Origin of the sequence: Paenibacillus radicis (ex Xue et al. 2023) (assembly GCF_024722015.1) — a bacterium.
GTDB lineage: Bacteria > Bacillota > Bacilli > Paenibacillales > NBRC-103111 > Paenibacillus_S.
In genome coordinates this window covers 1-57,671 of the sequence record NZ_JANQBD010000013.1, presented here as the reverse complement: position 1 = coordinate 57,671, position 57,671 = coordinate 1, and the positions used below count along the sequence as shown (strand labels likewise).

Below are 57,671 nucleotides of genomic sequence, written 5' to 3'. Positions count from 1 at the left end.
TTACCGGTTTCTGCTGGGAAAAAACAGGATTATATCCATCAATGATCTGGAGTATGGAAAAGGAGTCGATAAAGCAGGCTATGATGCTTGGGAGCGAAAGCTGTTAGCCACCATGAAGACGGGTAACAGTCAGCAGGTATCGATTGTGCTGAGTGATGGTATAGAGGAGATGAAGCATTCTTACTCCTCGGTTGAGAACTGCTATGGATCGATCCATAAGCTAATCGCTTCGTTAATGAATCTGGTGGTGGAAACCGGCTTCGACAATGCGGAGGTATTTGGAAGCAATCCGTTCCAGCACATAGCTGCCATGAGAACATTGGATGATGCGAAGCTGTGGCTGGAAGGCATTTGCCATCATATCATCAGTTATTTATCCGAAAGAAGAACGGATGTAACCGAATCTCAGATGAAACAGGCTGAGGCTTACATACGTGAGAATTACAGTGATGAAGACTTTTCGTTAAATCAGGTGTGCAGCCATATTTTCATGAGTATCAGTTATTTTAGCGCATTGTTCAAGCAGCATACAGGAGTAACCTTCGTTGAATATTTGACCCGGATCCGGCTGGAGAAGGCTAAGGAGTTAATGGCGGTTACCCACCTGAAAACCTATGATATTGCATCGAGAGTAGGCTATGGGGATCCGCAGTATTTCAGTGTCATTTTTAAAAGGCATACCGGGGTGACTCCCAAAGAATATCGATTGGCGCAGAAGGGAAATCTCTCTCTATGAAGTTTTGGAGCTTCTCATTCAAAAGCATTCATACGAATATTGCCATCGCATTTTCCTGTCTGATTCTTTGTACGACAGCTATCTTAAGCTACAATTCTTATCGGCTGTCGGCGGATGCAGTAACTAAAAATTCCTTGGAGTATACAACGGAACTCATCGAGCAAGTCAATACGAACATTCAAACCTATATTGGAAATATGGAGAGCATCTCTGCGCTTGCGCTTAGCAACGGCGATCTTCTGCGGTATTTATCGCTATATGATCCAAACACGAATGAGGGAATTGCGCTGGAGAGGCAGCTTGGAAATTATTTTCGATCTATAGTCGCTTCCAGAAATGATATCGCTTCCATCCTATTTGTAGGCTCCAATGGTAGGGCGGTATCGGATCGAGCCTCTGGAAAGCTCAAGTCTTATGGGGAGCTGACGGAGCAGGAATGGTTCAAGGAGGCTGAGCTTGCGCAGGGGCGGGTCGCTATCTCCTCCTCTCATGTGCAGCATGTGTTCCGCAATGAATATACCTGGGTCGTATCGATCAGTCGGCAGTTGATGGGGAACGCAGGAGATGGGCGAACGGGAGTGCTTCTGGTCGATCTGAATTATAACCTGATCAATGACTTATGCAAACAAATTCGACTCGGGCAAAGAGGCTACATCTTTATCCTGGATCCGGCCGGCGATTTGATTTATCATCCACAGCAGCAGATCATTTACACGCAGTTGAAAAGCGAGAACATACCGATGATTCTCAGCTCACAGGATAGCTCGATCATTATAGGCGAAGGCAGCGAGCGGAAAATGTATACCATTCGCACAACGAGCTTCGGCTGGAAAATCGTGGGTGTCACTTATCTCGATGAATTAGTAAGCAACAAGCGTGAAATCCAATTTTCCTCAGCGTTGTGGGGCTTTGTATGCCTGATCATTGCCCTTGCTATATCCATCCTTCTGTCCTTCACTTTAACCAAACCGATCAAGAAGCTGGATGCTCATATGAAGCAGGTGGAAAAAGGGGATTTTAATATCCGGGCGGCAATCGAAAGCACTAATGAAATCGGGAAGCTAGCGCGTACCTTTAACCTGATGATTGGCAAAATCAAAGATTTAATGAATCAGATTGTATATGAGCAGGAAACAAAACGAATCAGTGAGCTGAAGGCGCTGCAGGCGCAAATCCAACCGCATTTTCTATACAATACGCTGGATTCAATTATTTGGATGGCGGAGATGTCCAAGATGGAGGATGTGGTCAAGATGACCTCGGCTTTGTCCAAGCTGCTGCGTTCCAGTATCAGTAAAGGGGAGGAGCTTGTGCCAATCTCCGTTGAGCTGGAGCATATCCGTAATTATTTGACCATCCAAAATATTCGTTACCGCAATAAGTTTTCGTATACGATTGATGTAGATCCTTCTATTCTTAGCTGCAAAATATTGAAAATCGTTCTCCAGCCCTTGGTAGAAAATGCGATTTATCACGGAATCAAACATAAAGTCGATACGGGGCATATACGTATTACCGGGCAACAATCAAACGGTGTCGTTATTCTTAAAGTCATTGACGATGGAATTGGGATGGAATCCGAGAAGGTCAAGACGTTGTTGTCAAATGTTAACTTAACGGAGGGCGGCAAAGGAGTGGGTCTGCATAATGTAAATCAACGGGTTCAGCTGTATTTTGGCGATCCTTATGGCTTGGAGTTTGAAAGCGAGCAGGAAGAGGGCACGACAGCGATTTTGCGAATTCCGGCAATTTGGGAAGGAGAGGATGGGCAATGAGAAGGCTTGCGGGTCTTGCGTTTGCTGTTGTCATCATCGCTGCTTCTATCCTGGCCTATCAGACATCATCCGGGGGCTACTCCGAGAAAAACAAGCCTATCCTGTTCGTTCCAAAAGCTGTTGGTCAAAAAACAGAGTTTTGGCAGGTCATGAACCAGGGCGTGTTTGCCGCCGCCAAAGAATACGGTGCAGAAGTAAAGGTTGTAGGCACCTCGACTGAAGACGATATTGACGGTCAAATTCGTTTATTGGAGCAAGCGATAGTGGATAAGCCTAAGGCTATTATACTGGCAGCAACTGATTATAATAGAATTGTTCCTGTCGCACAAAAGATTGTCAATGCCGGAATAAAGCTAATTACCGTTGATTCCGATCTGATGGGCGATTTGTCAGCCAGCTTCATTGCCACTGATAACTATGCAGCAGGTCAGAAGGTGGGGCAAGCACTCAAGAGACGGATTGAACCGGGTGCTACTATCGCTGTTATTAATTTTGTAAAAGGCTCCGCTCCTGCAATGGAGAGAGAAAGAGGGGTAAGAGATAGCCTGAAGGATTCGGCGGATATCCAGGTTCTGGATACGTATTACAGTGATGCTTCCGTGGAAAAGGCGTATGCCGTTACAAAAAGGCTGCTGCTAACCCATCCGAGAATTGGAGGGATTGTCGGTCTTAATGAGCCATCCACTGTTGGTGCTGCCAAAGCAATAAAGGAAGCAGGCATGGAGCTTCCATTAATCGGCTTCGACAACTCGATGGACGAAATTTCCTTTTTGGAGGAAGGGATCTTACATGCCACTGTAATTCAAAAACCGTTTAATATGGGTTATCTCGCCATTAAAACGGCGGTTCAGGTTATTAATGGAGAGAGGGTCAGCAAGAGGATAGACACGGGATCTGAAGTGATTACCAAGAAAGACATGTATACGCATGAAAACCAAAAGCTGCTGTTTCCTTTTGTTGATAAGTAGGGAGGATACATTCGTATGGGAGGTCTTTCCAAACGCTTTCCCGCCGCCCGATGGCCCGATCGACTGTTCGACCAACCGATCGCCCAATCGCTAGACCAACCAATTGACCGACCGATCAACAGATCGACCAAGCGACCAATAAACTGACCAACCAACCAAGTGATCGTCCAACCAACCAACTGACCGACCATCCGACAAACAATCAACGAACGGACCAACCGACAAACAATAAACGAACCGGCCAACCAACAAACAATCAACGAACGGACCAACCGATAAACAATCAACGAACGAACGGACCAACCGAGAAACAATCAACGAACCGACCAACCGACAATCAACCAAATCAACCGAAAGCCCAACTGCAAAAGAAATGAGGCCATTTATCCTTACATAAGGCCAAGAAGGGATGAAGGGATGAAGGGGTAAGTAATAAGTAATAAGTAATAAGTAATAAGTAATAAGGAATGAGGGAATTGAAAGGAACGAAAGTTCCTTTATTCCTTCTATGGCCTCTGATTTAAGGCAATAGCGGAATTTATAATTCCTTTATTTAACTAAAATCGGAATCCTATACGCAAAAATCGAGAGATAAAGGAACAAGGAGATGGAATAGGCAGCATGGTGTAAAACAAAAGAGGGTATGCGTGTAGGAAGCCGGAGTGATAGCGGCCGCCCTAGTAGTCACCTCCGATGACGGCTCACGTATACAGCTTACCATTGAAGATCGTGTACCCACCGCTCGACTTTTAAAAAAGAGAAAGTTTAATTTTACTAAAACGTATGTTGAACTTTCGCTCGCAAGAAAAATATAGCTGAAGCACGAATGCGTCTTCATTGAGCGGTAGCGAATGGTTAACTGGAATTTCTGGAGCTAATTTACCCATTACATGCTAGATGAGGAACTTAGCTGGAAAATCTCCTTCTAATATAGGCGTAATGTAATAAAGCAGTGAAATTAACGGGATGTTTTCCAGTTATATGAGAAAATCAGGTAAAAACTCTTAAATTTGCAGGAGAATTTCCCGCTAATTATGAGAGCGTACTTCCCGAGAGTGCGTTGCGGCTTTGCATGGCTGTCTGGCAGTTTACTTTCATTAAGGTTTGGCACTGGTGCAAGATGTGTTCCCTTTTGTGGCAAGCCTCATTATCAAAGAAACACGATTTCAACATTTGCCGTAATCCCCCAATCCCCAATCCACGAATCCAAAATCCACCACTCCCACAATCCACCAATCCACCAACCCACCCACGAATCCACCAGTCCTACACTCCAATCCCTCTCCATGCACGAACGTCTGGTTCGCACTTAAAAGTCCGTCAGGATAATTTTACCTAACGTTTTTATAATTTTTCAGCATGTATTGAAATCCAATTATACATGGGTTAGGATATAAACAAGCTGTTCTGGTAACGTTACCGGGAAACTGAATTCAGAACTGCAGGAGGTCATTTTAATGTCTTTTCCATTGCAATTTGGCGATAATGGAAGTTTTACGATTGTGCAATTCACCGATTTGCACTGGTATAACGGGGATAGCAAGGACTTGCGTACACAGCAATTTATGAGCTATGTCATTGATACAGAACGTCCTGACTTAATTATCATTACCGGGGATATTATTCACAAGAAAGAGACGCCGGAGCCGTTATCTGCATTTGCCGATGCAGTTTCAACCGTGGTCGAAAGTGGAATTCCATGGGCTTTCGTTTATGGGAATCATGAGTATGAAGCCGGGATTGATCCGGATCAGCTTGCAGAGCTGCTGACGCAGCTGCCGAACTGCTTTTTTGAGCAAGGGCCCGAGACTATTCAAGGGATTTCTAATTATGTGCTGCGCATACAGTCAAGCCGATCTTCGGCTGTTAGTGCTGCTCTCTATATGATGGATTCGGGAGCCAAAACGGAGCACTCCTTTGGCGGCTCGACATGGTTTCACCATAATCAGGTTGATTGGTATATTCGTCAATCGGCCGCAATGACAGAGGAATGCGGTGGCGAGCCGCTGCCAGCGCTTGCTTTCTTCCATATCCCACTGCCTGAATATAGAGAAATATGGGATTACAACATTTGCTATGGTAGTAACAACAAGGGAATCAGCTGTCCCAAGATTAACACAGGCATGTTTGCAGCTATGGTCGAGATGGGGGATGTGATGGGAACCTTTGTCGGTCATGACCACCTGAACGATTATTACGGTGACCTGCATGGCATCCGACTTTGTTTTTCACGGTTAAGCGGCTTTAATGCAAAAGGACCGGATGATTTTCTGCGCGGGGCCCGCATGATTCGATTAGTTGAAGGGGACCGGCGCTTCGATACATGGCAGCGGCTTGAAGACGGCAGCGTGATTAGTGATCCAGTCGAGCATATACCGCAGGTGGTTGATCCATTTGGGAAGAGATAGTCTCCTTCGGCTAGAGACAAGCTAATGAAAAATGTGAATTGACAAAAGGGGGATATTATTTTACAATTTTGGTAACGTTTCCGGTAACGTTACCAAAAGAAAACGGAGGATGTGATACTTTAACCAAATCTGCTTCTGAACTTGTGAATGCAGCAGCAAGTTGGGATCGCAATTGCTTTTATAACTGCTAGGCTGTATGAAATTGCAGTCTTCATAAATGCAAGGAAGCATACACAAACAAGCGTTATCTCACACTCACACTCACACTCATACTCTTAAAACTTACGTTTTTTATACTGAATTTCTCAACACATTTCCTGAGCTCTAGAGGAAACTTATTTTTAGCCAATGAGAAAGCGCTTACCCTAAAGCTTTGATTTGCCAAAGAAAGAGGTGATGGCATCTTATGATGAACATCCTCGTCATAACTATAGACCAGCTGCGTTGGGATGCACTTTCCTGCGCTGGCAATAAGGAGATAGAAACACCGAATATCGATAGGCTGAGCATGGAAGGTGTGAGATTTACACATGCATTTACGAATGCACCCGCTTGTATGCCAGCGCGCTCCTCTCTTCTGACCGGCCGCTTCCCCCATGCTCATGGGGTTCGTGGCGGCGGTGTTCGATTATCGGAGCAGGAGGTGACGTTTCCGCAAATATTGAGCCAAAGAGGCTATCATACAGCCCATATCGGCAAGCTGCATGTGCAGAATCATACGTACCGTGATCATACCGCTCCGCATCCGAGCTATGGTTACCGGACGCTGCAGGTGACCGATGAGCGGGGAACCTATCGTGATCCTTACACACAATGGGTCGAACGAAACCATCCCCAATATGCTGAAGCAGTGCGGATTGAGCCGGGGGCGACCCGAGTACGGAATCAAACAGATCACCTTTCGGTTAACGGCAGCTTTCCTTCTGAAGCTTCACATAGCCGCTGGGTAAGCGAAGCCTCAATCGAATTTTTGCGAGAGTTTGGTTCGGCTCCGTTCATGCTTTGGACCAGTTTTTTTGATCCGCATTCTCCTTTTATTGTTCCTTCAGATTTGTTGGGCCGTTATGATCCGGATGAACTCACTCTTCCAAGAAACTGCGAAATTACCGCAGAGAACGAAGTTGTGATTCGGCAAAAGAAGGCAGCCTATTACACCTTGGTTTCTCATGTTGATGATTGTATAGGCAGGCTTATGGCTTATTTGGATGAATCGGGGCTCTCCGAACGGACGGCGGTATTGCTCTCCAGCGATCACGGGGAATTTCTTGGAGATTGGGGACGTTGGGGGAAGGGCAGATCGGAGGATGAGAGCATCCGCATTCCCTTGATTGTCAGAACGCCGGACATTATGGACAAAGGCAGAGTTGTAGACGACATCGTCCAGCTGTTTGATCTGGCACCAACGATTTGCGACTTGACTGGCAGTATGAAGCCACATTCCATGCAAGCGAGAAGTTTGCTGCCTTTGCTAAAAGGGGAGGAGGATGCGGGCAGGGTTCCCTTTGCTCTGGTTGAACTGAATACGGAGGTATCAAGAACCGATACGGCGGAGGTATTCGAAAAAACACTTCGCAGCCAGGACTACCGCCTGACCATCTGGAGCAACCAGGAGAAGGGTGTCATGTACGATTTAAGGCTGGATCCGCTTCAATTGAATAATGTGTGGAGTGACCCAGGCTATCAAAAGATTCGCGATAAGTTGATATGGGAGCTGCTGCAGCGGTTGATTCAAACGGAAAATACGCTGCCGGTACGCACGAATCCATTTTAATGAGGAATGGGAAGGGGCATATTGCAAATGACGAATGGACATGATCAAGATTCCGGCCAAGCCGGTACAGGAAAGAAAGATAACCTGAAGGTGAATCAATTAATCGACGTGGACAACATCCATGTGCTGCCAAAACGGTTTCGAATGACCACTACACCCATCCAATCCATTGACGGGGACCAGCTGAACCTGACAGGACTTGCGGAATTAAAAGCGTCAGGGAGCGGGATGTTTTCCAAAAAAGGACTGCAATGCATAGCTCAGACGATCGGACATACACCAATTACGATAGTGGATTTGCGACAAGAGAGCCACGGCTTTGTTAACGGAATGGCTGTTAGTTGGTATGGTCCGAATAATGGCACGAACAAGGGACTGAATGATAACGAGGCTAGAGACGCGGAAAAACTTGTTTTGGACGGTCTGATTGCATCGCCTTCCATCATTTTTGATCAATTGGAGGGGAAGTCGGTTAATCTGGCTGAACCTGTAACCAACCCGAAGACGGTTCTAACGGAGAAGGAGCTGGTAATCGGAGAAGGCTTGGGCTATCAACGTTTTTTCGTTACGGATCATCATCGCCCATTGAATGTGGTCGTCGATCAATTCATTGATTTTGTGAAAGCGCTGCCGGCAAATACGTGGCTTCATTTTCACTGCCGGGGAGGTGTCGGGCGTACAACCTCATTTATGCTGATGTATGATATGCTGCGGAATTCGGGAGAGGTGAGCAAGGAGGATATTATACGGCGTCAAATTCAAATCGGTGGTAAAGATATGAAAAGCGTCGATCCGAACGATACGTTTAAATATGAACCGGCTATGGAGCGCCTTGCTTTTATTCATACTTTTTACGAATACTGCATTCATGTTCATGGAGGGTTTGAGGGGAACTGGTCGAGGTGGCTTGAAGGTAAGAAGTCCGCATCTTAACTTGAAAGAGATGAAGTGATCAGTTATGAAGCTGGGTTTTTCATTACAAAGCCTTGCGTTTTTCGGGGGGGCCGGTAAGGATAGCAGCAGCGAATGGATCGCACATTATGAAAGTATAGAGCTATTCCTGGACGTGCTCAAAGCAAGTGGAATCACATCTATTGAGCTAAGGTATTTACCGCGCTCAGCGAATCCCCGTGTATACCGTGAAATTATCGAGCTCATCTGGGGCATGGGGCTTGTGCTGACGGTTCAAGGGGAAGTTGCAGACACTGCCCGGGGATCTTGTTTTGCGGAGATCTATCCGTCGATGTCATTCATCGTCAACCATTTTCACAAATACCAATCTACTCTTCTGATGACGCTTCCGCTTGTGGATGCCTGGGCTGCCAAAGTTTCCAATGCTGAATGGCATGAGCAAACGGTCAGGCTGCTTCGCCATTGGACGGAGATTGTTACCGCTGAGGGGCTGCCTATTACTTTTGCCTTAGAAAACAGCAAGCTTAGCTCGGACGGTTCTATTCCCGGTTGCCCATTAGAGAGAATGCTTCGTATCGTGGAGGATATCGAAAGCCCGTCTGTCGGTATTTGTTGGGACCTTGGAGCTTATTATGCCGAGCAGCTGCGAATATCCGGGCACGCTCATCCAATTGAGCGATATGGTGGTGGATTACCTTCTCCATCCTTTATGAAACGGGTTTCTCATACCCATCTACACGGTGTTGCCTCGAATGGCATTCATAATCCTTTGATTGAAAAAGAAAGTCTGCCGCTTGAAACGTACACGGATGTTCTACGGACATCAGGCTATGAGGGAATTTACAATTTGGAGTTTACGATGGACAAATGCTCAGGAATGTTTGAACCCTGCGACTTAATATTCGGATCAATAAGAAGAGTAAAGCAGGCCCATATCCGACCGGCCAAAAGCTATCGCGGAATGTAGGAGGCAGGAGCTGACCTGGAAAACAAGACGGAGGGGTGCCATATGGGAACAGAAGCATCCGCGAACACAAATACAGAGGATGTCCGGATCTCAAAGGTCTTTATTCCCGCAGTACAATTTTTAAATGGATTGAGTTTTTTACAGAAGTTTATGGTCGTGGGCTTGATCTTCATCATTCCTATTGTCGTATCGGCTTACTTATTTATTTCGGATGTGTCGGATAATATCCAATTCACCGTTAAAGAAGCGGAAGGTATCCTTCCAATCAAGCTGCTAATGGAGCTCCAAATGGAGCTCGAGGAGCATCGGAGTCAGTCTATCCGTTATTTGAACGGTGCAACCTCAATGAAGGCCAAGATGGATGAGCAGAAAACGGCGGTTGAGGAGAAAATGAGCGCGTTGAAGGCTTGGAACGATACCTATGGCGCTACCTATGACACCAAGGATAAATGGAAGATGCTTCAGGAGGACTGGTACTACACCAAGCTGCAAATTTATACGGCTGGATATGAGCAAGGGATAGACACGCATAAGAAGCTGATAAGGGACATAGAGGATTACTGGAACACGATAGCGGAAACATCGCAATTGAATCTGGATGCCCACCCGGAGGTTCATTTATTGCTGGATACCGCTACACAGCTCTTTAATCAAACGGAGCGTACGAATCTGCTATCCACAATCGGGCAAAGTGTAGTGGCTTCCAGGCAAATGTCCGAGGCCAACCGGGAGCTTCTGACCAAAGAAGCAAGCTTTAAAAGACTTCAAGCGATTAAAACAAATCTGCGCAAAATGGAAAATAAAGATACGGTAAAAGCTTTGGAAGCTCTGCATGGAGACTTTCAGCAAAGCAATAACACGCTTGTCGATAACATACAGCTTCAGCTGCTGTCCAAAGACAAAGAACATGTATTTGATATGGGAAAAGACTTAGCGGCGTTGGGAGAGCGCGCCTATCAGACCGATAAGGAGCTGTATAAAGCTGTGCTGATTCAATTGGAGCGAAGCGTCCAGGCCAAGCTTGTAACCTATCAATGGCAAAAAAATTCACTGCTGGTCGTTGCTATTAGCTTTATTGCCATTAATGTTTATTTATTTGTGTCGCTGTATTTGTCGATTCGCAGAACGGTTCGATTCATGGCCATTGGTTCTATGAAGCTGGCTTCCGGCGATTTCACCGTTCGGGTACCATTGGAGACAAAGGATGAGCTTAGAACGATCTGTGCCGCATTCAATGGAACCGCAGAATCGCTTACAACCATTATTGAATCCAATCTCAAGGCAGCGGAAGAAATGTCAGTATTGGCGCATCAGCTTGCAGCAGGTTCATCCGATTCGTCAGAAAGCAGTAAGGATGTGTCGGCAGCTTTTAACCTTATCGCAGAAGGGGCACGAATGCAGTTGGATTTTGCCAAGCAATCGGCTGTTCAGATGGCGGATATGGCAACGGGCATCCAGCATATGGCGGATAGTACGGCTGTTGCTTCGGATGAAGCGGTTAAAACAACGAATGAAGCAGAGACGGGGCATCAGTCAATTAGTGATGCCGTCCAGCAAATGAATCAGATTAAACAATCTATAAGCCAGCTGGGGTCTATGATTAAGGGGCTGGAAGAGGGCTCGGCGGATATCGGCAAATCGGTCGATGATATCCGGGATATTGCTGCGCAAACCAATCTGCTCGCTCTTAATGCGGCAATAGAAGCAGCTCGGGCGGGCGAGCATGGCCGTGGCTTTGCTGTCGTGGCCGCACAGGTGCGCAAGCTGTCAGAGCAATCCGCAGCTGCAGCCCTGACCATTACCAAAGTCGTTCAAGTTATACGACAAGCTGCGGCATCATCAGCGATGCAGATGAAGGAGGGCGCTGCTGAAGTCGAGAAGGGCATCCTTCTGGTTCATCAGACGGGCAATCAATTCCAGAGCGTTCTGCAATCTATTGGGCATCTTTCCGGACTCATTCAGAGCATCTCTGCGACCTGCGAGCAATTTTCTGCGGGAACTGACGAGGTGGCCCATGATTTACAGGAAATGCTGTCTATTGCCCAATCGACAGCTGTCAGTGCCGAGCAAGTCTCCGAGGCATCATTACGCCAAGTGGCTTCAGCGAAGGAGAACATGGGCTCGGCACAATATTTGGATGAGCAGTCGAAGCAGCTAAAGCAAAGCATGGCAACATTTATCGTTTGAACGTTTGCTGCTTGAACGTCGCTCTGGTTGCTGGGCAAGCCTTTTTATAAGCTGCGAGCAAGTTTCAATTGACAAAAAAGGTGATTTGTCATAAGATTTTGGTAACGTTACCGGAAACGTTACCAAAGGAGATTCAGCACTATGCCAACCATAAAAGATTTAGCTAAGGAATTAGGAGTATCCGTATCAACTGTCTCGAGAGCATTGAATAATCATCCAGATATACGGCAAGAAACGAAGCAGGAAGTTTTGGAGGCAATGAAGCGTATTAACTACACGCCGAACGCTTTGGCAAGAAGCCTGATTCAGCGCAAGTCGAATACGATCGGATTGATGATTCCGGATATTACGGATCCTTTCTTCTCCGCTATGGCTCATGATGTTGAAGAGGTGCTATCGGATAACGGGTATCTAGTCATCTACGTGAATACTTCCCGTCGCCCTGATAAAGAAAAGAGATTTTTGACCAGCGTGCTGGAGCGGAAGATGGATGGTATCATCGTCACACCGGATTTTCTTGATGAGGATGGAATTGAACTGCTGCAGAGGCTGAAAATTCCTGTTGTCTTCCTCCGCAGACGTCCGCCGCAACAATTGGAAATGCCTTTCGTCGATGTCGATCACTACGAGGGCACTTGCAACGCAATGGATTACTTATTCTCTTTAGGACATAAAGAAATCGGATTTATTGGAATGCCTCCCTATTCCTTCACCGGTAAAGAACGGTATCGCGGTTATATAGATAGCCTCAAGAAGCAGGGAATTGAGCCCGCTGAGAAGGGTATTATATGGGACGGAAGGACGATGCAGTGCGGATCGCGTTCCATGGGTAAGCTGATGGAGGACTATCCGGCTATGACGGCGGTGTTCGCTGCTAACGATCTTCTGGCCATCGGAGCTCTGGAGTGGCTGGCTGAGCACAAGATTTCCGTACCTGGACAAATGAGCGTTCTTGGCTTCGATAACCTGGAGGTAAGCAATCTTCATTGGATTAAATTAACGACAGTTGCACAGCCTCGCCAGGAGATGGGCCGCAAAGCAGCTGAGCTGCTTATGCAAATGTTGCTGGAGAACCGGTTGACAGCGGATTCCATCTTGTTGAATACACAGCTAATCGTCCGACAAACCTGTTCGGAGGCAAGAATATAGTTGAATAATATGCGCGGGGGGAGGAGAGATTTTTTTGCCAGACAATGCGAATAAACAAGTCGAAGCTTCACGAATTAATCTGGTGGTAGAAAGAAATAACGACAAGAACGCGCTGCCCAAAAGATTTCGAATGTCAAGAGATGCCGTAACTGCTGATCAGGCTGGCGGCAGTCTCCCGGATCTTACAGGATTCACAGAGCTAAGGGCATCGGCTAGCGGGCAGTATTCACTGCGAGAGCTGCAAACGATGAAAGAGACTATCGGTGATTTCCCTATCATCCTCGTAGATTTGCGGCAGGAGAACCACGCCTTTGTCAATGGGATGGCGGTCAACTGGTTTGGTTTGCATAACGGAGCTAACAAAGGGTTAACCAACGTTGAGGTGCTTGTCAAAGAGAAGCTGCTGTTGAACGGTTTAATAAGTCAGAGCTCCATTACCTTTGACGAAGTGGCAGGCAAGTCGGTGGATATAGGGGGACCTGTTCAAGATCCCAAGCAGGTTCTGAGTGAGGAGGAGCTTGCGCTAACGGAAGGTCTTGGGTATAAACGTTTTTTTGTAACAGACCACCATCGTCCATTAGACGCGGAAGTAGATCGTTTTATCGAATGGGTGAAAGCGCTTCCTAATGGTGTTTGGCTTCATTTCCATTGTCGCGGTGGCGTTGGGCGGGCCAGTACCTTCTTCTGTATGTACGATATGATGAGAAATGCGGATAAGGTTGGCTTCGAGGATTTGACAGAGCGTCAAATGCGTATCGGAGGCAGAGATTTTCAGAGAATGGATCCGCTTGATACCTACAAATATGAAGCAGCAGTGGAGCGATTAAATTATGTCAGACAGTTTTATGATTATTGTGTAAGCCATATTCACGAAGGATATGCAGAATCATGGTCTCAGTGGATCGATAAAGAATGGGGGAATAACGATGCAACAGATGAAGCGGGCAGCAGCTAGAACGGCTTTAATTATGGGATTATGCTCCAGTGTATTGGCTATGAGCGCCTGTGGCTCCACCTCAACAGGCAGCGGGGGCGGGAATGCAGCAGCTCCAAGCGCAGCTTCATCGTCTTGGGCGGTAAGCGCGGGCCTTAACAAGACGGAAACGGCTGATGAGCTGTATGCCAAAGCGAAGGGTGAGGGCTCCGTTGTTCTTTACTCTATGTCGAGCCGGGTCAGCGACGTCAAGGACTCCTTTGAGGCCAAGTACCCGGGGGTTAAGCTCGAAGCTTACAACATCAGCTCTGTCGATATGCTTGAAAAGCTGATCAGAGAGCATGGGGCTGGCATCTACAATGCCGATGTTATTTTCACGAAAGATACGGGCGGCACATTTACGATGGAGCTGTTGAAAAAAGGCATTGTACATAAATATATGCCGAGCGATATCGTAGGCAAAATGCCGGAGCCGTACAAGAGCCAAGTAGAGGGCTTGGTGCCTTACGTTGAAGCCAGAGGCATTTTCTACAATGCCGATGTGTACAAAACACCTCCGATCACCAACTGGTGGGATCTTACGACACCGGATTGGAAAGGCCGTGTAATGCTAAGCGACCCGATGAAATCGGCCGACACGATGGACTTGTTTCTGGGCATGGTTCAAAATTCGGATGATATGAAGCAGGCCTACAAGGATAAATTCGGTAAAGACATTGAATTGAATGGATCGCCTAATGCAGGCTATGAATTCATCAAACGACTTTCCAAAAACGACCTTATTTTAACTAATTCAGGCGGCGATATTGTCAAAGCTGTTGGTAAACCGGGTCAGGCGAAGCCGCCAATCGGGCTTGCCGTGTCCACGAAGCTAAGAGAAGCACAGGGTCAAGGACTGAAGCTGGGCGTTTCGTATGATGTGAAGCCGAAGGTTTCCCAGGTTGAGCAGGCTCTGCTGTATGTAGGCGATCAGTCGAAGCATCCCAATGCGGCTAAATTGTTAATCCGTTGGATGGCAGGCGAAGCGGATGGCAAGGCTGCAGGTCTCAAGCCGTTCAATATTGCCGGAGCATGGGCTACGCGTTCGGATGTTACGCAGGTAGAAGAATTACCGCTATCCAAGCTGAATGTATGGAAGTATGATCCGGTATTCTTTTATGAAAATTCACCTAAAATACGTGATTTCTGGTTGAAGCAGCAGTAGCGATTAACAGAAAGCCATAGCTAAAGCTCAGTTTATAGAAGCAATGTTGTAAACGCCTTCAAAATGATGGATTTGAAATCAAAATCGAGTCGGAGGTTATAGGCTAATGAAGAAAAAAGGGAAGGTTGCCGGGTCGTTTCTAACCGGGCTGGCTTTAATGGTTATGCTTGCGGCTTGCAGCACCAAAACAGAGAATGGCAGCGCTCCAGACGCTGGCAATAAGCCTGCAGCCAAAGGAGATGTAACAGCGGCCTCCGAATGGGCCGAGAAGAACGGCTTGAATAAAACGGAAACGACCGATGAACTGTATACGAAGGCCAAGGGGGAAGGCAAAGTTGTCGTCTACTCCCAGTCGAGTCGGATCAAGGACGTGAAGGCTACCTTTGAAGCGAAATATCCCGGCGTGAAGGTTGAAGCCTTCAATATGTCCACCAACGACATCGTGGAGAAAGTTATTCGGGAGCAAGGGGCAGGCATCTACAATGCCGACGTTATTTTCGTCAAGGATGCGAGCGGAGCGGTTACAACGGAGCTGACTACCAAGAAGCTGGTACACAAGTACATCCCGAAGGATCTTTCCGAGAAGATGGTTGAGCCGTATAAGAGCAAGAGCAGCGGACTGGTACCCTACTTCAGCCTGCGGGCAATCTTTTACAATACCGATGTGTACAAAACGCCTCCAGTCACGAATTGGTGGGACCTGACGCAACCGGAATGGAAAGGTAAAGTGCTGCTGAACGACCCGATCGATTCTGCGGACATGATGGATTTATTTTTGGCTATGGTGCAGCATTCCGATGAAATGAAGCAGGCATACAAGGATAAATTCGGCAAAGACATCGTTCTTAACGGTACGGAAAATGCGGCTTACGAATTTTTTAAACAATTTTTGAAAAACGATCCGGTTCTGATGAAGTCGAGCGATGAAGTTGTCGAGGCGGTTGGAGTAACAGCGCAAGGCAAGCCTCCTATCGGCATAGGCGCATCCAGTAAATTAAGGGATGTCATTGAGAAAAAGCTGAGCATTGCGGCTACGTATGATGTGAAACCAAGAATTTCTGTAGTGGGTCCATCTTACTTGTACGTTGCCGACAAAGCGCCGAATGTTAATGCAGCCAAGCTGATGATCCGTTACATGGCGGGAGAAGCTGACGGGAAATCCGATGGCTTCAAGCCTTTCAACGTCATGGGCTCCTGGTCAACGAGAACCGATAACGGACGCACCGATCAACTGCCAATCGACAAGCTGAATGTATGGGACTATGATTCGGATTATTTTTATAAAAACTTCGTCAAGTTCAGAGAGTTCTGGTTGAAGATGCAGTAAAGGTGTTGCTGGAATGAATGATGTATGCAGTACCAAATTAAGGAGAATAGGGGTAGTCAGATGAAAAAAGTGAGGAATATTTCCGCATTGCTACTGACCTTCACCATTGTACTCGCAGCCTGCAGTAGTTCAACTCCAACACCAACAGCAGCATCAGATAAAAAGACAACAGGCGGAGCAGCCAGTGCCGGAGGAGCCGTGAAATCCGAATGGGCCGAAAGCGCGGGACTCTACAAAACAGAAACCGTCGAAGAGCTGTATGAAAAAGCGAAAAAAGAAGGGAAAGTCACAGTATACTCCACATCAGGCCGAATCAATGATGTAGAGAAAACGTTCGAGAAGAAGTATCCCGGCATCGATATTGAGGCATTCGATCTCAAGTCCAATGTCATCATGGATAAGGTCATTCGGGAGCAAGCCGCCGGCATATTCAATGCCGATCTTGTCCTGACCAAAGAAGTGGGAGGCGGCATTGAAGAAGAGCTTGTCAAAAAAGGCATGCTGTTCAAGTATTTGCCAAGCGACATAGCCGCCAAGATTCATGAGCCTTACAAAAGCGAAGGTATTGCCTTCGTGCCTTACATGGAATTCCGTACTTTGTTCTACAACACGGAGCAGAATAAAACGCCGCCGGTTAACAACTGGTGGGATTTGACCACACCTGAATGGAAGAACAGAGTACTTATGGTCGATCCGCTGCAATCACCGGCCCAGATGGATATGTTCGTAGCGTTCGTTGTTAATTCCGATGATATGGCTAAGGCTTATAAGGAGAAATTCGGCAAGGATATCGTCCTTAACGGTACGAAAAATGCGGGCTATGAATTTCTGCAGCAGTTTTATAAAAACGCGATTCTCGTCAAAAGCAGTGTAGACGGTCAGGATGCAGTGGGCAAAGCTGCTCCGAACAAACCGGCTCCTGTGTTCATCGGAGTTTCTGGGGATATCCGTAAAATGTCGGAAAAAGGCTTGAAAGCAGACATCATTTGGGATATGAAGCCTAAACTATCCGTTGCTGACGAAGGGCTGTTGTTCGTAGGCAATAAAGCTCCTCATCCAAACGCTGCCAAGCTGTTGGTTCGTTGGATGGCCGGTGAAGCGGACGGCAAGGGCGAAGGAACGATGCCGTTTAATGAAATCGGTTCATGGATGACCCGAACGGATGTGCAGCATAAAAATGCGAAAAACATCAATGAGCTTAATATTTGGCAGTACGACAGCGAAAAGTTTTATAAGGTTTATCAGGATGTAGTGAACTTTTGGATAAAGAATCAGTAACCATTCGGAATGGAGTGTTGAAACCATGCTAGGTTTTTCCTTGCAAAGTCCTGTATTTTTAGGCAAACCGAGTTTAGACAGCCCCAATGATTTAATTGCACATTATGAAAAGGTGGAGCTATTGCTAGATGCTTTAAAGACAGCTGGAATCGGGTCTATCGAGGTCAGGATTCTTCCCCGCGGTGCGAATGAAGAAGCTTACCGGGGGCTTATACAGCAAATCTGGGATGCGGGTCTGAAGCTTACGGTTCATGGACATGTGGCTGGGGAGCATCCAGGTACGCGATTTGCGGAGATTTATCCATCCATGAGCTATATTTTGAAAAATTATCATAAGTATCAAGCCGGCCTTACGATGGCGCTGCACGCTTTTGACGCCAAGTCAGGTTCGGAGGAAGAACTGCATCATCATACGGTTAAGCTTTTGCATGAATGGGTTGCAGTGATTGATTCGGAGCAGCTTCCGCTAAAAATTGGAATTGAAAATAACCGTAAAAAATCAAGCAAGGTAGATCCGGGAGATTCGATAGACGGTGTGCAGCGGATCGTGAACGAGGTTGACAGTCCTTATGTGGGCATTACATGGGATATGGGCCATTATTACTCGAACCTGATGGATGAACGCGGTCTGAAATCTCCACCCGAGGTACACATGGAGGATCTCCCGCCTGCTGCTTTTTTGGAGAGAGTCTATCATACGCATATTCACGGGCTCGGTCTAACCGGAACGCACAACCCGTTGACGCAAGCAAGAAGCTTGCCCCTGGAGCACTATGTCGGCAGCCTGCAGCGTGCCGGATATCAAGGTGTATATAATTTGGAGCTGACTATGAACAAATTCGATGCGGACAGATCTCTCAGCGAACATGTGCTGGCATCGGTTCAACGATTGAAGGAGGCAACACCATGAAACAGCATTCCAGCCGCACCGGATCTAAGAGGGGGGAATAACCGGTGAACAACATCGAATATACTAGCCGATCCGCATCGAAATTCACCATGGTTCGTGTACTTAATTTCCTCAAGAGCAGCCTCACGAATCCTTTGCACCTAATCAGTCTTTTCGCCATTATTTTCTTGGGCTATACGATTGTCATCCCGATGTGGGAAATTATCTCGCATACGCTGACTTGGCATCCCGAGGATATTCGGGCTAACCCCCAGGCGGTACCGGGGAATCTGACCCTGAACCACTGGCTGCATGTATTATACAGCGACATCAGCTCGTCGATCTTCTATAAACCGCTGCTGAATTCATTCAACATTGCGGTGTTTGTATCCTTTTTCTCCATGGTTGTGGGAGGCGGATTAGCGTGGCTGGTTACTCGCACCGATCTGCCTTTCAAGAAGACATTTGCTTTTCTGGCTATCATTCCTTATATGCTGCCTTCATGGATCAAGTCGTTTGCCTGGCTGATCGTGTTCAAGAACGACCGGGTCGGCGGAACGCAGGGTATGCTGCAATATTTGTTCGGCATTAATCCGCCCGATTGGATTTCTTATGGATTTTTACCGATCTCCATCGTGCTTGTGGGTCATTATTACACCTTCTTTTACCTGCTTATCGCCGTTTCTCTGAGCTCGATTAACAGCAGTCTGGAAGAAACCGCCGATATTTTGGGAGCAAGCCGCTATACTATTTTAAGAAAAATTACGTTTCCACTAGTTATGCCTGCTATTCTGTCCGCACTGATTCTGACCTTTTCGAAAAGTATGGGAACGTTCGGTGCCGCAGCCTTTCTTGGTCTGCCGGTCAAGTATTACACAATCGCAACTATGCTGTACGGCAGTATGAAAAACCGGATGATTTCCGATGCCTATGTACTAAGCTTGATTCTGATTGTTATTTCAGCCCTGACGATTTATTTCAACCAGCGGGCGATTGGCAAAAGAAAGAGCTACGCTACGATAGGCGGCAAGGATTCGAGGAAAAATCTCAATCCGCTTGGTGTATGGAAAATTCCAGCAATTGTTATGGTGTTTCTGTTCATGTTTCTGGCTGGCATATTCCCGCTTCTGCTGCTTCTATGGCAAACTTTTATGCTCCAGGACGGCAATTACAGCTTAAGCAATCTGACAACACATTACTGGTTCGGGGATTCGGATTTCAGTATCGCTTCCGGTGAAGTGGGAATTCTGAAGAGCGACTCGATCCTTCTGGGCTTGAAAAATTCATTGACTATCGCATTTATAGCTGCGGCTGTTGCTGCTGTTATGGGACTTGTATTCGGCTACGTAATTTCGAAGGGAAGAAAAACTCTTTCCGGTAAGCTTGTCGAGCAGCTGTCCTTCATGCCTTATTTGATTCCCGGCATTTCGTTTGCAGCGATTTACTTGTCCATGTTTGCGCAGCCTAAATTTTTACTGCCGGCGCTCTATGGAACCTTGGCGCTCGTCATTCTTATTACGATAGTTAAAGAGCTGCCTTTCGCAACACGCTCCGGCACGAGCACCATGCTCCAGATTAGCGGAGAGCTGGAGGAAGCGGCCAAGCTGCATGGAGCATCCTGGCCACGAAGATTTTTCAGCATTATGATGCCTTTAAGCCGCAAGGGCTTGATCAGCGCATTCCTGCTCTTGTTCATAAGTGCGATGAAGGAGCTGGATTTGATCATCCTGCTGGTGACTCCCAAGACAAGTACATTAACTACACTTACGTTCCGCTATGCGGAAAAGGGCTATCAGCAGTACGCTAACGCTATCGTTATTGTTATTATTGCGCTAATTATGATCACGCATTATATAGCAACGAAGTACGGCAAAGCAGATCTTTCGAAGGGCATAGGAGGCTAACCATATGAGTGGAATTAAGCTGGAGAAAATCAACAAATATTTTGATAAAAATCATATTCTAAAAAACCTCGATTTGTATATTGAGGATGGCGACTTCATGACGCTGCTCGGTCCGTCCGGCTGCGGTAAAACGACCACTCTGCGGGTTATCACCGGATTGGAAAATCCCGAGGAAGGGATTCTGACCATTAATGGCAAGGAAATGATCAACGGAGCCAAAGGCTACTATGCCCCCCCATCCAAGCGCGGGTTGAATCTGGTGTTCCAAAGCTATGCACTGTGGCCGCATATGACGGTATTCGATAATGTAGCCTTTGGGCTGTCCATTAACAAAATGCCCAAGGCGGAGATCCGCACGAAGGTAGAAAGCGCTCTGGAGAAGATGCGGATCGCTAAATACAAGGACCGATACCCTTCTGAGCTGTCAGGCGGCCAGCAGCAGCGTGTCGCCATTGCCCGGGCAATTGTAACGGAGCCGAGAATATTGCTGCTTGATGAGCCGCTGTCCAATCTTGACGCCAAGCTGCGTCTGGAGATGAGAGCGGAGCTGAAAAGGCTGCATCGCGAGCTGAAGACAACCATCGTTTACGTTACGCATGATCAGGTCGAAGCCTTGACCTTATCTACCAAGATCGCGATTTTCTTCGAGGGCAACATGGTTCAGGTCGATACACCGCGCAATATTTACCGTCATCCGGTAGATATCCGCGTTGCGGACTTTATCGGTAACCCGAAAATTAATTTCGTCGATGCCGATTGCAAGTATTCGAATGGATCGATAACTACAACTTCAGAATTGGGTACACTTACGGTTCCTTGCACACAGCCGCCTTCCGGAAAGGTCGTCTTGGCTATTTATCCTGAGGACATTCAGATTTCATCGGAAAAGGTCGAGGGAGGCATACCTCTATCCGTATACTCAGTGATGCCGGCCGGATCGGAAACTTTATTTCAGCTGACCACGAGCGGTGAGAATCTGATCCTGGCCAAAGTAATCGGTGAGCTGGATTTGCCTATTGGCAAGATGGTATGGGTAACGTTCCCGCTTGAGAAAGTAAATGTGTATGATAAGGAAACAGGCGTGCTTGTAGAGCGGGGCAACGGAACAGGTTCTTCCGCATCGGCGCCAGCAGCAGATCATGGAACAAAGCTGGGTGCATCATCATTTTAACGTGTCGGGGCTGGAGGGTAGAAATGTATGGCAACAGCTAGCTTAAGTGTATGGGAAATAACGCATTGGGAACTGGTGCTGCGGATGATTCTGGCCGTAGTATTGGGGGGCTTGATCGGCATTGAAAGGGAATGGAGCAACCATGCTGCGGGCTTCCGTACTCATATTCTCGTATGCTTGGGCTCTGCAACCATTATGCTGCTGTCCGTATATGGTTTCTCACAATTCGTCAATGAAGGTAATGTCCGTATGGACCCGGCGCGTTTGGCAGCCCAAGTAATAAGCGGTGTCGGTTTCCTGGGTGCAGGAGCGATTCTGCGCAATGGGAATATGATTAAAGGGCTGACGACAGCAGCATCCGTCTGGGTTGTTGCCGGTATCGGACTAAGCGTTGGCGCGGGCTTCTATATGGGGGCTCTGCTGTCTACATTTCTTGTTCTGATCAGCCTGTTCTTATTAAATAAATGGGAAAAGCATCTGCTGCGAAATCGGAGATACCATGAGGTTGATATACAAATTGTCGATAACCCGGGCTCGCTCGGGAGGATTGCATCGATATTCGGAAACTATGATCTGCAGATTGTCAGCTTGAAAATGAACTCGGATGAAGTCGATTCTGCAGCTCATGCCTCAGCTCCTTCTATGCATATGCAGTTCAGTCTGAAAATACAAAAGCAGGAAAAGCTGGTTGCAGCTCTGGAGCAGATCGCCGCGATGGATGTTGTTCTTTCGATGGAGTCGAATCACCTGTCTGCAATGAAAAGCTTCGTACAAAAAGAAAATACGTTATCCACATAACTTAGTAGCTGGGTGGTTGGAGCATGTGAACAATATACTACTGATTTCTGATCTTGACGGAACCTTACTGAATGCTTCACAGCAAATCAGCTTGGAGAATGAATTGGCCATTAAACGTTTTATTGAAAAAGGGGGCATGTTTACCTTAGCAACGGGGCGTATGGAGGAGGCGGTCATGCCTTTTATCCATAAGCTTGGTCTGGATTTGCCGGTAATTTTGTATAATGGAGCCAAAATTTATTGCCCCGTTACAGACAAGGTGCTTTATGAGAGGAAGATATCTCTTCCGCAAGCTTTGTGGGATAATATTAGGGGACGCTTATCGGATGACCTGGTACTGCTGGTTTATCAAGATGGTCAAGTTTATGCACCGATTCGCAATGCCTTATTAGAAAAGCATGAGCTCAAAGATGCGGTGAGATGTTTGCCTTTTGAGGAACGCATTATGCAGGAGCCTGTTACGAAGCTGTTGATTATTAGCTCCCGGCTGGAGGAAGCGAAGGATATTGAACAGACTGTGAGAGACAGCTGTGTGCCTTGCGAAATGGTTTACTCCGAGTCGAATTACCTGGAGATTTTACCGCAGCATGCTACCAAGGGGATTGCGCTTAGGGAGCTGGTAAGGCTGCTGAAAGTAGATAGCCTGTACACCGTAGCCGTTGGCGATAACTTAAACGATCTAACCATGATCATAGAGGCCGATCTGGGTTATGCTGTAGGCAATGCCCATCCGTTGTTAGCGGATGCAGCGGATGCTGTGACTGTCCATCATGAAAGCCATGCTATAGCGGCTATTATCGGGGAATTTAAGGAAAAGAGGAGAGAGCTGGCATGAGTTATTTGGAGGCGGCTGAACGGATTGCAAGAGAAGCTGGTATAATGATCAAGTCCAAGCTGGGCACAGACTTTGTGACGGAAGAAAAGAGCTCGGCATTCGATGTCGTTACCGAAATCGATAGAGCCTCTGAGCAGTTAATCCGTGAACGGTTGGCGGAGGTATTCCCTGACCATGCATTTCTCGGGGAGGAAGAATCGTTTGCTAACGAGGAGCTGCTTGAAAACAGGCTCGAAAGAGCAAAGTCCGAGCCATTCATATGGATCGTTGATCCCATTGATGGGACTAGCAATTACGTGCAAGGCATTCCGGGTTTTACGGTTTCTATAGCTCTTGCGTGCAACGGAGAGATTATGGTTGGTGTCATCTATGATCCGTCCCGGGATGACATGTATTCCGCGGAGAAAGGCAAGGGGGCTACGCTCAATGGAAAGCCGATCCGGGTTTCGCAAGTAGAGACACTCGGACAAAGCGTAGTAGCAACCGGCTTCCCTTCGAAGAAGAAAACGCGCGACGCTGTTATGACAAGCTTGCAGGAGATCGGCCCTCAATGCCGTACCATTCGTGCGCTGGGCTCGGCTGCGCAGCATTTGGCTTTCGTTGCTTCAGGGAAGCTGGCGGCATTCTGGGAATATGGCCTCAATGCATGGGATATCGCCGCAGGGGTGCTGATCATCGAGGAAGCCGGGGGAACGGTGACCGATACGCTCGGCAATCCGTACAGCCTGACCGTGAAGCATATTGTCGGTACGAACGGCCATATTCATGATGCGATGATGCAGACGTTGAAGCCATTGGGCATTTAAAGCTGAAACTTATGAATAGACTTAATCAGCAGCCTGCTGCCACATTTTGTGGTGGCAGTTTTTTTTCGCCTTTTTAATCGGGGCTGTCGTTATTTTAAAATATCAGAATTAATAAGTTTTCAGCAGAGCTGAACAATTCTGATATTGCAAGAAAAGCTACCGCTGCCCTTAAGATTGAAATGTATCTTCAATGAAAGAATTTCGATCAGAAAGCTGTTTGAAGGAATGAAAAATGAGCGAGTAACCTGCCTACCTTGCTTAGATTAGAGCTACATTAGAGCTTAAGATCTTGAATGCACCCCATGATCAAGGGGATTTTATGTAAATAGCGGCGATTAGTCCTGGAGGATTTTGTACGGAACGGAGAGTTCCGTTATTCCATCTGCCGCCGCCAATCTGGGGCAATAGCGGAAGTGGGAATTCCGTTATGTTGGCCGAATGGGGCATTTATGCACAAAAAACAGAGTGATAACGGAACTGGCTGTTCCTTTATTACTCTGTTTTTTGGACTTTTCAGGCTATAAAGGAACAATTACTTCCGCATTGCCCTCAACTTCCATGGATGCAGTACTGGCGCATTGTTTAGATGCAGGGGATCTCTTCGTTAAAAGTATAACGAAGCTAACTGTACATGGAACACCTGCAGGGGAGTTCAGGAAATTCCGTTATTGGAGCGAAATAGGTGTACTATGCACCAAAACAGAGCGATAACGGAATTAGCTATTCCGTTGTTTTTTGAGCTTTTCAGGTGATAAAGGAAGTAGTGCTTCCGCTATCACCTCATTTTCGTGAATATACCGCTGCGATTAACGGGGCAGCTGGTGTCCTCTCGACAGCAAGTTTCCTAAACTATTTTGATGTCCCTTAAACGTGGCTAGTTATGCTATGCTGATGATGAATACGGTTACAGCTTGCGATATTTGAAAGGAGAGCCATCCTCATGAACTTTTTACAGGGGAACATTTCTGCAAGGTTTAAAGTCATCTATGGGATATTTTTCTTGTTAATTATTTCTTCAACCGTCTGGCTTTCCTACTTAAGCTCTAAGGGCAGCCTTGAGGATCAAGTGCGGAGCACGAATGTCGCGCTGCTAAATCTGATTCAGCAAAAAATCGAAATGATGCTCCGGGAAATCGATACCAACACGATTAACTTTATTCAAGAGCCGGATGTGTCCTTCTTTCTGCATGGGAGATACGCTAATGACGATTTGCGGTTTAACCATTTTCGAGTGTTGAATGACCGGTTTAAGGCATTGATGTTCGCAAACAGCAATATTTCATCCTTCTATTTGTATTCTCTGGAGAACAAAAGTTTGCTGACCGATACTACTTTTTCCGATGAAGCTGACTTTTACGATATGAACTGGCGTGATGCTTTTACATCTATGACAAGCTATCAGAAGTGGCTAGACACGAGGAAAATTACAGAGATTAGTTCTGGTCTGCATCTTGATAAAAATGTGATTACTCTGGTTCGCTCTTACCCGCTCATTAGCATCCCGCAGTTTCGCAAAGGGGCTATTATCGTAAATGTCGCTGAAAATACAGTCTCCAATTTGATTCAGAATGTGGATAAACAGAGGGCAGGGCAAACCTTGGTGATCAATGAGCGGGGAATGATTATATCGTCCCAAGACAAGAAGCAGCTGTTTCAGCCTGTAAGCAGTATTGAAGGGGCTCCAAGATTGGAGCAGCTGACAGATAGCGGTTATTTAACGCAAAATACGGATAACGGCAGTTATACTACGTTTTATTTGACATCCGCTTATAACGGTTGGAAGTATGTGAGCATCATCCCGAACCCGGAGATGAACCGGCCGCTGCAAATTATTCGTAATCTGCTGTTGACCATTGCCGTAGGGATGTTTCTGCTCGCAATCGTACTAGTGTTTGCAGTAAGCAACTACACGTTTCGCCCGTTGGAGCTGTTCTTCCGCTCGATTACTGAGAAGAAAATTGGCCGTCCCGGCGATCTTACGTACATGGAAAAGTTTTTCAAACAAATTATTTCTGATAACGAAACCTTGCAAAAGCAGATGAATGAAAGTTTGCCTGCCTTGAAATGGCGGTCCATTATGAGCTTAATGATGGGCGATAAGACGAATTATAGTCGGATGAAGCCGTATTTTGACATGCTTGGCATTAGCCTGTACGATGTTCGTTTTGTTGTTCTGGTCATAGAATTGGATCGCATTCAGGATATAGCGACCCCGCGGGATGTCTATTTGTTCACCTATGCCATTAGCAATGTTGCGGAGGAACTGGTTGCCGGCGTTTGCAAAGGAGTGTCGGTGGAGTTAACGGATGGAAGAGTCGCTGTAATAATGAGCTTTGAAGAGGATGACAGCCAAGGCAATCAGATTCAAGCTTTACAGGTAGCCGACCTCGTTAAGGATTACGTGGAGGGCCATTTCAAGCAAACGGTTACGATTGGAGTAGGTCGTCCTCAATTGCATTTGGAGGGGATTCACAGCTCCTATCAAGAAGCGCTGAATGCTCTGAAATACAAGCTGATCATGGGCGATAACTCAGTTGTATCTATTGATGATATTGCAGGGAACAACCATAACGATAAATTTTATCGCATTTCGGGGATGAGCGATTCGGTGGTTAACTACATCCGTGACACGGATAAGGTGAAGCTGGAAGCTCAGCTGGACAAAATTTTTGGAGAAATAATTGCAAGCAACGTCCCGCCGGAAATGATCAAACAGATGTGCATTCAATTAATTATGAAATCGATTAAGGTTATATCCGATAAAGGGCTGGAAATTAAGGAGTTTCTTGATCCTAAGGAAAATATATATAACCGAATCGAGTCCTGCGCCAATGTGGACGATATTAAGAGCTATATTTCCACCTTCCTGCATCAATTAATTGTTCGAACGGAAGAAAAGCGCTTGAGCAGAGGGAATAACGATACGATCAAGCAGGTGATGGAGTACATGGAGCAGCATTACATGGACAGCGACCTGTCTCTTAATCTGTTAGCCTCGCAGTTCCAGTTAAGCGTTCCGTATTTAAGCAAGCTGTTCAAGGAAACGACTGAAACGAATTTCATGGATTGCTTGATTCAGTTCCGTATGGAGAAATCCAAGGAGCTGCTGCTTGATCCCAAGCGGAAGGTTAATGCGATAGCGGAGAGTGTCGGCTATAACAGCACGCAAAGCTTTATTCGTATTTTCAAGAAATATACAGGACAAACGCCAGGGGAATTCAGGGAAAACCATAACAAAGCCCCCCGAGGGTGATGAGTTCCTATGCAGCAGAGTATCCTTATTCCTTTAGTGGAAGCCCCCATTACCTTAAAAGAAGTGAAGAGGATAAAAAATGAACATACCCATATCATTAAAAAAAGCGCAGAGCATAAAAAGGGAATATTTTCAAAACAGTCCTGCTGCGGCTACCATAAGGTTGTAACCAGCAGAGCAGAAGGGAGGTGTAGCTATGAAATCACAAATGGGCGGGGCAGCCGCACAAGCAGGGGTCAGGCAATCGGTGCGAACAAACAGGCTGAAGCTGGCATGGAAATACTTAAAGCGGGATAAATATTTGTACCTGCTGCTTCTTCCTATATTAGCGTACTATTTCACCTTCAAGTATGCCCCGATGTTCGGCGAGATCATTGCTTTTAAAAATTATCGGTTTGCCGATGGAATCTGGGGGAGTCAATGGGTAGGACTTAAGCATTTCGAGAGACTGTTTACAAGTCCCGATTTTTTCAAAGTATTAAAAAATACGCTGCTGCTGAACATCTACGGCATTGTATTCGCCTTTCCGGTACCCATTGTACTGGCCATTCTATTGAACGAAGTCCGAATTGAGTGGTACAAACGGACGATTCAAAACCTGCTCTACATCCCTCATTTTATATCATGGGTTGTGCTTGGAGGTATCGTCATCGCTCTTTTGTCCCCTTCTACGGGTGTCGTTAATATTGTGCTCGTCAAGCTGCTCGGAATTGAGCCGATTTATTTCATGGCCAATAACTTTTGGTGGCCGATTATGTTCATTTTATCAGGAATTTGGCAAAATGCCGGTTGGGGCACGATTCTATACCTCGCGGCAATTGCCGGGATTGATCCTCAGCTGTATGAGGCGGCCAAAATCGACGGGGCCAGCAAGCTGCGCCGCATATGGCATGTAACACTCCCAGGTATCCGCAGTACGATTGCTATTTTGCTTATTTTACGTGTCGGGCAGATGATGGATGTCGGCTTCGAGCATATTTTTGTCATGCAAAATAAAGCTGTATATGAAGTTTCCAACGTTATTAGCACTTATGTGTATCATGTTGGTTTGGAAGGCTCGCAATACAGCTACACTACCGCGCTTGGTTTGTTTCAATCGATTATTGGACTTGTTTTGGTCGTAAGTGTTAATAAAATTATTAAAGCCATGGGTGAGAACGGGCTATGGTAAGTCTATGCTTACGAAGTAAGTTTTCTTACGAAAACTGTTAGGAGGGGGATGCGATGTCCGGCAGTCAGTCGTTTACAATAAAGCTGCTCTTCGGCCTTATCTATGTATTATTGGCTGTGCTTGCCATGATGACGTTATTTCCGTTCATTCATGTGCTGGCAACATCCATGAGCAGTTCGCGGGCTATCATGTCCGGGGAAGTGTTTCTGTGGCCGAAGGAAATTACTTTTATATCCTTTTCAAATTTGATTGATGATGGCCAGCTGTTTAATGCGATGAAAAACACCCTATTGATCACGGTATTGGGGACGGCATTAAATATTGTAGCTACGATTATAGCGGCATATCCTTTAAGCAGGAAACGGTTGAAGGGAAGAAATCTCATTCTGATGATCATTACCTTCACAATGCTGTTTGGCGGCGGATTAATCCCTAATTACATTCTGATCAAAACATTGGGAATTATGAATACCTATTGGGCACTTTGGCTGCCCGGTCTGCTCAGCACGTACAACTTTTTCGTTATGAAAACGTTTTTTGAGAACCTGCCCGCGGAATTGGAAGAATCGGCTGCAATAGATGGCGCTAATGATTTGGTAATTATTTGGAAAATCATTCTGCCTTTATCGATGCCTATCATAGCGGCTCTGACATTATTTTATGCGGTAAGCTGGTGGAATTCGTATATGAATGTGCTGATGTACATTACGAGCTCAGGGAAGCTGTCTCTTATGGTCAAGCTGCTGCAGATGATTGATACAACCAGTCTGAATCTACTCAATTCGAATGCTACAAGCGGCGGTGAAGGTGCTATGATGCAAAATTTGGTTACACCGGAAGGCATCAGGGCTGCAGCTATCATCATTTCCGTTATGCCGATTTTATGTATCTATCCTTTTCTTCAAAAGTACTTTGTTAAAGGTGTTTTGATCGGTTCTATTAAAGGTTAGGGCAGATTCCAAGAAGGCCTGTCTGTTGCGATTTTAAAAATCAAATATGGAGGCGGACGATGATGGTAAAAAGAAAGCATATGGCGCTCGTGATGGCGGCGGCCCTATTGACGATTGCGGCATGCTCCTCGGATGGCAGTACGGATAGCAGCGGAGATGCAGGGAAGAAGGATGGCGGAACAGACAAAAAGAAAAAGCTGGAAGTCAGCGTTTCGATTCTGGATCGAGGTCAAGTAGCAAGTGATGAAGGAACTTACGAGAGCAACCGGACTACCATGTATATAAATGAGAAATCGGGCATTAACGTGAAATGGGTGCCCGTCGTACGTACGGAGTCAACGAAGAAGCTGAACACATTGATTGCAGCGGGCGAGGCGCCTGATCTGATGTGGGAATTTGGCCGCGACTATATGTCAACTTTGAAGGATCAGGGGGCCATACAACCAATAGACGATTATATTGAGAAATACAGCACCTCTTATAAAAACTACTTGAAAGCGCATCCAGAGCTTAAGCCTTATACGCAGTTTGACGGCAAAACTTACATTGCGACGAGTGCACGCGGTATTGATGCGATTGCCAACCATGGAATGTGGATTCGCCAGGATTGGCTTGATAAGCTTGGGTTGAAAACTCCTACGACTATGGATGAGCTGTTGACTGTCATGAGAGCTTTTAAGGAAAAGGACCCGGATGGCAACGGGAAGAATGATACGCTTGGCGCTGCCTTCAACTTTAACTATACGGGGATTATACAGGCGATGTACGCGGCCCACAGCGGATTATGGTATCTGGAGAACGATAAGATGGTAAAAGGAAACTTTACCGACCGTTATGCGGACGTGTTGTCCTTAATGAAAACAGCATTTGACGAAGGACTGATTGACAAAGAATATATCACTGACAAAAACTATCAAAAGGAAAGACAGCTGTTTGTTACGGGAAAAGCAGGCGTCTATATGGCGAGCTGGAATATTTCGCCTGAATACCGAGAGCTTAAGCAGAATGTGCCGGATTCCAAGCTCGTTCCTTTGGAGCCTGTATCCACGAAGTATGGTAAGTTCGGGCTGTTCCAGGAGCCACCTGCTAACAAGCTGATTGTATTTAATAAAAATATGAAGGATCCGGAAGCGGCTGTAAAGCTGTTGGATTGGATGGTTGAGAAGAACTGGTTTGATGTCAGATTCGGTCAAGAAGGAGTTCATTACAAGCTGCTGAATGGAGTGCCGCAAGCGATTGATGCGGAGAAAAACAAAAAGGAAACGATCTATGCTCCTGAGTATGCAATACTGGACCAATGGAGTCCGAAACCGGAGGACTTCCCGATTATGGCCGCGCAGGACGCCATTTCACAGGATTATGCGAAAGTTCAGGGTGAGTCGCTGAAGGTAGCAATGAAGAACAAATTCAGACGCGATATTCCGTTCAACCCGACGTTCCCGGAGCTTAGCGAGACGGCAACCTCCTTCACTCCGTTAGCCGAGGAGATCGAAACGAAAGTCATCACTGGCGGCAGCCAATACAATGCGCAATGGGGCATCGAGCAGCTGCGCAAGGAATGGAAGCGTCTGGGCGGCGATAATGTAGATAAGCTGGCACAGCAATGGTATGAGAAAAATGTGAAAGGTAAGTAAGCATTTAGATGCGCTGCGGAGCCTCCCGCTCCGGAAGGGGCTGGGGGCTTAAACCGAATAAGGAGTGTGTACTCTATTATGTCGTTCGATCATAAGCAAATGCTTTTACAGCAATTGGACAGCTGGCACAAGGAATATACCCCGGAGGTGAAGATGGTTCGCAAGCCGTTCCGCACCCCTGGCTACCACAGCACGTTGAAAAATGTGGATTATACGCATCCGACGCTTGCTGCTTTTATTTATGCGTTAGGACTGCTTGATAGCGGACTGCCGGAAAATGTGGAGCGGGCTTCCGCTATCATAGAGAAGGTGATCGGGCTGCAGGACCAGAATCGTGAGAATGCTACGTTCGGTATATGGTCCTGGTTCATGGAGGAGCCGTTAACGATGATGGCGCCGCCCGACTGGAACTGGGCCGATTTCTGCGGGAAGCGGCTGGTGCTTGCCGAGCAGAGGCATTCCGGGCTGCTCAGTCCTGCCTTAAGAGAGCAGATTCGACATGCTTTATTCTGTGCCTGCGATGCGATTATTAAGCGCAACGTCGGTCCCGGCTATACGAATATCGCCATAATGGGCGCGTTCGTCACCTTACTTACAGGAGAAGTATACGGGCACAAGCCGTATGCGGATTATGGGCTCGAGCGGCTGCGCAAATTCAGCGATTACACGAAGGAGCTGGGCACGTTCCAGGAGTATAATAGCCCGACTTATACGATCGTGGCGATCCAAGAACTGGCTAGCATTCATACGGCCACAAGCCAAGCAGAGGCGAAGGAGCTTAGCGCCGGCATGCTGGATGTCGCCTGGCGCATGGTGGCGGAGCATTTCCATGCGCCGAGCCGGCAATGGTCAGGACCGCACAGCCGCAGCTACAGCACGGTGATGACACCGGAGGTGTTATCGTTCTTGCAAATGGCAAGCGGAGGGGTCCTTTCTTTACGGGCAAATGAAGATATTATATACAATTTGGATTGGTATGGAAATGAGATTCATTGCCCGGAAGCGTATTTGCCCGCGTTTCAACATACAGAAACATCCACGATTCTGCAAGCTATTCATAAAGATGAATGGGGTCGCACAGTGAATGAGGCTACCACTTATATGAGCGGTCCCATCAGCGTGGGCACATTCAGCAAGGACGTCATGTGGAATCAACGCCGTAATTTGCTTGGCTATACCCAGAATGGCGACAGTTTCAGCTATATTCACCTACGGTTTCTGCATGACGGCTATGATTATTCCTCGGCGGTATATTCAAGCGTTCAGCAGCAGGCGGACATACTGTTCGGTATCGGGTTCTGCACCAATGGTGGAGATACCCATATCGGTCTCGATCCCATAGACGGAACGATAGAAGCTTCAGATCTAAGGCTGCGATTTGAAATCGGCGGCAGCTTGGAGCAAGTAGAGGCTCATGCCTTTGAGCCAGCTGCGAAAGCAATATCTGTGCAAATCGCAGGTACAACGATGAATGTAAAGACGTTGTTTGCTGCGTTTGATGCCGAGTCGACGAGTTGGGAGCTCACTCGTGATGAGCAGAAGCTGTGTCTCGATTATGTTGTATATGCCGGGGAGAGGAAACGGTTTGATTTCCGCTCCATGCAGCAGGCGCTGCTGGTATTTGCCTTCCGTTTGAGCGAAGGGGATGGAGGAGCATTGGATGCTTCAGCCGATTATGCCGGTATGGAGACAGAGGCTTCCCATGGCGGCTCCGCCGATGCTTGTGAGGTATATGCTGAGTTCCGGACGGCCAACGGTGCTAATCTGAAGTTGACATTACCACTCCAGCCTGCGGAAAAACAGGAAATGATGCGGCTGAGATAAGTAGGACTCAAGGATGGGAGGGAGTGTCACAATGGCCAAGGGCTCTGTTATTTACAATGAATTTCATACATTCAAGGATCCGTATACCGGAAAAATGCTGACCCGGCTTACAGCTCCAGAGCAAGTGAATCATCATCCATATTTCTATTATAAGATGATCACTAATGATAACCGCTACCTGATTTATGCAAGTGAGAGGAATGAGCAGCGCCATTTATATCGAATGGATCTGCGCGATGGCTCGGCAGTGCAATTAACCGAAGGAGCGGGAGTCCATGATTTCGGCTGCAGTCTCACCAGTGATGATCGTTACCTGATATATTGTCGAGACAAACAGATCATTCGTTTGGATATGGACACTCTGGATGAGGAAGCCTTCTATGAATCACCGGACGGCTGGAATCCGAATCCGAATCCGGGATTAAGCTCGGATGACAAGTATTTGGTGTTGGTAGAAATGAACGAGAATGATGTCGTCCCGAGTAATGGGGATTGGTCGACCTTCGAGCCGCAATGGGCGATTAAGCCGCACTGTCGAATCGTCTATGTCGATATTGAGCGGCAGACCAGCCATATCGTTCATGAGGAATTGAATTGTTGGTTAGGTCATCCGCAGCTTCGGCCACATGATCCGTCAACGGTTCTATTCTGCCATGAAGGTCCCGGTCATCTGATTGACGCCAGGCTGTGGCTTATTCAAGCAGACGGGACGAACCTGCGCTGTGCCAAAACGCAAACGCATGACGAATTGATCACACATGAATATTGGCTTGCTGACGGCTCCAGGTTTGCTTTTGTATACAGACATAAGGATTATGAGCTGCACGAAAGCATCCGGTTTATGGACCCATTCACTTTGGAAGAAGAGATTTGGATGGATAGCTCCAAGTATTGTCATTTTATTTCCAATTATAATAATTCCAACATCGTAGGGGATGGTCAGCTAAGTGAGCAGCATTTTATTTATCTGATTGATGTACAACAGCGGCGTGAGGAAAAGCTATGCTCCCATGGAACAAGTTGGAAGCCTTATGGGAATACTCAGGACGCTCATCCGCATCCCGCTTTTGCACCGGATGGTTCGTTTATTATTTTCACATCGGATATGGAAGGTATTCCTTGCATTTATAAAATAGACTTGAATTAAAGAATTAAAGCATGAAAAACGGCTGTCTCGAAAGTCATTTGTGGATTTTCGAATCCCCACTCGAATGGGAGTTTCCCTATACAAAGACGCTTCCATCCCCACTTACGTAGTGGTTTTGGAGGCGTCTTTGTACATAGCTTGGGATTGACTCATTCACTGACACCCTTTTGGCGCAGCCTCTTTCTGTTATATCTATTGCGGTACAAGCTCTTAGTTACTAAGCTATGCAGCCATCCGTGCGTTAGGTTGGGAATTGGAACTCCGTCGCAAGGAGGAACGGGAGCTTTGGAGCAGCTTGTATTGGACGATCCCGATGGCAGCAGCAGGTACAGCTTCGCCCCGCAGGGATAGCTCCATTAGTGCAGTAATATCTCCTATCTGATAAGCAGAGGCAATCGCTCTTAGGAAAGCTCGCAGCTCTTCTTCCTCAGGCAGCGAAAGCGTGCCTTGTTTCAAATCAAATTTGACGGCTTCAAGTGCATGGCGTGCCCGGTGAAGCGCCGCTTTCATAGCCCCCTCGGTTGTTTTAAGCAATTTTGCCGCATCCCCGATTGAAAACCCTAATACATCCCTCAGTAAAAAAACAGTTCTCTGGAGGGGGGACAGATGCTTCATCAAAGCCTGGAAGGCCGCCTCGATCTCGAAAGAATCGTTATCCAGCATACTCACCTTGGGCTGCTCTCGCTTTAAAATCCGGTCCAACACCTTATTTCTTCGCGTTTGATCAATCCACGTGTTTTTTGCAATCCGCAGTAACAAGGCTTCAGGGTTGGAATGATGCTCTTGGCTTTTCAAATTGCCTAAAGCTTTAAGCCATGTATCCTGAGCCAAGTCCTCGGCATCCCAGATCGATCCAGTAAGGGATAGGCAATAACGGTTAAGGTGGTTTTGAAGCTGCTCTACGCTTTTACCATCCTCAAGGTTTTCCTTAATCCGGGTGTTTGCTTCAGCTTCCGTTAAGATCATCCTGCATTCTCCTTTGCCATGTTCTTTATGCTAACTATGATCTTTATCCTTATTAAATGGAAACGAATAAAGCCTTTTAAAGGATACGCAGGTTTCAAAAAAAGTTTTCGGCCACTCCGTTTTTTCTCATTATATCATCAAATACCGTTAGACCGTATCCTTCGGCAGCTTCGATTCGTTTACAGGGTGAAAGTGATGAATGATGAAATAACAATAACGGATCAAACGGAGGTTGGAAAAATGAGTACTTTTATTCCTTATGTGGTTGAACAAACCGGCCGCGGTGAAAGATCTTACGATATTTACTCCCGGCTGCTGAAAGATCGAATCGTGTTTCTTGGGGCTGAAATTGATGATCATCTGGCCAACAGCATTATTGCTCAATTGTTGTTTTTGGCGGCGGAGGACCCGGAAAAGGAAATCTCCATGTATATCAACAGTCCGGGCGGCTCTACCTCGGCAGGGTTTGCTATCTATGATACGATGCAGTTTGTGAAGCCTCCTGTTCATACTATTTGTACAGGATTTGCTGCTTCTTTTGCGGCGATCCTGCTGCTCGCGGGTGCCAAAGGGAAGCGTTTCGCGCTGCCGAACAGTGAGATCATGATCCATCAGCCGCACGGTGGTGCCAAGGGGCAGGCCAGTGATATAGCCATAACCGCCAACCGGATTCTGGGTATCCGGGCAAAGCTGAACCAAATCACCGCCGAACGGACGGGCCAGCCGATTGAAAAGGTTGAGAAAGACATGGATCGTGACTATTTCATGTCCTCACAAGAAGCACAGGAGTATGGCATTATCGATCAGGTGGTTACTTCTTTGTAAATTTGGCGCATAGGAATTGTCCAAATAGGCTATCCCATTAGTCGTTTTTAGCAATCTCATCCCCACTCTGTATTTGTTTGGCAAGAGAACCTTCAAATCCACCTTTAGTGTGGGTTTGAAGGTTTTTTTGCATTTTATGGGATCTGCCCTATTGAGGTTATCCGTGAGAGATGTGTTAGATGGAAATCCTCCCGCTAATTAAACCAGGTTATTACCGTTAAGTGATTATAACTGGAAAATCTCCATCTATTTTGGTGCATATTAGGATAATTGATCGAAATAGACGGAATTAGCGGGATGATTTCCAGTTATAGGGATGAAAAGGTGATTTATAGTAAAATTACCTCCGCAATCTCCAGCTAATTAAATCCGCGGCAGGGGATGAAGTTACTAAATGCATAAATAGGGCTGAAAGTTACTCAATGAGGTAGCTATTTAAATTGCATGGTAACCCATATGTGGTGCCTTTACAGGTAACAAAAAGCAGGGTACTCCGGAGAAATGTTCGCACGGTTTTTCATGTATGTCGAATACTGTCAAGTGATTTATTAACAATAAAAGTCACATAATGACAGCAGCTTTCGAGCACATTTTTACTAGTTAATAGGTAATCTATTAAAAAGGAGTAGATTCATAGAAACCCTGCCGCCTATCCGCCGCCAGCTAAATGATTCCAACCCAATACAGAAAGGTTCACTAAAGCGAAACACTAAGGAGGACTAATTAATGACACTTCATGAAAAGCTTGTGATTTATGCAATAGTGGTATTAGTTATTGGCTTTATGTTGGTTCTGTTTATGGACGTTGTAAGAAGGGGATATGAAAAGGTTCACTCTTTGGATATTGAAACCAATCCATCTCTGAAAAATGAAAAAATCACTATATTAGTAGAAGAATCTCAAACCCGGTTACAAGCTCAATTAACAACACAATCACAAACACAAGTTCAAAAGGTACCGGATCATGATCCAACGCTCGTTTACCCGTTCTATGTCGATTGCAGTCAAGATCTTGTCAAGAACCATTGATCCATTGTACTGACGATCTTCATTCGATTGATCTTCAGTCCATTGTACTAATGATCTTCAATTCATTGATCTAATGATCTTCAGTCCACTGTACTAACGATCTACAGTCCATTGATCTAACGATCTTCAGTCCATTGACCTAACGATCTTCAGTCCATTGACCTAATGATCTTCAATCCATTGACCTAATGATCTACGGTCCATTGACCTAATGATCTTCAATCCATTGATCTAATGATTTATAATCCATTATCCATTGAGCTCACAGATCCTCGAAGTAAATGGCTTCGAATACAGAGATTCCTTTTTAGCAATAATTTAGGATACAATAGGAGGGATGATTTAAAGAAGAATGGAGATGAAAGTATGGAAGCAGCAAAGTACATAGCTTATTTCAGTTCCTATGCGGGTAAAGAGTCGCCGGGTATTTATATTTATCATTTTGACGAAGAAAAAGAGGAGCTGTCCTTCATCGAGTTCGTGTCAGGCTTGAAGGACCCATCGTTCATCAAACTAAGCCCCAAGCATGAGACTCTTTATGCATTCTCTCAAGCTGAAGGGGAGACGGTTAAGTCGGCAGCAGTCGCTTACCGGATTGAAGCGGGTACAGGCAAGCTTAACTTATTGGGGCAGCAGTTCACTGCAGACAAGAGCTCAACTCATATCAATACAGATCACGCCGAGCAATTCCTGATGCTGGTCAGCTATTCAGGTGGCACACTTTCCCTGCTGCCGCTCAGTAAAGACGGCGAAATCGGCGAATTATGTGATCAGGTGAAGCATGAGGGCAGCAGCATTATGCCTAAGCGCCAGGAAAGCGCACATCCACACTCGATTTACACTGATCCGTCCGATCAATTCGTAGTTGTTCCCGATCTTGGCCTAGATAAAATCATGGTATACCGATTGGATCGAGCAGAAGGTAAGCTGATCCCGCATGATGAGGTTCACCTGGCACCTGGATCAGGGCCGCGGCATATGACGTTTCACCCGATATTGGATTATGCCTACGTCATTCAGGAGCTCAGCTCAACCTTGACGGTGCTATCCTATGATCGTCAAGCAGGCAAGCTGGAGCCGGTGCAAATCGTCAATACGCTTCCGGAGCAATATGATGGCTCCGATAACAGCTGCGCTGAAGTGCAAGTATCGCCATGCGGCTCCTTTTTATACGGCTCCAATCGGGGACATGATAGCATTGTAGTATTTTCAATCGATCCGCAAACGGGTATGCTGACGCTGGTAGATCATACCTCTACGCTGGGCAGTCATCCGCGTCATTTCAGCCTGACTCCAAGCGGCCGTTATTTGTTCGCAGCCAATAAGGATTCCGATTCGGTACAGCTATTTAAGGTCGACCTGGCGAGCGGTAAGCTGACCTCAACCGGCCAACATATTTCAATATCGCAGCCAACATGCGTGCGGTTCTATCCTATGTCGTCTCAAGCGTAAATTAGCTTCTTTGAATAAAAGGCGGTTTCAGACCCGAGTTGGGCTGAACCGCTTTTTTTGCTTTTTTTTATAGCCAACCCATCTATGTAATTGGTTGCTTTGCGGTTGTAGCATTAAGTTGATTGTTTGCAGTAACCGCACACCTTGCTGTATAATGAACCCGAACTGTCGGTAGATCCGAATGGTTTGTTTTTGTCTTGCTTGAAATTGTAAAGAATTTAGTCAACGCCTACAAGAAGGGAAAGTCGCCCGATGCCTAAATTTTTAATGCGCCTCTTTAGCTTTACCTTTATTCTTGCGACGATCCCTGTCGTTTCCATAGGAATTATTTCATATTTTATATCCTCTAATGATATAGAAGAGAAAGTGAAGGAAGGGAATATGCAGGTATTGCTGCAGACGCAAATGCGTGTGGAGCAAGTATTGAAGACGCTGGAGTTGACCTCGCTGCAATATATCAATTCACCGCAGGTCATTAATTCTCTGAATGCAAATTTGACTTCGGATGATTTTACAGAGGTACGGAGCTTATCAACGGGCTTGTACAATTTGCAAACCTTTACAAGTGTTCGTGAAGCTTATTTGGTTAATATACAGAAGGACTGGATGATCAGCTTTTCTACTTTTGGAAAATATAGCGCATTTGCTGAGCGTGATACGTTTGCGGCTTATGCTAAAAAGCCTAACACCAGCTTATTTTGGGACACGGGTGCACGGAAAAATGATAAAGCAGTTGATTCTGCCGCTGCTGCTGAGGAATCATTCACACTTCCAGCTATCCGTATGGTTTACAAAATTCCTGTCGTTCCTACTTTAAGCCAGCCTAAGGCGCTGCTGGTCGTTGAGATATTAAATAATCAAGTAAGCAGTCTGCTTTCTAACAATAAGAAGCTTGGAGATGTGTTTGTCCTTGATCGGGATGGAAATAACTTCCTGGCGGATAATAACGAATCTGAAAATAATCGGGCTATCCACGAGCTTGTTCTTCAAAAGGTTCATGCAACCCAAGATGAATTCGGATTTTTTAATACGAAGGTTAATGGTACGGAGCTCGGAGTCTCTTACCGTTCCTCTCCGTATAATGGATGGATCTATGTTTCATCCGTATCCATTGAGGACATTACGCAGCAATCCAAGAAAATAGCTTGGATTACGTTTATCGTTTGTACGATTTTGTTCGCTTTAATTGCTCTGTTCGCTTTTTATGGCAGCCGAAAAATGTATTCTCCTATAAAACGGTTATCCGAGTTTACGAAAGGAATTCATACGGAAGGACAAGATCCCAGAGATGAATTTGTTTCATTAGAAGAGCGTTTCCGAACTATGTTTAGTACAGAGAAGCAGCTGCAGCAGCAGGTTAGCGGCCAGTTTTCGCAGCTGAAGGAATTTTTTGTGCTCAAACTTTTTACCGGGCAGCTGTCTGATAATGATTTCGCTTACCGTTCACAAATGTACGGTTTTCCAACTGAATGGAAAAGACTTGGAGTTCTGACCCTACAGATCGATTCGTTGGATGAAACCCGCTATGAGGAGCATGACAGGGAGCTCTTGCTGTTTGCCATCAATAATATCGTAGGTGAGCTCGTTCCGCAGAATAAACGGTTTAGTCCTGTTTTGCTGGAGCTATCACAAGTAACATTAATGACCAGCGACTTGGAAAATGAAGATGATTTAAAAACCTATTTCTATCAAACAGCGGAACTTATTAAGAATAAGGTTGACGAATTTTTGCAGCTTCCGGTTAGCATAGGGATTAGTCGGCCTTTCTATAAAGTAACGGAAGCCGTGCATGGCTACGGAGAGTGCCTGGAGGCGCTTAAATGCAGAATGAGCTTGGGTCATACTATTATTGTCCATTACGAGGATATTGATGCGGGCAAGCAGCCTATGGAAGTTACCGTGTACACTCAGCTGAAGCTGCTCGAGGATCAGTTGGTTAATGCCTTGAAGCTGGGCGATGTGCAGCGTGTTGACGAGGTTTTTGATAAATACATTACGGCTATAGTAAATAAGGACATCCACTTTAATGAATATCCGGTTCTGATGATGCAGCTCATTTCAAAAGCATTTCAGCTTGTTCAGGAGCAAGGTGGGGCTGTAAAAAAAGTGCTTGGAGATAAAGCTTCGATCGAGCATTTCCTGAAGCTGAATACGCTGGAGGATATCATCAAATGGTTTAAGAACATCCTCTTCGAACCGATTCTCGCTTTCTTGAACCAACAGGCCGAATCGCAATATTTAAATATTGCAACTCAGATGGTGAGGCTTGTTCATGAAAGATACGACCAGGAAATATCGCTCGAGGCCTGTGCTTCGATCCTTAACTTCCATCCGGTGTACTTAAGCCGGGTGTTCAAGAAGGAGATGGGGATCAACTTCAGTGAATATTTGGCGGAATATCGCATGAATATGGCGAAGACATGGCTTGAGAATACAAGCTGGAAAATCTCTGAAATTGCCGAGAAGCTGAGCTATACAAATACGACAGCATTTATCCGAACCTTTAGGAAAATTGTTGGAGTGACGCCAGGACAGTACAGGGAGCAATACAATAGAGACCAATAATAGGATAGAGTGAAGATTCGGGTGATAGCTGCCCGGATCTTTTTTTTATGGTCGGGGCAGTCGAGATTAGTTAACTGGAATTTCTGGAGCTAATTCTTCCACTTCATCGTTTATATAGATTTTAACTGGAATAGCTCCATCTAATATAGCGCTATTGGAGGAAAAATATCAAAAATTATGGAAATAACAGGACGCTTTCCTGTTATTTGGGCGATTTATTTGCATATCCTATTATTAACTTGAGGATTTCCTGTTAATCTAGGGGACCTACCATGGCTCTCATGTTCACTATTGTCAAGTGGTACGAAGCATAGCTAATAATAGCTGATCAAGTTAAAGTCACGATCCTAACGATGTGGCTGCGGTAAGTACAACACTTCAAAAGACAATGCAGATTGTCATCCAAAGCTTCAGATACCGGGCTTTGCCCCGAATGAAACCCCTATTGATGCATCCAGAGGCGCGCCTGTAATAAGCAAAACCGATAATAAGAAGCCAAGGCTGATGATACTGCACTTTTTTCAGAGACGGGACGGGGTGGTTCCTCTGCGCTCATTTTTTGGATTTATATCTGCATATGCTGATTTTTCAAGGAAGAATGAGGTTAAATAAAGTCGATTCAAGGTTGAAATTCGACTATTGGCGCGCTTAAACCCCTTAATATGGCTTTAAAACGCGATGAAACCTAAGTGAAAATACTGTATTACAACAAGTTTAATTAAGGCGATAGCCTGTTCTGAGTTAAGGTGTGATAATAAAGTTAAATCAGACAACAAAGCATGTTGGGAGGACAGTTTATGAGTTTACTAGCGAACAATACAAATGCAAAAGTAAAGGTTAAACAACGCAGCCCTTTAATGAAAGATTTGATCAGAGACAGATGGATGTACTTTATGTTACTGCCGGGGGTGCTGTTTTTTATCATATTTAAATACGTCCCTATGTACGGTTTGATCATTGCTTTCCAGGATTACAAACCACATTTAGGTATGATGGACAGTCCTTTTGTAGGCTTAAAACACTTTACCCGCTTTTTCAGTGAGCCGCAGTTTTTTGAGTTGTTCCGAAATACAGCATTGCTTGCGGTTTACAACCTGGCTTTCTTTTTCCCGCTTCCCATTGTATTGTCCTTAATGATGAATGAGGTTAGAAGAGAGAGATTCAAGCGTTTTGTACAAACATTGGTTTATGTTCCCCATTTCGTGTCCTGGGTTGTTGTAGTAGGTGTTTTCTATATGTTGCTTACTACTGAGGGCGGTATTCTTAATGAATTGCTCTTCGTTATTACTGGTGAAAAAATCGCATTTCTATTGGAGCCAGACTGGTTCAGAACTATGATAGTTACTCAATCTATTTGGAAAGAGGTAGGTTGGGGCACGATTATTTTCCTGGCTGCTTTATCCGGTGTTGATCTGCAATTGTATGAAGCTGCACGGATGGACGGAGCTAACCGTTGGAGACAGATGTGGCATATTACACTTCCTGCTATCCGAAGCACTATTGTTATTTTGCTAATACTTCGTTTGGGTTCTTTCTTGGATTCAGGGTTCGAGCATATCTTCCTGATGCTAACTCCGACTAACCGTGAGGTTGGGGAAGTGTTCGATACTTACGTGTATGTAAAAGGTTTGACGCAGTCACAGTTCAGCTACAGCGCCGCGGTTGGTTTGTTTAAGTCAGTCGTTGGATTAGCTCTTGTTATGGGCGCTAACTGGCTTGCCAAAAAATTCGGTGAAGAAGGCGTCTACTAAGCCTGGATATTGAAAAAGTCCCCTTTTGATCACGAAGTAACCAAGTAACACTTACAATGCCAGTTTCGCAAAAGCGAAGCTCTAAGGAGGATAAAACGCATGAATCACGATAACACATTAGGCAATAAAATTTTCGACGGCGTTAACTATACAGTGCTTACACTTGTAAGTCTTATCACTATACTTCCATTTATTTATATTCTTGCAGTTTCATTCACAAGCCCGCATGAGGTAGCCAAGGGTGGATTCATTTTATTCCCCAAAGAGTTCTCCTTGTCCGCATATAAATATATTTTCTCAACGAACACACTTATTAAAAGCTTAGGCGTTTCAATTTACATCACAGTGGTGGGAACAGCGATTAATTTGTTGTTAACCTCACTTATGGCTTATCCATTGGCTCGCAAAACATTGCGTGGGCGTCAAACGATCATGATGGCTGTTTTATTCACAATGTTGTTTAGCGGCGGACTGATTCCAACTTATTTCGTTGTAAAAGCAATGGGATTAACGAATACTTTGTGGTCGCTGATGATTCCTAATGCTATCAGTGCGTTTAACCTGATTGTATTGAAAAACTTTTTCCAACAAATCCCTGATGGGCTGGAGGATTCGGCTCGAATCGATGGCTGCAGTGACGTAGGAGTGTTGTTCCGTATCGTTCTTCCTTTGTCACTACCGGCTATGGCTACATTCGGTCTGTTCTATGCGGTAACTCACTGGAATCAATTTTTTAACGCCATTATGTACATTAACGACAACAACAAATGGCCGGTGCAGGTATTGCTTCGTGAGATCGTAATTCTGGCGCAAAGTCGAATCGGTGACACAGGCTTCGAGGAAGCGGAGATTCAACCGTTAACCATTCGTATGGCGGTTATCGTGTTTGCAACAATTCCAATTATGCTGGTGTATCCGTTCTTGCAGAAGCATTTTGCCAAAGGAGTTATGCTAGGCTCGGTTAAAGGCTGATCTCTTTAAGCTGGGGGGACTCAGGAATGAATTTGAAGTCAAGGATGGCGATGGGGTGCGCAGCTTTCGTTACAGTGGCATCCCTTGCCGCTTGCGGTGGCGGGTCTTTAGCTCAACAAACCAAGGTTTCAGTAAAGGACAGCAGCTCTCCAATGAGGCTCTCCATTGCTTTACCTCAAGTTGGTGATATTCCAGATAAAGGAAATGAGATCGAGCAGCTCATCGAGAACTACACGCATACCAAACTTGATTTTCAATGGATTCCGAACGCAGCTTACACCGATAAAATAAATGTAATCATTGCCTCCAATGAGATGCCTAAGCTGTTAAGAGCAGAGAATACTCCGGCTATTGTCGGGGCCATTCAGACCGGTTTGTTTTGGGAACTGGGACCTTTTTTGAAGGATTACAAAAATCTAAGCGCCCAAAACGCCCAATATTATGACAACGTATCCGTTAATAGAAAAATATACGGCATACCCAATTTTCGAGAGATGGGCCGCGCTGCATTCATTTACCGGAAGGACTGGATGGACAACTTGGGATTGCAGCAGCCCAAAACTATAGATGAATGGTATGAAGTACTCAAAGCGTTGACACTGAATGACCCTGATAGAAACGGCAAAAACGATACGTTCGGCATGGTCTTGTACAAAAAGTACAATGAAGGACAAGCCTCTCTAGCCACACGGTTTGCTGTTAGTCTGGGAGCGCCCAATAAATGGTCTATTGAAAATGGGAGCTTCGTACCCGAATTCATGTCCAAAGAATATGGTGAAATGCTGAAGCTGTTCAGAAGGCTGTATAGTGAGAAGCTGATCAATCAGGATTTTGCTGTGTTCGACCAATCGGAAGCTGAGAAGCTGTACGACTCCGGTCGGGTAGGCATTCGCGTAGCTGTTGCACAAAATGCTAAAAGCCAGCAGGATCGCTTATCCAAGACGGATCCGAGGTCCATCGTCGAAGTAGAGCCGATGCGAGGGGCACAAGGTATCCGTGTCGCCGGTGAAACGGGAAATAACGGATTCTATGTTATTCCCAAATCCTCCGTTAAAACCGAGGAGGAGTTAAGGAAGGTGCTTACCTTCCTGGATCAAATGATGGACCCTCCTATGGCTACGCTTCTTCTTAGAGGGGTTGAGAACAAGCACTTTGTGAAAACCGGGGATAAAACGGAGTATATCAATTTTACAGCCTTCCAAAGAGAAGTGAAGCCCTATCGTGATAATTTGCCGCAAATCGAGGGCTATAATGTAGCTGAGTTGAAGGATACGTCGCTGGGTGAGAAAAGTCAAAAAATTGCTGTCGATAATTTCCGGTATTTGGTTCCTAATCCAGCGCTAAATTTACTGTCGCAGACTTATTCCGAGCAAGGCAAAAACCTGGAGCAGATCATTTGGGACGCTCAAACGAAATACATTATGGGTAAAATTGATGAAGTCGGCTGGAAGGCTGAAATCGACAAGTGGATGCAGGCTGGCGGCTCCAAAGTGATGCAAGAGTATAAGGCCGATTACGAAAAAACGAAAAATAAATAATCAAACAAATGCAGAGGTGGAATCTAACATGAAGAAAAGATATGCTGTATGCGGAGTAAGTAACAGAGCAATGGGGATGTTTATCGGACCTATGCTGAAAACTTTTAACAATCACACTGAAGTAGTAGGGTTGCTCGATATTGATCCAAAGCGCCATGATATCTGTAAGGAGAAGTTTCCGCAGCTCGCCGATGTTCAACAATACGGAGCTAATGATTTTGACCGCATGGTTGCGGAAACGAAACCAGATGTCATTATCGTAACAGGCCGTGATGATACTCATGCTGGCTACATTATCAGTGCGTTGGAGCATGATCTAGATGTACTTACAGAAAAGCCAATGGCTACGACCGGAGCCGATTGCCGCAGAATTATGGATGCCGAAGCTAAAAGCAAAGGGAAAGTAACCGTTACTTTCAATTATCGCTATGCGCCGATTCATACCAAGATCAAGGAAATGGTTCTGGAAGGCAAACTGGGCCGCATTACGTCCGTTGATTTGAACTGGTATATTGATACTTATCATGGAGCAAGCTACTTTAAGCGTTGGAACCGCGTTCGTGAAGTTTCCGGCGGTCTGTCCATTCATAAAAGCTCTCACCACTTTGATTTGGTAAACTGGTGGATCGGGCAAAAGCCTGTTGAAGCATTTGCTTTTGGCGCACTGAACTATTACGGTCCTGAGGGTGAATTAAACCCTAAGAAAGAGGACGGCCGCTATTGCAGCACCTGTGAAGTGAAGCAGGATTGCAATTACTATACACGCTGGTCTACCCGCAGCAGAGATATGAACATCAAGGATGACCACTTGGGAGCATTGGGCAATATGAGACCGACAGATGCCTATAGCAACTATCGTCCAGATGCCTGTATTTACGACTCTGAGATCAATATCGAGGATACGTACACAGCTACGGTTCGGTATGATCAAGGAGCATTGCTTAGCTATTCCGTTAACTTCTCAGTTCCTTATGAGGGCTATCGTCTAGCTATTAACGGAACCAAAGGCAGATTGGAAACGACTGAATTCCATATGCCAGCAAGAGTACCTTTCCCAACTCCTGTGCAAACTATCGATTACTTCCCGATGTTCGGCTCGAAGGAAACGATTCATGTCGTCCATCGTGAAGGCGGACACGGCGGCGGTGATCCGGTATTGCTGGAGGATCTATTCCTTGGACCTGATCCGAAGAGACCTTACACGATCCTGTCCGGCAGTGAGGATGGTGCGGATTCTATCGGAACCGGCGAAGCTGTATGGCGTTCCGTTAAGGAGAAAAGAGCTGTGCGGATAGACGAGGTTTTATCCGGCAAGCTTGAATTAATAAAAAGCTAACCTAAATATATAAATGGTAGAGTTTCATGCGTACAGCATGAGGCTCTTTTTTTCAACCAGAATTCCAAATAGTTTCCCGGGAAATATCGACATTCTTCATTCATTGAGAAACAGAAGAGAGGGGGATTTTTTTTCGCGATTATGTATCTAACTAACATAGAGGTAAGTAACTTTCACTTAAGAAACGATCTTTTAATTTGCCGATGAAAGGGGTACCATTAACAATAAATTAATAAACGTATCGGAGTGGTCAACATGGAACCATGGAAACGTACGATGTGGATATTATTTGTAGGTGTGCTTCTTTGCAGTTCGAGCTATACGATGTCGGTGCCCTTTCTTCCTTTGTTTCTGTTGGATCTCGGCGTAGATCAAGGAAGCGTCAATCTGTGGGCGGGGATCGTGTATTCCTCGGCTTTTTTAATTGGCGCTATTATGGCGCCGTTCTGGGGCTCGCTAGCTGACCGTTATGGGAAGCGGAAGATGGTTATTCGCGCAGGGTTAAGCATTGCGGTCATCTACGCTTTGTTCTCGATTGTTCAGAGCCCTTGGCAGCTTGTTGGCGCAAGGCTTCTTCACGGCTTTGTCGGCGGCTTCGTTCCAGCCTCGATGGCTATCGTAGCTTCGAAAACCCCGGAACAGCATATGGGCTGGAGCCTGGGCATGATGCAGGCTGGGACGATGTCCGGCGGCATCTTAGGTCCGCTATTCGGCGGTGTTCTGGCGGAGTGGTTCGGATTTAGGATGTCCTTTGTCGTAGCCGCCTGTATCATCTTTATGGCATCCATGGCTGTCATTTTCTGGGTGGATGAAGGGAAGAACGCTTCTGCAGCGACTAATGCGAGAGTTGGAGTGCTGCAGACGTGGAAGGAAGCGGGACGAAACCGGACACTTTTGCTTATGCTGGCTCTACTGTTTGTTTTCCAGCTGTCTATTAATATGATCCAGCCGTTTCTTACGTTGCACATAGCAGCTCTTCAAGGTAAGCTTCAGGGCGCGGTGCTAACCTCGGGCATAATATTTTCCATCATAGGAATAGCCGGAATTGTCGCTTCGCCCTTTTGGGGAAGAATAGGCCAAAAGTATAGCTATACCATCATCCTCAGTATTTGTCTGCTTATCGCTGGCTGTGTGGGCTCTACCCAATATTTTGTGCAGCAGCTGTGGTTATTTACGGTAGTGCAGTTTATATTCGGATTTTTCATGGCTGGGGTTACGCCCTCCATCAATACAATGGTCATTAATAATACGGATGCCGGATTCCGAGGACGCTCATTCGGCTTGACCACAAGCGCCAATCAATTTGGTGCTATGGCGGGACCGTTAATAGGAGGCGTGCTGGGAATTGGACTTAACATCCATTGGATTTTTGTCGTAACAGGGATGATTCTGATAGGAACGGGTATGGTTGTGTACTTAAGCTCAAAGCGTGCCAAGCAAAAAGCTGAACAGTTGGGAGCGAGCACACATTGATGAAATGGGTGACTTTTTTATTAGAGTTTATACGGTTCCTCATCTTTTTTGCATTAGGGCTTATGGTATTAGGTGAACTGGAGCGAGTCTTGTATCAATCGCTGGGAATCCAAATGGGCGGGAGCCTGTGGTGGATGCCCGGACTCGCTAATGTGCTGCTTATGTTTATCGCATACCACAATTGGTTGCAATTCTCAGGCTGGTTTAAAAGTCCGGTTAATCGTAAATTAACAAAGCGAACAACGTTGGCGCTAGTCTGCATAGCTCTGCTTCTGCTTATTTTTCCTTTTTTTATATAAAAAAAGGATTGCCCGCATATCACCTATGAGTTATTATTCTATAATATGGAAAAATGGCCAAGTGCAGGGCGATTGAAATAAGGGAAGGTGAACGGATGAGTCTTATTGAAGTACAGGATTTAAACAAAACATTCCGGCAAGCGGTTAAAGCTCCCGGGTTGTTAGGTGCGGTTAAACACATGTTTACTCAGGAATACAAGGAGAAGCAGGCGGTAAACGGTATTAACCTGAGTATTGAGGCCGGGGAAGCCGTAGCTTATGTAGGGCCCAATGGAGCCGGCAAATCGACTACGATCAAGATGCTTTCAGGCATTTTGGTTCCGACATCCGGTAGTGTAATGGTTGATGGAGTGGTTCCGCATAAACAAAGAACGGACAATGCACGCAAAATCGGCGCTGTATTCGGCCAACGAACACAATTGTGGTTTGATCTTCCGATCATAGAATCCTTTGCGCTGCTCAAAGATATTTACGAAATTCCGGAGGCGGTTTACCGGTTCAATATGAGCCGTTTTACAGAGCTGCTGTCGCTGGATGAATTTCTGCATTTACCTACCCGCAAGCTGTCCTTGGGACAACGGATGAGAGCGGATTTAGCTGCTGCTCTGCTGCACGACCCTCGAATTGTTTATTTGGATGAGCCGACAATCGGCTTGGATATTGCAGTAAAGGTGAAGATTCGTGAGTTTATTAAGCAGATCAACCGTGAGCAGGGAACGACGATTATTTTAACGACTCATGATTTGGAAGACATCGAGGATATTTGCCGCAGACTTGTTATTATCGATCAGGGAAGGATCATCTATGATGGGAGTCTGCAGGCTGTCAAGGATGCCTTTGCTCGAGAGAGGACGATTCACTTCCAATTGAGTGAGCCGCTATCCGGCAATAGACACACATTAACCGATTGGCCAGGAGCTTTCGTAGAACAGAGGGAGGGGCAGCATATTGCGATTCGGTTTGACCGGTTTGAGGTATCGGCAAGCGAGGTAGTAAGCCGTGTTATGCGATTGGGTGAAGTCATTGACTTCCGCATAGATGAACCGAAGATCGAGCAAGTGATTCGCAGAGTTTACGAGGGCGAGCTAGTATTGACGGATACGGAGCCACCGAAAGCGATGGTGGGGAATGATTAGAAAATATGTGACATTAGCTCAAATATCCATGCAAAACAGCATTGCGTATCGCAGTTCCTTCATCATCAATATTGTAGGAAGTCTTCTTCTCCTTGTATCCATGATGTATCTATGGAAGGCGATTTACGCGGAGAGAACCGAAGTAGGCGGTTTTACTTGGGAAGCTATGAAAGCGTATTTATTGATAACCTTTATTTCGAATTCAGTCCTGTCCTATACTTCAGAAGGCCGCATTGCCGGAAAAATCCGCGACGGCAGCGTCTCCTTGGATTTGCTGAAGCCGTTGGATTTTCAAAAAGCACGCTTCGCCGAAACATTGGGGACGAGCTTATTCGAAGGAACGGTGACGATTCTGCTGACGGTCTCGGTGCTCGCCTTTTTCTCAGGAGTACAGATGCCTGCAGGCTTCACGGCTTGGTTATTATTTGCAATAAGCTTACTTGCCGCGCTGCTTGTAAAATTCGGTGTGGTCTATCTCGCGGGCTTATGCTGCTTTTGGACGGATAGCTACTATGGCATCTCACTTGCGCGAGCAGCTATCACCAACCTGCTCTCGGGAGCATTGGCTCCATTGGCGTTTTTTCCGGATTGGTTGAAATCGATTTGTCTGCTGCTTCCGTTTCAAGGTATCGTTCACATTCCGGCTTCGATCTATTTGGGACAGGCTTCTTCATTGGAAGCTGTTCGTATGGTCGCCGTCCAACTGGTATGGGGCATAGTGTTATGGTTGCTTGGTAAACTGCTGTGGAGCATAGCGGTCAAAAAAGTGACGATACATGGTGGATAAAGGAGAGAAATTAGAGCAGGAAAGAGGTGGCCAATGAAGAGGAAGATAAGTCGAGCTATGTATTTATATGTTCGGCTGATGAGCCAGCAATTGAAAGCCATATTGGAATATCAGGCGGATTTCTTGCTTCTGGTTATTGCAGCAGGGCTGACGCAAGCTATGGGACTTATTTTTATATGGGTCATCTATCAGAAAATACCTCAAATCCACGGTTGGGATTTCTGGGAAGTTATTTTTATTTATGCGATCATCAATTTTACTACAGGCGTTTCCCAGTTCTTTTTTGAAGGGACATGGCGCATCGGATTTCTGGTTAACTCAGGGGAATTGGATCGAATGCTGCTCCGCCCCATATCGCCTGTACTTCAGGTGCTTGGCGGTGCTGTCGGAATGAACGGTTTAGGAAACATGGCTGTCGGAGGTATCATGCTGGTAAATGCGCTTCGTTATGTTCATATCGATTGGACCTGGGATAAGGCGCTCATGGGATTTGTATTATTTATCTCAGCTATGGTTACGCGCACCGCAATTAACCTAATTTCCAATTCACTTGCTTTTTGGACACATGCCCCGAGTAACGCATTGCCTATGATGGTCAGCAGCTTAGCCGAGTTTGCCAAATTTCCGATAACGATCTATTCGTTCGGCGTACAGCTATTTTTCTCGTTAATAATCCCGTATGCGTTTGTAAGCTTCTTTCCTGCGGCCTACTTGTTCGACAAGCAGAGCTGGGGCTGGATCGGACTGCTAACTCCGCTGGCTGCAATCTACTGTGTAGTTCTTGGCTTAGCGATATTTAGAAAAGGTTTGAGTCAATACGAAGGAGCGGGGAGCTGAAAGTGGCTCTTTATTGGGACAGATTTTAAAAAGAGCTTACTATTGTCCTCGCTCTAAATTGAATAGAATATTGGAATGTGTTGTAAAGAATCAATCTCTGCTCGCTTCGTAAATTTTTTGAGCTAGCATCTTGGGCTCTGTTTTTGCTGTAGACATATGATCGCCATTTCCTTTAATAAGCCGGAATAACCCTAGACGACTGGACATATGCGGATGCCAGCCATATCCCCCACCTTGGGGCAATGCGTTATCGACTGTGAGGTAGATATAGCTTTTTGGAATAGTTAGCGTATAAAATTTTTTGAGATCCAGTTTTTCTAAAAGAGGTTTTGCAGGCTCAGGAGATATTTCACTGTACATTTGCTGAGCGAGCTCCAGGCTTGCCAAGTTAACAAATGCATCCCGGTACAGAGGAAATGGAAGCATGATGGTATTATCCTTTGAGCTTTGAACGAGGCTAATTATTGTCTCGCGAAACGGAGCCGGAAACTCATCTCCAAGACTCTCTCCGTCCTTCAGAACAAAGGCATTTAGGAATACAAGTCTTTTAAGTCGGTCCGGTACGAGCTCAGCAACCTTTTGAACTAATGTGCCTCCGAAACTGTGTCCAAGTAAAATGACGTTACTCAAATTTTTCGAAATGATGTAGTCGGCAATCGATTTTGTGATCATGGCGTGTGATACATCCTTGTTAGGGTCAGCGCCATGTCCCGGATACTCGGGTGTATAGACGGTGTGGCCTTTTTTACGCAATTCATTAGCTATTCCGTTCCAGAAGCTGGAGTCTGCCCATGAACCATGGATAAGAACAAAGGTAAGCGGCTGCTGCCGATCCCAATAATCCTCTTGATTCCTGGAAGCCGCGGGAGCAACCGGAGGAGTGGGAATAGCAGGTTGACCGGCTGGATAATAGCTTGGATCCCAACGCATCCCGGAGAGATGGGCTGGAATGAAGTAATAAGGCCATGGATAAGCAGGAAAAGCTTGCTGTTCGGCAATAGGGAGATAAGGAGTGTTATTCAATCCGGTAGTGTTTTGTCGCATGTTCACGTTCCTTTTAAATTAGATTAGATACATCACTATATGCCCAATGATTGTTTTGGTTAAAGCGGATAAATTAAGGAGCGTTGCTGCGCGTACCTGCGCGTACCTGGCCAAAGGCCGGGTTTTTCGTATTGAACGTTTTGAAAGCAAACTAACGGCAGGGGTTAACGTAACTTTTAGGGGGATTATTTACTTGCGCACGGCATAAGCTGTAACGTACAGGCTGAGGATAGATAGTTTTATCGGGTGCCTGGAACTCGGCAGATGCTTGCGAAGTAAGTTTTGCAATAGCAAAACTCTTAGAAGGAGCCACAGACATGATTGTGCTTAGACGAAGGTGGAGAAGCAGGCCCACAGGTACCAAGAAGCTTAAGCGTAATGCTGTGTTGATTGTTTTCATCGTGCTTTTGTTTGCCGTACAATCCTTTGTATATCTGGAGAAAAATTTGAAGCCACCGCTGATGAATTTGGCAAAAGTTCGTGTGAAGCAGATAGCAACTCAGTCCATCAACACGGCCATATCCGATAGGATTGCGAATTACACTAATTTTGAACGGTTAATCGATTGGCAGACCGACCGTAACGGGAAAGTTACAGGCTTCATGCTTAATTATGCGGAGCATATGAAAATTACAGCGGATACGATTAAAACAGTCCAAAATCAGCTGAATAGCCTGAAAACAATTCCCGAACATATCCCTCTTGGGCAGGCGATGAACAGCTCGATTCTGGCCTCCTTTGGCCCTGATATTCCAATCCGGCTAGTACCGGCGGGGGCCGTTAAGGTCGATTTGGATACCCGTTATCAAAATGCGGGAATTAATATGATTCTAGTGGAGGTCTACATACGGATTACAGCGGAGGTATCTATCATCATTCCTTTGGATACCGTGCCAGAGGTTGTAGAAACGGAGGTGCCGATCTCTTATGCGCTTGTTGTTGGTGATGTTCCAACTTATTATTTTGATGGAAAAGGCAATCCTGCGGGAAATAGTCAGGCACTTCCACCGGGAGTTTCTCTGCCTCAGATAAGTGCGCCTAAGACACAAAATCAGGTCCCTCAGCATGATGATGGCCAGACCAAACAGGATAAGAAATGATTGCAAGTAATCATCCGCTCATCTCGAAAACTCATTGTAACGGCCGGGATGGCCAAAGGAACAGGTTGCCGCGGCAGTCTGTTCCTTTATTCTGAGTAGCTTCCGAAATGAAACGACATATTTTATTTTGCAAAAAAAGGAAAAAAACGTGGCTGTGGCGAATATTTTTTACTCTTAAAGTTATCAGAGAGAAGGTTAAGCATGAGTGAATATGGTGCAGAACTATTTAAAGGTACCGCTTGGTATTACTCCAGATATCGTCCTCTTTATCCTTCGTCGCTTATTCGGTTTTTAGTTAACAAATTTTCGCTTAACGGTGAAGGTCGGCTGCTTGATTTAGGATGTGGAACAGGACAATTGGCACTAAGATTTAATGATTGGTTTGAAGAAACAATAGGCGTAGATACCGAGCCAGAGATGCTGGATGAAGCAAATCGCCTGTCCAATGCCAATAGGGTGGACGACGTTAGATGGTTACAAGGAAGAGCGGAAGAGTTAGCAGCTGAATGGGGTTCCTTTAGGCTCATTACAATTGCTAAGGCGTTTCATTGGATGGATAGAGAATCGACTCTTGAAATTCTGTATAACAGTACAGAAGAAAATGGCGGTATAGCTATTATTGATAATTTTAACAAAATACAGAAATCCTCAAATTGGCAGCTCAAAGTAAATGAAACAGTTAAACGTTGGCTTGGAGATGAAAGAAAAGCCGGTAACCGTATTTACACTCCTCCCAAAGAAAGGTATGAGGATACCGTAGCGAACTCTCGATTTAAGGCTGTGGAAAGTCATGTGTTACCCAGCTACTCATACACGTGGACCATAGATTCAATTCTTGGAAATCTGTATTCCTCTTCATTTGCTTCTAAACGTCTTTTTGGCGATAACCTGGAACGGTTTGAGCATGATTTGAAATCAGCTTTATTGGACGTGGATTCTGCTGGAGTATTTACGGAAGAGCTGGCGGTATCTGTTATTACGGCTATGAAAAAATAAATGACTCTAAAGATCCGTCTAAGGAAAGGGGAAAACAGGTGAATGAAACGGATAGGTGAGGGTAGAACGGCAGAGATATTCGAGTATAGCCATGAGAAGGTGCTAAAGCTTTATCGTACCGGATTTCCAAAGGACGGGATCAAGTATGAATTTGAAATAACCAGACTTGTTGGTTCTCTTGGCATGGCTGCTCCCGAAGTTTATGAGCTGATAGAGTACGAGGAAAGGGTCGGAATTATATTTCGGTTTATAGAAGGGACGACTCTCATTCAAAAGATGGTCGAGAATCCGGCCCAGTTACATTATTTTTCTAAAATGCTGGCTGAAATGCATTTCCAAATCCATAAAAATGAATTAATTACGAATAATTTAGGCATGCATTTGCGCAAACAAAAAGAAGTGCTGGCACAAAACATTCATAATGCTTCTGAGCTTTCGAAGGATGAAAAGATTGCTATTACGAGATACCTGGAGAAGCTGCCGGACGGGAGCTGTCTCTGTCATGGCGATTTTCACCCCGATAACGCAATGATCGGAGAGAAGAATTGGATCATCGATTGGATGACCGGAATGATTGGCAATCCAGCAGGGGATGTTGCGCGCACAATGCTCTTATTCCGTTTTGGTACACTGCCAGAGGGTATACCTGGTCACGTAATGGAAGCTTTGCGTCTCATGAGAAAGAGCATGGGGGATGGGTATATAGAGCAGTATCTCGCTTATTCTGGTCTTCAGTTCGAGGATATCGATCAGTGGACATTGCCTATTGCTGCCGCCAGATTAGTAGAATGGATTCCAACGGAAGAGAAGAATGTGTTGGTTTCTTTAGTTAGAGAACGCTTGAAACAAGTATCTCGAGATCTTTAAGCAACTCTCTTAACGGAAATGATAGCTTAACAAGCAAGCGAAGCGAAGATGAGGCTGCCGGAATGGATCGGCAGCCTCACCTGAGTTATTCAGCAGCTTCATGCACCCGCTGATATCACTTATTTCCCTTTCGGCCTCAAAGCTAAAGCTTTATAGTGGCTTTTCGTTCAAATTCATGATGTGTGTGACACGATTCCTGCCATTTGCTTTGGATGCATATAGAGCTTGGTCGGCATTCTTCAGTATACTTGTATTTGAATCCTGCGGAGTAATTGTGGCTATGCCAATACTCACCGTTAGGCTGCCAATGATTTCCCAAGCAGAACTGGCGATGGTCTGCCGTAAATTCTCGGCCAGTATCTTTGATTCAAGTACATCCATGTTAGGCAAGATCAGCACAAATTCCTCCCCGCCATATCTGGCCGCAATATCCTCTTTACGGGAATGAGATTTTAAGATGCCGGCCAGCTTCTCTAATACATAATCACCGGTCTGATGCCCATAGGTATCATTTACTTTTTTGAAATGATCGATGTCCAGAATGAAGAGAGAGAAAGGTTGTCCAGTCTTGCTGTATAAGGCAATCTGCTCTTCCAGCTTTTCTTGAAAAAACCTTCTATTTTTTAAGCCTGTGAGCTTATCGGTGGTAGATAATTCTACTAACAAAGTATTCATCTCTACCAGTTCCGCTTGCTTCTTTTCAATTTCCATATGAATTTGCTGCAGCTTCTCAAGTGCTTGATCTTTTTCCCAATAAGCCTCTTCTATTTGCTTTTTCGCAGACCGCAGCTCGAGCTCATAATCAATTCGATTCCCCATCTGCATCAATATACAGTCAATAATTTCTACACCTTCACTTATAAACTGTTTTCCATTCAAGAGATATGGGATGGACTGTCCGCTGCTATCCTTCAAATTTATGAATAACTCCTCCACCTGACCATTCAAATTAATAAAAGGGTAAAAGTAAGAGTGAAAAATGAGTTTATTCGCGATGGTCATAATAGATTCCAAATGCTTGTGCACCAAATCAGCCTGTGTATATCCCATCTTATCGAGGAAGGTTTGATTTACATCCATAATTATGCCTTCATGTGTGATGGACATATACCCGCATGGCGCATATTTCAATCGCTCATCCATTGTCTAATATCCTTTCAATACAGGTTGATTGGGTCAATTACATTGAAGATACTCCTTAATCAAAGAGATGGTTTCCTCCGGATGGCTAATATGTGGATAATGACCTTTGGCCTCCATCAATCGAAACGTACTATTTTGCAAATGGCGGTGTAAATATTCTCCAACTTCCAGCGGTACAATACTATCATCCGAGCATTGCAAAATGAGTGTGGGAACCGTAGCTTTCGCCAAATCTTCCCTATGATCAGAGAAAAATGTAACTTCTGCAAATTCTCTGGCAATAACGGGATCTGTCGATATAAAGCTTCGTTCGAGCTCCTTGGACAGCATTGGAAACTCAGGATTATTCATGGCTAAGGGAGCCATAAAGCTGGCCCATCCTGCGAAATTCATCTCCATCATGTCCAGCAGCTCTATAATATCACTTTTCTCGAAGCCTCCAACATAGCTGCCAGCTTCATTCAAATAACATGGGGAAGGCCCGATCATAATCAGTTTATCAAAATAATCCGGTCGCTCGATGGATGCAAGCATCCCGATCATAGAACTGATAGAATGACCGATAAAAATAACATTTTTAAGATTATAGGATTCAATAATATCCAGCACATCCTGCATATAGCCTCGCAGAGTATGATATTTATCCTTCGTATATGCGTTTAAATCTGAGTTTCCAGAGCCGACATAATCAAACAGGATCACTCGAAACTTTTTCTCAAAAGAGGGTGTAATAAATTTCCACATGCTCTGGTCACACCCGAATCCATGCGCAAAAATGATTGTACGTACTCCTTCGCCAATCATTTTCACGTTATTCCGTACAGTAACGTCGTTCATCTTATTGGACTCCCTTATTATTCATATTCCCTTTATTCTGAGGGGGAGACCTATAAATATCAAGTGAATTTTCATAGATTAATAGTAATTACAGGAATAAATTTTGCAGCAGGATGCTTGCCTGATTCTGTGTTGGAGTATTTACAGTTTAGAATGCGTGAAAAAGCCGTCAGATGTCGTTCTCCAGCGGCTTTTTTTGTGTAAATAAAGTATAAGTTTGAACCGGAGGTTCGCCTTTCTAATATTGCAAGAAAAGCCACCTTCAGGACACGAATGTATCTTTATCGAGAGGGTTTCGAATAGAAGCTTTTGGGATAAGGAAAGGGTTTGTCCCTAAAGTAGCTTTAGCTGCTAAGGAATTGCTCCTAATTAGATGTTGTTTAAGTGATGGCGCAAAAACAGAATTCAAAGCTTGCATTCACTCTAGAGGAGATTAGGATTTTCGGACGGCCGCTGAAAGAAAGGAAATAGATGGAATTCCTCATGATAATCCGGCCTGGATATCGTTTGAGAACAATATAACTGGAAAAACTAACTCTAATTTAGGTGATATGGATGATATCAGCCCAAATACGTAGAATTAGCATGAGAAATGGATCTCTGTCAAGAAAGTAGACACTCAAATAAGAGATATCACACAACCTTTTTGTAATACATGGCCTCGTATTGATCCGGTGAAACATAGCCCAAAGAACCATGAATTCTCTTACGGTTGTAAAA

The 57,671-nt window shown here is 45.5% G+C and carries 45 protein-coding genes (1 of these 45 running past the window's edge); 41 read left to right on the top strand and 4 right to left on the bottom strand.

The genetic code is table 11. The features are described from left to right. The 25 genes from NV381_RS18135 to NV381_RS18015 all read left to right on the top strand — a co-directional run. Nucleotides 1-736: the 3' portion of a response regulator gene (locus NV381_RS18135; protein WP_258214707.1), read on the top strand. It extends 881 nt beyond the left edge of the window; the window shows 736 of its 1,617 coding nt (coding positions 882-1,617); its start codon lies off the left edge, out of view; it ends in the stop codon at nucleotides 734-736. Next, nucleotides 733-2,511, top strand: coding sequence for a cache domain-containing sensor histidine kinase (locus tag NV381_RS18130; protein ID WP_258214706.1), 1,779 nt, complete (start codon nucleotides 733-735; stop codon nucleotides 2,509-2,511). Before NV381_RS18135 ends, NV381_RS18130 begins: the two co-directional genes overlap by 4 nt. Beyond that, nucleotides 2,508-3,479, top strand: a complete 972-nt coding sequence (locus tag NV381_RS18125; RefSeq protein ID WP_258214705.1) for a substrate-binding domain-containing protein — start codon at nucleotides 2,508-2,510, stop codon at nucleotides 3,477-3,479. Before NV381_RS18130 ends, NV381_RS18125 begins: the two co-directional genes overlap by 4 nt. A gap of 1,457 nt (nucleotides 3,480-4,936) precedes the next feature. Beyond that, nucleotides 4,937-5,887 (top strand): metallophosphoesterase family protein, encoded by a 951-nt coding sequence (locus NV381_RS18120; protein WP_258214704.1) that lies wholly within the window; start codon nucleotides 4,937-4,939, stop codon nucleotides 5,885-5,887. A gap of 406 nt (nucleotides 5,888-6,293) precedes the next feature. Further along, nucleotides 6,294-7,658, top strand: a complete 1,365-nt coding sequence (locus NV381_RS18115; RefSeq protein ID WP_258214703.1) for a sulfatase — start codon at nucleotides 6,294-6,296, stop codon at nucleotides 7,656-7,658. A gap of 27 nt (nucleotides 7,659-7,685) precedes the next feature. Continuing rightward, nucleotides 7,686-8,591: a hypothetical protein gene (locus tag NV381_RS18110; RefSeq protein WP_258214702.1), complete on the top strand. Its 906-nt coding sequence runs from the start codon at nucleotides 7,686-7,688 to the stop codon at nucleotides 8,589-8,591. Between the two features lie 25 nt (nucleotides 8,592-8,616). Next, nucleotides 8,617-9,537 (top strand): sugar phosphate isomerase/epimerase family protein, encoded by a 921-nt coding sequence (locus NV381_RS18105; protein ID WP_258214701.1) that lies wholly within the window; start codon nucleotides 8,617-8,619, stop codon nucleotides 9,535-9,537. Nucleotides 9,538-9,579: 42 nt separating this feature from the next. Further along, nucleotides 9,580-11,724, top strand: coding sequence for a methyl-accepting chemotaxis protein (locus NV381_RS18100; RefSeq protein ID WP_258214700.1), 2,145 nt, complete (start codon nucleotides 9,580-9,582; stop codon nucleotides 11,722-11,724). A gap of 141 nt (nucleotides 11,725-11,865) precedes the next feature. After that, a complete protein-coding gene (locus NV381_RS18095; protein WP_258214699.1) occupies nucleotides 11,866-12,873 on the top strand; it encodes a LacI family DNA-binding transcriptional regulator in 1,008 nt (335 codons plus the stop codon). Nucleotides 12,874-12,907: 34 nt separating this feature from the next. Next, nucleotides 12,908-13,828 (top strand): hypothetical protein, encoded by a 921-nt coding sequence (locus tag NV381_RS18090; RefSeq protein ID WP_258214698.1) that lies wholly within the window; start codon nucleotides 12,908-12,910, stop codon nucleotides 13,826-13,828. After that, nucleotides 13,800-15,011 carry an ABC transporter substrate-binding protein gene (locus NV381_RS18085; RefSeq protein ID WP_258214697.1) on the top strand — a complete coding sequence of 404 codons (1,212 nt, stop codon included), beginning with the start codon at nucleotides 13,800-13,802 and terminating at the stop codon, nucleotides 15,009-15,011. The genes NV381_RS18090 and NV381_RS18085 overlap by 29 nt, the downstream gene beginning before the upstream one ends. A gap of 106 nt (nucleotides 15,012-15,117) precedes the next feature. Then, nucleotides 15,118-16,338 carry an ABC transporter substrate-binding protein gene (locus NV381_RS18080; protein ID WP_258214696.1) on the top strand — a complete coding sequence of 407 codons (1,221 nt, stop codon included), beginning with the start codon at nucleotides 15,118-15,120 and terminating at the stop codon, nucleotides 16,336-16,338. A 60-nt stretch (nucleotides 16,339-16,398) separates the two neighbouring features. Next, complete coding sequence (locus NV381_RS18075) at nucleotides 16,399-17,616, top strand: ABC transporter substrate-binding protein (protein WP_258214695.1); 1,218 nt, start codon at nucleotides 16,399-16,401, stop codon at nucleotides 17,614-17,616. A gap of 25 nt (nucleotides 17,617-17,641) precedes the next feature. Further along, a complete protein-coding gene (locus NV381_RS18070; protein WP_258214694.1) occupies nucleotides 17,642-18,526 on the top strand; it encodes a sugar phosphate isomerase/epimerase family protein in 885 nt (294 codons plus the stop codon). A gap of 44 nt (nucleotides 18,527-18,570) precedes the next feature. Continuing rightward, nucleotides 18,571-20,409: an ABC transporter permease gene (locus NV381_RS18065; protein ID WP_258214693.1), complete on the top strand. Its 1,839-nt coding sequence runs from the start codon at nucleotides 18,571-18,573 to the stop codon at nucleotides 20,407-20,409. A gap of 4 nt (nucleotides 20,410-20,413) precedes the next feature. After that, nucleotides 20,414-21,580 (top strand): ABC transporter ATP-binding protein, encoded by a 1,167-nt coding sequence (locus NV381_RS18060; protein ID WP_258214692.1) that lies wholly within the window; start codon nucleotides 20,414-20,416, stop codon nucleotides 21,578-21,580. A 27-nt stretch (nucleotides 21,581-21,607) separates the two neighbouring features. Next, entirely contained in the window at nucleotides 21,608-22,378 is a 771-nt protein-coding gene (locus tag NV381_RS18055) for an MgtC/SapB family protein (RefSeq protein WP_258214691.1), read from the top strand. A 25-nt stretch (nucleotides 22,379-22,403) separates the two neighbouring features. Beyond that, the gene (locus NV381_RS18050) at nucleotides 22,404-23,213 is read left to right on the top strand and encodes an HAD family hydrolase (protein WP_258214690.1); all 810 of its coding nucleotides are present in this window, start codon (nucleotides 22,404-22,406) and stop codon (nucleotides 23,211-23,213) included. After that, nucleotides 23,210-24,019: an inositol monophosphatase family protein gene (locus NV381_RS18045; RefSeq protein ID WP_258214689.1), complete on the top strand. Its 810-nt coding sequence runs from the start codon at nucleotides 23,210-23,212 to the stop codon at nucleotides 24,017-24,019. The genes NV381_RS18050 and NV381_RS18045 overlap by 4 nt, the downstream gene beginning before the upstream one ends. Nucleotides 24,020-24,959: 940 nt before the next feature. Then, the gene (locus NV381_RS18040) at nucleotides 24,960-27,272 is read left to right on the top strand and encodes a helix-turn-helix domain-containing protein (protein WP_258214688.1); all 2,313 of its coding nucleotides are present in this window, start codon (nucleotides 24,960-24,962) and stop codon (nucleotides 27,270-27,272) included. Between the two features lie 196 nt (nucleotides 27,273-27,468). Continuing rightward, nucleotides 27,469-28,443 carry an ABC transporter permease gene (locus NV381_RS18035; protein WP_308862003.1) on the top strand — a complete coding sequence of 325 codons (975 nt, stop codon included), beginning with the start codon at nucleotides 27,469-27,471 and terminating at the stop codon, nucleotides 28,441-28,443. 53 nt (nucleotides 28,444-28,496) lie between these two features. Next, a complete protein-coding gene (locus NV381_RS18030; RefSeq protein WP_258214687.1) occupies nucleotides 28,497-29,393 on the top strand; it encodes a carbohydrate ABC transporter permease in 897 nt (298 codons plus the stop codon). Between the two features lie 59 nt (nucleotides 29,394-29,452). After that, entirely contained in the window at nucleotides 29,453-31,027 is a 1,575-nt protein-coding gene (locus tag NV381_RS18025; RefSeq protein WP_258214686.1) for an extracellular solute-binding protein, read from the top strand. A 78-nt stretch (nucleotides 31,028-31,105) separates the two neighbouring features. Continuing rightward, on the top strand, nucleotides 31,106-32,851 hold the full coding sequence (locus NV381_RS18020; protein ID WP_258214685.1) for a hypothetical protein: 1,746 nt from the start codon (nucleotides 31,106-31,108) through the stop codon (nucleotides 32,849-32,851). A 31-nt stretch (nucleotides 32,852-32,882) separates the two neighbouring features. Then, nucleotides 32,883-33,998, top strand: coding sequence for an oligogalacturonate lyase family protein (locus tag NV381_RS18015; protein WP_258214684.1), 1,116 nt, complete (start codon nucleotides 32,883-32,885; stop codon nucleotides 33,996-33,998). A 222-nt stretch (nucleotides 33,999-34,220) separates the two neighbouring features. On the opposite strand, the gene NV381_RS18010 is transcribed toward NV381_RS18015, so the two are convergent. Beyond that, complete coding sequence (locus NV381_RS18010; RefSeq protein ID WP_258214683.1) at nucleotides 34,221-34,964, bottom strand: RNA polymerase sigma factor; 744 nt, start codon at nucleotides 34,962-34,964, stop codon at nucleotides 34,221-34,223. Nucleotides 34,965-35,204: 240 nt separating this feature from the next. Between NV381_RS18010 and clpP the strand changes: the two genes are divergently transcribed. From clpP to NV381_RS17945, 13 genes are all read left to right on the top strand, one after another. Then, a complete protein-coding gene (gene clpP / locus NV381_RS18005) occupies nucleotides 35,205-35,789 on the top strand; it encodes an ATP-dependent Clp endopeptidase proteolytic subunit ClpP (RefSeq protein ID WP_258214682.1) in 585 nt (194 codons plus the stop codon). A gap of 726 nt (nucleotides 35,790-36,515) precedes the next feature. Next, nucleotides 36,516-36,818, top strand: a complete 303-nt coding sequence (locus NV381_RS18000; RefSeq protein WP_258214681.1) for a hypothetical protein — start codon at nucleotides 36,516-36,518, stop codon at nucleotides 36,816-36,818. 366 nt (nucleotides 36,819-37,184) lie between these two features. Continuing rightward, nucleotides 37,185-38,270, top strand: coding sequence for a lactonase family protein (locus NV381_RS17995; protein ID WP_258214680.1), 1,086 nt, complete (start codon nucleotides 37,185-37,187; stop codon nucleotides 38,268-38,270). Nucleotides 38,271-38,522: 252 nt separating this feature from the next. Beyond that, nucleotides 38,523-40,835, top strand: coding sequence for an AraC family transcriptional regulator (locus tag NV381_RS17990; RefSeq protein WP_258214679.1), 2,313 nt, complete (start codon nucleotides 38,523-38,525; stop codon nucleotides 40,833-40,835). An 857-nt stretch (nucleotides 40,836-41,692) separates the two neighbouring features. Continuing rightward, nucleotides 41,693-42,586, top strand: coding sequence for an ABC transporter permease (locus tag NV381_RS17985; protein WP_308862029.1), 894 nt, complete (start codon nucleotides 41,693-41,695; stop codon nucleotides 42,584-42,586). 99 nt (nucleotides 42,587-42,685) lie between these two features. Continuing rightward, nucleotides 42,686-43,558: a carbohydrate ABC transporter permease gene (locus tag NV381_RS17980; protein ID WP_258214677.1), complete on the top strand. Its 873-nt coding sequence runs from the start codon at nucleotides 42,686-42,688 to the stop codon at nucleotides 43,556-43,558. Between the two features lie 26 nt (nucleotides 43,559-43,584). Then, a complete protein-coding gene (locus tag NV381_RS17975) occupies nucleotides 43,585-45,096 on the top strand; it encodes an extracellular solute-binding protein (RefSeq protein ID WP_258214676.1) in 1,512 nt (503 codons plus the stop codon). A gap of 28 nt (nucleotides 45,097-45,124) precedes the next feature. Then, nucleotides 45,125-46,432 carry a Gfo/Idh/MocA family protein gene (locus NV381_RS17970; protein ID WP_258214675.1) on the top strand — a complete coding sequence of 436 codons (1,308 nt, stop codon included), beginning with the start codon at nucleotides 45,125-45,127 and terminating at the stop codon, nucleotides 46,430-46,432. A gap of 255 nt (nucleotides 46,433-46,687) precedes the next feature. Next, nucleotides 46,688-47,905: an MFS transporter gene (locus NV381_RS17965; protein ID WP_258214674.1), complete on the top strand. Its 1,218-nt coding sequence runs from the start codon at nucleotides 46,688-46,690 to the stop codon at nucleotides 47,903-47,905. Next, nucleotides 47,905-48,204 carry a hypothetical protein gene (locus tag NV381_RS17960; RefSeq protein WP_258214673.1) on the top strand — a complete coding sequence of 100 codons (300 nt, stop codon included), beginning with the start codon at nucleotides 47,905-47,907 and terminating at the stop codon, nucleotides 48,202-48,204. The genes NV381_RS17965 and NV381_RS17960 overlap by 1 nt, the downstream gene beginning before the upstream one ends. 95 nt (nucleotides 48,205-48,299) lie before the next feature. Further along, the gene (locus NV381_RS17955; protein WP_258214672.1) at nucleotides 48,300-49,340 is read left to right on the top strand and encodes an ABC transporter ATP-binding protein; all 1,041 of its coding nucleotides are present in this window, start codon (nucleotides 48,300-48,302) and stop codon (nucleotides 49,338-49,340) included. After that, nucleotides 49,333-50,127: an ABC transporter permease gene (locus NV381_RS17950; protein ID WP_258214671.1), complete on the top strand. Its 795-nt coding sequence runs from the start codon at nucleotides 49,333-49,335 to the stop codon at nucleotides 50,125-50,127. The genes NV381_RS17955 and NV381_RS17950 overlap by 8 nt, the downstream gene beginning before the upstream one ends. Nucleotides 50,128-50,160: 33 nt before the next feature. Next, nucleotides 50,161-50,964, top strand: coding sequence for an ABC transporter permease (locus tag NV381_RS17945; protein WP_258214670.1), 804 nt, complete (start codon nucleotides 50,161-50,163; stop codon nucleotides 50,962-50,964). 90 nt (nucleotides 50,965-51,054) lie between these two features. Here NV381_RS17945 and NV381_RS17940 read toward each other — a convergent pair whose 3' ends face one another. Next, nucleotides 51,055-52,008, bottom strand: coding sequence for an alpha/beta fold hydrolase (locus NV381_RS17940; protein ID WP_258214669.1), 954 nt, complete (start codon nucleotides 52,006-52,008; stop codon nucleotides 51,055-51,057). A 317-nt stretch (nucleotides 52,009-52,325) separates the two neighbouring features. On the opposite strand from NV381_RS17940, the gene yunB reads away from it, so the two are divergent. The 3 genes from yunB (at nucleotide 52,326) to NV381_RS17925 (ending at nucleotide 54,971) form a co-directional block, all read left to right on the top strand. Continuing rightward, nucleotides 52,326-53,108: a sporulation protein YunB gene (gene yunB / locus NV381_RS17935; RefSeq protein WP_258214668.1), complete on the top strand. Its 783-nt coding sequence runs from the start codon at nucleotides 52,326-52,328 to the stop codon at nucleotides 53,106-53,108. 201 nt (nucleotides 53,109-53,309) lie between these two features. Further along, complete coding sequence (locus NV381_RS17930) at nucleotides 53,310-54,104, top strand: class I SAM-dependent methyltransferase (RefSeq protein WP_258214667.1); 795 nt, start codon at nucleotides 53,310-53,312, stop codon at nucleotides 54,102-54,104. A gap of 42 nt (nucleotides 54,105-54,146) precedes the next feature. After that, nucleotides 54,147-54,971: a phosphotransferase family protein gene (locus NV381_RS17925; protein WP_258214666.1), complete on the top strand. Its 825-nt coding sequence runs from the start codon at nucleotides 54,147-54,149 to the stop codon at nucleotides 54,969-54,971. Nucleotides 54,972-55,121: 150 nt separating this feature from the next. Here NV381_RS17925 and NV381_RS17920 read toward each other — a convergent pair whose 3' ends face one another. Then, nucleotides 55,122-56,114: a diguanylate cyclase gene (locus NV381_RS17920; protein ID WP_258214665.1), complete on the bottom strand. Its 993-nt coding sequence runs from the start codon at nucleotides 56,112-56,114 to the stop codon at nucleotides 55,122-55,124. Nucleotides 56,115-56,147: 33 nt separating this feature from the next. Beyond that, nucleotides 56,148-56,951, bottom strand: a complete 804-nt coding sequence (locus tag NV381_RS17915; RefSeq protein ID WP_258214664.1) for an alpha/beta fold hydrolase — start codon at nucleotides 56,949-56,951, stop codon at nucleotides 56,148-56,150. Between the last annotated feature and the right edge of the window lie 720 nt (nucleotides 56,952-57,671).

What these genes read in the sequence shown, in the direction of transcription:
- NV381_RS18130 (WP_258214706.1), top strand. Translation starts at nt 733, where the DNA reads ATGAAGTTTTGGAGCTTCTCATTCAAAAGCATTCATACGAATATTGCC.
- NV381_RS18125 (WP_258214705.1), top strand. Translation starts at nt 2,508, where the DNA reads ATGAGAAGGCTTGCGGGTCTTGCGTTTGCTGTTGTCATCATCGCTGCT.
- NV381_RS18120 (WP_258214704.1), top strand. Translation starts at nt 4,937, where the DNA reads ATGTCTTTTCCATTGCAATTTGGCGATAATGGAAGTTTTACGATTGTG.
- NV381_RS18115 (WP_258214703.1), top strand. Translation starts at nt 6,294, where the DNA reads ATGATGAACATCCTCGTCATAACTATAGACCAGCTGCGTTGGGATGCA.
- NV381_RS18110 (WP_258214702.1), top strand. Translation starts at nt 7,686, where the DNA reads ATGACGAATGGACATGATCAAGATTCCGGCCAAGCCGGTACAGGAAAG.
- NV381_RS18105 (WP_258214701.1), top strand. Translation starts at nt 8,617, where the DNA reads ATGAAGCTGGGTTTTTCATTACAAAGCCTTGCGTTTTTCGGGGGGGCC.
- NV381_RS18100 (WP_258214700.1), top strand. Translation starts at nt 9,580, where the DNA reads ATGGGAACAGAAGCATCCGCGAACACAAATACAGAGGATGTCCGGATC.
- NV381_RS18095 (WP_258214699.1), top strand. Translation starts at nt 11,866, where the DNA reads ATGCCAACCATAAAAGATTTAGCTAAGGAATTAGGAGTATCCGTATCA.
- NV381_RS18085 (WP_258214697.1), top strand. Translation starts at nt 13,800, where the DNA reads ATGCAACAGATGAAGCGGGCAGCAGCTAGAACGGCTTTAATTATGGGA.
- NV381_RS18080 (WP_258214696.1), top strand. Translation starts at nt 15,118, where the DNA reads ATGAAGAAAAAAGGGAAGGTTGCCGGGTCGTTTCTAACCGGGCTGGCT.
- NV381_RS18075 (WP_258214695.1), top strand. Translation starts at nt 16,399, where the DNA reads ATGAAAAAAGTGAGGAATATTTCCGCATTGCTACTGACCTTCACCATT.
- NV381_RS18070 (WP_258214694.1), top strand. Translation starts at nt 17,642, where the DNA reads ATGCTAGGTTTTTCCTTGCAAAGTCCTGTATTTTTAGGCAAACCGAGT.
- NV381_RS18060 (WP_258214692.1), top strand. Translation starts at nt 20,414, where the DNA reads ATGAGTGGAATTAAGCTGGAGAAAATCAACAAATATTTTGATAAAAAT.
- NV381_RS18055 (WP_258214691.1), top strand. Translation starts at nt 21,608, where the DNA reads ATGGCAACAGCTAGCTTAAGTGTATGGGAAATAACGCATTGGGAACTG.
- NV381_RS18045 (WP_258214689.1), top strand. Translation starts at nt 23,210, where the DNA reads ATGAGTTATTTGGAGGCGGCTGAACGGATTGCAAGAGAAGCTGGTATA.
- NV381_RS18040 (WP_258214688.1), top strand. Translation starts at nt 24,960, where the DNA reads ATGAACTTTTTACAGGGGAACATTTCTGCAAGGTTTAAAGTCATCTAT.
- NV381_RS18035 (WP_308862003.1), top strand. Translation starts at nt 27,469, where the DNA reads ATGAAATCACAAATGGGCGGGGCAGCCGCACAAGCAGGGGTCAGGCAA.
- NV381_RS18030 (WP_258214687.1), top strand. Translation starts at nt 28,497, where the DNA reads ATGTCCGGCAGTCAGTCGTTTACAATAAAGCTGCTCTTCGGCCTTATC.
- NV381_RS18025 (WP_258214686.1), top strand. Translation starts at nt 29,453, where the DNA reads ATGATGGTAAAAAGAAAGCATATGGCGCTCGTGATGGCGGCGGCCCTA.
- NV381_RS18020 (WP_258214685.1), top strand. Translation starts at nt 31,106, where the DNA reads ATGTCGTTCGATCATAAGCAAATGCTTTTACAGCAATTGGACAGCTGG.
- NV381_RS18015 (WP_258214684.1), top strand. Translation starts at nt 32,883, where the DNA reads ATGGCCAAGGGCTCTGTTATTTACAATGAATTTCATACATTCAAGGAT.
- NV381_RS18010 (WP_258214683.1), bottom strand. Translation starts at nt 34,964, where the DNA reads ATGATCTTAACGGAAGCTGAAGCAAACACCCGGATTAAGGAAAACCTT.
- clpP (WP_258214682.1), top strand. Translation starts at nt 35,205, where the DNA reads ATGAGTACTTTTATTCCTTATGTGGTTGAACAAACCGGCCGCGGTGAA.
- NV381_RS18000 (WP_258214681.1), top strand. Translation starts at nt 36,516, where the DNA reads ATGACACTTCATGAAAAGCTTGTGATTTATGCAATAGTGGTATTAGTT.
- NV381_RS17995 (WP_258214680.1), top strand. Translation starts at nt 37,185, where the DNA reads ATGGAAGCAGCAAAGTACATAGCTTATTTCAGTTCCTATGCGGGTAAA.
- NV381_RS17990 (WP_258214679.1), top strand. Translation starts at nt 38,523, where the DNA reads ATGCCTAAATTTTTAATGCGCCTCTTTAGCTTTACCTTTATTCTTGCG.
- NV381_RS17985 (WP_308862029.1), top strand. Translation starts at nt 41,693, where the DNA reads ATGAAAGATTTGATCAGAGACAGATGGATGTACTTTATGTTACTGCCG.
- NV381_RS17980 (WP_258214677.1), top strand. Translation starts at nt 42,686, where the DNA reads ATGAATCACGATAACACATTAGGCAATAAAATTTTCGACGGCGTTAAC.
- NV381_RS17975 (WP_258214676.1), top strand. Translation starts at nt 43,585, where the DNA reads ATGAATTTGAAGTCAAGGATGGCGATGGGGTGCGCAGCTTTCGTTACA.
- NV381_RS17970 (WP_258214675.1), top strand. Translation starts at nt 45,125, where the DNA reads ATGAAGAAAAGATATGCTGTATGCGGAGTAAGTAACAGAGCAATGGGG.
- NV381_RS17965 (WP_258214674.1), top strand. Translation starts at nt 46,688, where the DNA reads ATGGAACCATGGAAACGTACGATGTGGATATTATTTGTAGGTGTGCTT.
- NV381_RS17960 (WP_258214673.1), top strand. Translation starts at nt 47,905, where the DNA reads ATGAAATGGGTGACTTTTTTATTAGAGTTTATACGGTTCCTCATCTTT.
- NV381_RS17955 (WP_258214672.1), top strand. Translation starts at nt 48,300, where the DNA reads ATGAGTCTTATTGAAGTACAGGATTTAAACAAAACATTCCGGCAAGCG.
- NV381_RS17950 (WP_258214671.1), top strand. Translation starts at nt 49,333, where the DNA reads ATGATTAGAAAATATGTGACATTAGCTCAAATATCCATGCAAAACAGC.
- NV381_RS17945 (WP_258214670.1), top strand. Translation starts at nt 50,161, where the DNA reads ATGAAGAGGAAGATAAGTCGAGCTATGTATTTATATGTTCGGCTGATG.
- NV381_RS17940 (WP_258214669.1), bottom strand. Translation starts at nt 52,008, where the DNA reads ATGCGACAAAACACTACCGGATTGAATAACACTCCTTATCTCCCTATT.
- yunB (WP_258214668.1), top strand. Translation starts at nt 52,326, where the DNA reads ATGATTGTGCTTAGACGAAGGTGGAGAAGCAGGCCCACAGGTACCAAG.
- NV381_RS17930 (WP_258214667.1), top strand. Translation starts at nt 53,310, where the DNA reads ATGAGTGAATATGGTGCAGAACTATTTAAAGGTACCGCTTGGTATTAC.
- NV381_RS17925 (WP_258214666.1), top strand. Translation starts at nt 54,147, where the DNA reads ATGAAACGGATAGGTGAGGGTAGAACGGCAGAGATATTCGAGTATAGC.
- NV381_RS17920 (WP_258214665.1), bottom strand. Translation starts at nt 56,114, where the DNA reads ATGGATGAGCGATTGAAATATGCGCCATGCGGGTATATGTCCATCACA.
- NV381_RS17915 (WP_258214664.1), bottom strand. Translation starts at nt 56,951, where the DNA reads ATGAACGACGTTACTGTACGGAATAACGTGAAAATGATTGGCGAAGGA.